Below are 57671 nucleotides of genomic sequence, written 5' to 3' on the forward strand. Positions count from 1 at the left end.
CCGCCGCCGCCGCCGCCGCCACCGCCGCCGCCACGGCCGCTGCCGCCACCGCCGCCGCCGATCCCCAACATCAGGCCGGAGGTGCCGGGGCGCATTATTGCCCCGCTCGTTGCCCAGCGCATGGGCTTGATGACCATGGGGACTTTTCACCAGCGTCGCGGTGACAGGAGCCTTTTGGACGCCACGGGAGCCCCGATCTATTTCGGGCCCGGTATGCAGGGTGATACAGAGCAGGAAGGAGCTGCTACTTCCTCAGCGATCTGGAGCCGCGTCTTCGGTGCACGAAGTGATCTTGGAGCCAATGCGACACTCAATATCGCCGGATATGCGATTGGTCCGCAGTTCGATGGAAATTACTGGGGACTTCAGATCGGCAGCGACATCGCCGAGATTGAGCACGACAATGGTCACGTGGATCGCTTCGGTGTGTTCTATACCCATGCGAACGCGTCAGGCGACACGAGCGGAAACATCCTGGGGCGGTCAAGCATTGCTGCCGGCACGCTTGACCTCAACGAGGATAGTTTTGCGGTTTATTGGACGAACCTCTCTGCCAACGGTTGGTATTTGGACGTGGTGGCCAAATATGGCTGGCTGAATGGAGACAGCCAGTCAAATCGCGGCATCTCGTCTGACATTGACGGGACTACATTTGCCGTTTCGATGGAGACGGGCGTGCCGTTCAGCCTTTCCGACCGGTGGACGATCGAACCTCAGGCGCAATTGATTTGGCAGAATGTCAGGCTTGATGATGCGCAGGACAGATTTGCGGATATCAGCAACGAGCCTTTCGACGCATTCACCGGACGCCTCGGCGCGAGGCTGCAATATACGACCGAACAGGGTTACATCCATTTCGGCGGTAATCTCTGGCACGGCTTTTCGGCCGAGCAGACCGTCAAGTTCAACGAGTTTCCGCTGACAACAGAAATAGGAGGAACGTGGCTGGAGGTGAATGCCGGGGGCGCTTACCAGCTTAGCGAAAACCTCTCGCTGTTTGGCGATGTCAGTTATTCCTTCGACGTCGACGGTGCAAAAAACAACATGATCGGCGGACAGATCGGGCTCAGGCTGAAATTTTAAAACTCGCTCCGAGCCACATGTTCTTCACGCGCGTGAGGGAGAAGCCATGACAACGCTGAAAGCCTTCGTGCTCGACGGCCACGATGTCCGCATCCGTCCGGCGCCCGTCGAACGGGAGTGGATGGACGAAACCGGGCAGCGTTTTGCCTATCGCTGCCTGCCGCTCAACATCGCCAATGCGCATGGCTGGGAGTTGCTGAACCCGGTCGCCTTTTCGGTGACGTGGAACGGCCAGCAGGGGAAAAATGCGATACAGATCAGAACCAGCAAGGGGCATATCTCCCCCGCGGTCAGTCATTTCGGCCACGGCATTCTTACATTTCATGTGCCATGTCTTTTTCAGACTGAACCCGGAGTGGACCTTTTCATATCGGGACCGATAAATCGCCCGAAAGACGGGATTGCAGCCCTGACAGGTGTCATAGAAACGGACTGGTCTCCGTACACGTTTACCATGAACTGGAAGATGACCCGACCGTTCCAGCGTGTGTTTTTCGAGATGGACGAGCCGTTCTGCCATCTGTTTCCTGTCGTTCGGAGCGCGCTCAGTCTGGTGGAACCGGAAATCGCCAACCTGTCGGAGAACGCTGAGCTTCAGCGCGAGCATTTCGAATGGATCGCCGAGAGAAACGCGTTCAATTCGCAACTGCTCGATCCCAATTCCACTGCTGCCAGCGAGAAATGGCAGAAAAGCTATTTTCGCGGCGTCAATCCGTCCGGATCCCTAGGCTCCGTGGATCATGTCAGCCGGCTGCGTTTAAAGCCGTTTGCCGAAAAGTAGGGTGGGTGCGGGAGGCGGATAAAAAAGCCGTGTCCTGCCGCCTATCAGAGCACTGCGGGGCCTCTATCGGGTTTCCTTAACACGAAACCCTGTTGCGATTTACCGTTGCGTACTTCTCAAAACCAACCGCGTGGAGCGACCATGTCGTCGGATCGTGCGTCCGACAGATGATGTCGACGGTCCTGAGCAGCAGGGAGGGCACCGGAGAGCGGTGCCGTTACCGGTTCAAACCCACCGCGGGAAAGTGAAACCATGACGGCACATCACGACATCGTGGCACTTGGTCAACGCATCGGTCAGTCGATCATCGGGCAGGATGCCATGGTCGAGCGTCTTCTTCTTGGCTTGCTGGCCAACGGACATCTTCTCGTCGAAGGGTTGCCCGGATTGGCCAAGACGCGGGCGATCAAAAGCCTTGCCAAAAATCTCCAATCGGAGCTTTCGCGCGTACAATTCACGCCGGATCTTCTGCCTGCCGACATTACCGGCTCGGACATCTATTTTTCCGAAGGCGGCAAAGGAGAGTTCAAGTTCCAACAGGGACCGATCTTCGCCAACCTCATTCTTGCCGACGAGATCAACCGTGCTCCCGCCAAGGTGCAATCTGCTCTTCTTGAGGCGATGGAGGAGCGGCAGGTCACTGTCGGAGGCACCAGCTATCCACTGCCCGATCTCTTCATGGTCATGGCAACACAGAACCCGATCGAACAGGAAGGCACATATCCTCTTCCTGAAGCGCAACTCGACCGGTTCCTGATGCATGTGGAAGTCGGTTATCCCGACGAGAAATCCGAGGCGGCGATTATGCGGCTCAATCGCCAGGAGGAGAATTCCAGCCACAACCAAAGCCAGACCACCAAGCCTACGCGGCTCGATCCGCAGGCGATATTCGATGCACGAACGCAGATCGGTGCCGTCACCATGGCGGAGCCGGTCGAGAATTATATCGTCGCGCTGGTCTTCGCGACCCGCTATCCGGCCCGTTTCGACAAGGATCTCGCCACGTTGTTGCAAGTCGGCGCCAGCCCACGCGGCGCCATCAGCCTGGATAAGGTCTCTCGCTCATACGCCTGGTTGAAAGGGCGGGACTATGTCACGCCCGACGATGTGAAGGCTGTCGTCCACGATATCTTCCGCCATCGGCTGATCCTGTCCTATGAGGCGCATGCGTCGAATACAGCGGCCGATCAGGTGATCGACCGCATCATCGAACTGGTGGCGGTCTCATGAAAACGGGCGTCGCAGATAAAAGAGGCGCCTATATCACGACGGAACAACTCGTCGCGCTTGAAGCCAATGCGCGCGAACTCCGTTTCATCCAGAAGGCGAAAAGCCACCAGCAGCTTGCCGGACGCATGCAATCCTCGATAAGGGGCCGCGGCCTTATCTTCGAGGAACTGCGCGACTACCTTGCGGGTGACGATGTAAGATCCATCGATTGGCGGGTGACGGCACGCACCAACAAGCCGACCATACGCGTTTATGGAGAGGAGAAGGAGCGCCCTGCCATTCTTCTCATAGACCAACGCATCAACATGTTTTTCGGCAGTCGGAAATCGCTGAAGTCAGTCACAGCGGCGGAGGCTGCCATGCTCTGTGCCTGGCGTATCCTCGGTTCGGGCGACAGGGTCGGAGGTTTGATCTTCAGCGATACCGGCACAAGCGAACTGCGACCGCATCGAAGCCGTAATGCCGTGATCGCGCTTGCGGATCGCATTGCAGAAAAGAACGCCGAGCTATCTGCCGGTTACATCGGTGCGCCGGCCCACAAGGCGCTCGATGACGCACTGCATATCGCGGCAAACATCGCCCACCATGACCACCTTATCCTTGTCATCAGTGATTTTGACGGGCACGGCAGAGAAACACGCGACCTGTTGCTGCGATTGTCCGTCAGTAATGATGTGATCTGCCTTCTCATATATGATCCTTTCCTGCTGGAGTTGCCGAAATCCGGGGAAATCGTCTTCAGCGACGGCAGGCTGCAGGCGGCGCTGGCATTCGGACGCAGTACGGCGCGTGATGCGGTCGACAGATTTGCGCAGGATCGGGGGGACGCGTTGCGCGCATGGCAGCGGGAACTCGGCCTGCCGATGCTGCCGGTTTCTGCCGCCGAGGACACCGCTCCCCAGCTGCGTCGATTGCTGGAGCAGTCAGCCTTCCGACAACGGAGGCGCTGATGGAAACGGGACCGAAACTCGATCCGATGATTGAGATGGCGCTGCGCTCGCTGCACGATATCGTCATGCCTCAGCCCGTCTCCTGGATGCCGCAGACCTGGGGTTGGTGGGGCCTGGCCGCGATGGTCGTTCTCCTCCTCCTGTTTTTGTCGATACGCGCCATCAACCGCTACCGTGCAAATGCCTACCGCCGCGACGCGCTTCAGCGGCTGACGGAGCTTGAAGACGGCATGGCGGTTGCCGTCAGCCGTGGCGATGTGCTTCGGGAACTCGCTGCGTTGCTCAAACGGACAGCGCTGGTCGCCTGGCCGAGGGCACAGGTGGCGGGTATCACCGGTTCCGAATGGGCACAATTTCTCAATCAGTCCGGCGGAACCGGCCAGAACCTCGCCTTGTCGCTTGCCGATCTCGAATATCGAGGGGATGCCGCGCTCGTCTCCCTGTCAGGCGCTGAGATGGAGCGTGTGTTGCAGGCGGCGCGCCAATGGATCGAGAGCCACCATGTATCAACTTGAGTTTCCCTGGCTTCTCCTTGCCCTGCCGCTGCCGCTTCTCGTCTGGTTTCTTCTGCCGGCCAAGCGCGAGACCTCGGCATCCATCCGTATTCCATTTTTCGAGCAGATCGCCGAAGCCGCGGGTATCACGCCCGGCGAAGGATCGGTCATCGCACATCGCTCGTGGCTGCAATCACTCGTGCTGGCACTTTCCTGGTGTCTGATCGTCACGGCGCTCGCGCGTCCGCAATATGTCGAGCCGCCGATCGAGAAGAAGGAGCCGCAAAGGGATATCCTGCTCGCGCTCGACCTCTCTCAGTCGATGGAAACTAAAGACTTCCGCGCACCGGACGGAGCGATCGGATCGCGGATCGATGCCGTAAGACAGGTTGTCGCTGACTTCATCCACAGGCGCAGCGAGGACCGGTTGGGCCTTATCGCCTTCGGCGATGCCCCTTACCCGCTCGCCCCCTTCACCATGGATCACCCGCTGGTGCGCACGATGACCGAAGGCCTGTTGCCGGGGATCGCGGGTCCGCGCACAGCGATGGGGGATTCGCTCGGTCTGGCAATCCGCATGTTCGACCAGACAAACACACCGGACAAGGTGCTGATCCTCCTCACGGATGGCAATGATACGGCAAGCAAGATGCCCCCACTGAAGGCGGCCGACGTCGCGAAAGCCAAAAAGATCAAGATCCACGCGATCGGCATCGGCGACCCGGCGGCGACGGGTGAGGATAAACTCGATACCGCTACTCTCGAAAAGATCGCAGTGACCACCGGCGGGCGATACTTTTTCGGCGGCGACCAGCAGCAGCTTCAATCCATCTATGACACGCTCGATCGCATCACACCCGTGGAGCAGAAGCTCCTGACCTGGCGGCCGCGCATAGAGCTCTTTCACTGGCCCCTGGGTGTCGCTTTGCTGCTGCTGGCAATCTATTACCTGACCGCCGGCTGTGCGGGCCTTTTCGGGCGCAAGGTGTCGGCGCGATGACAGACTTTCACTTTCTTCGCCCCTGGTGGTTGCTGGCGCTTCTCGTTCCGCCGATGGTTCTATGGCTGGCTTCACGTGCAGGCGATTACAGGGAGCGCTGGCGGGGCATGATCGCGCCGCATCTGCTTGATCATCTGGTTATCGCGCCGGACCGGCACCGTCATATGCGGCCGGCTTGGATTGTCGCTGTAGCAATGATCCTGGCGGGTCTGGCCGGAGCCGGCCCCAGCTGGCAGCGCGAGCCGCCCCCCTTCGTCTCGGACGTTGCATCCCTGGTGATCGCGGTGGATCTTTCGCCGACCATGGATGCGATCGACATCGGCCCGAGCCGGCTGGAACGGGTCAAGCTGAAGATCGACGACATATTGGCCGGACGGCAGGGCGCGCGGACAGCGGTCGTCGCCTATGCCGGCACAGCGCATCTCGTCGTTCCGCTGACGGAGGATGATGCGCTGATCAAGATATACAGTGACGCGCTGGCCACCCGCATCATGCCGAAACCCGGCAAGGATACGTCCGCAGCGCTCAGCCTCGCAGATCAGTTGCTTCAGGCGGACGGCAGCGCTGGCACCATCCTGCTGATGACCGACGGGATCGAGAACAACGCGGTGGAGACGGTTTTCGACACGAAAAGCGGTGTCGTCGTACTCGGTATCGGCACCGCGGAGGGCGGTCCGGTTCGGCAGGACGACGGCAATTTCCTGACCGATGCGGGTGGTTCGAGGGTTTTTGCCAGGCTCGATCTCGATGGGCTGAAAACCTTTGCCGGCAATAATGGCTTTCCTGTTGCCACGCTGACCGCTGACGACAAGGATGTCCGGTGGATCATCCGGCATGTCACTACCGATTTCAGCCGGCAGACGGCCAAGGAGGGCGACCGCTGGCGCGATGCCGGGTGGTGGCTGCTTTTTCCCTGCGCCCTGCTGTTGGGGCTCTCATTTCGGCGCGGCTTTGTGGTGAAGGTCGCCATCTGGTGCCTGTGTTGCCTTGTGGCCCTACCGAAGCCGGGCGATGCTGCGGAAATGGCCGACATGTGGCTGACGCCGGACCAGCAGGGCCGACGTGCCTTCGAACGTGGAGATTTCCCGAGCGCCGCCGCGCATTTTCGAGATCCGCTGTGGAAAGGCGTCGCGCTTTATCGTGCAGGCAGTTTTCAGGATGCCATCGATAGCTTCGCCTCGGTGGATACGGCTGAAAGCTGGTTCAATCAGGCGAACAGCCTGTTTCATCTCGGCAAGCTGGACGAAGCTGTGACTGCCTACCAGAAGGCTATCGAAAAGCGTCCGAGCTGGCCTGAAGCCGTGGCCGACCTGAGCGTTGCCGAACATCTGCTGCAACAGCAAAAGGACGAGCAAAGCGAGCAGCAGCAGGACCCCAACCAGAAGCCGGACAGCGTGGAGTTCGACGACAAGGGCAAACAGGGGAAGGCCGGAACGGTGGACGTTGCCGAACAGACATCCGAAATGTGGATGAAGAACATAGCGGTAAGCCCGACCGACCTGTTGACGCGGAAATTCGCCATCGAACTGCGGGAGGGATCGCCGTGAGGATCGTCTGGTTGACGCTTTTGCTGTTGTTTCCCCTGAAGGCATTCTCTGCCGAACCCTATGCGCGGGCTGTGCTGGAGGACGGGGGAAAGATCGTGCCCGGCCAGCAGATCCATGTGACGGTTGATGTCTTTGCGCCGAATTTCTTTACATCTCCGCCGCAATTTCCTTTGTTCGAATTGCCGAACGCGCTCGTAACACTCCCCGAGGAGCGCAGCGTGAATTTGAACGAAACGGCAGCTGGCATCCAGTATTCCGGCATCCGCCGCCGTTACGCCATCGTGCCGCAAATCGCCGGCGATTATCATGTGCCGGTCATCGCGATCGAGCTCGGTTATTCAGTCGATGGCGAGACCGTTCGGGGTGTTGCCAAAACTGCAGCCCTGTCCTTCACGGTCGAGGGTGGACCGGCAGGGGGGACGACTTTCGCGGCGCGCAACGTGACGGTCGATCAGGCGTTTGACAGGCCCCCCGCCTCGCTGAAAGTCGGGGACGCGGTGGTCCGCACGATAACGATCACCGCCGAAAACACTCAAGCCGTCATCATAGCGCCCAGCAAGCCGGGAGCCGCCACCGGATTGAAACAATATGCCAAGGCGGCGAAGACGCAGGACGGTATCGAAATTGATCGCCGTGTCGTCAGCAGGCGAACCGAGGCACTGGTCTATACGGCCACAACGGAAGGGTCGTACTCCATTCCGGCTATCGACTATCCCTGGTTCGATCTCGAACGGCACGAGACAGTTGTCGCGCATCTGCCGGCCACCGATGTTACCGTCATGGCGGAAACTGCAGTAGCTGGCATAGCACCCGACGCGGAGCCGGAGCGCGCAAGGCTTCCATTCGAACAACGACGGCGGGTCATGCTGTGGATCGGGCTGTTCCTTGCCGCCGTTGCTGCGGCATGGGCCCTGTGGCGTTTTGCCAAGGCATCGACGCGATGGTTTGTCGCCATCTGGAAAGACATTGCCGCCTCGCGTCCCAACCGGATTCGCCTGTTGCGGCGAGCCATCCTGCACGAAAGTCCCGCCGAGGTTTATAAAAAACTCCAGGCGTGGAGCCATGAAGAAGGTTTTCGCACACTGGAAATGTGGGCGCAAAGCAAGGATCTGGATCTTGCCCGGCATCTACGGGGACTGGAGGCGCTTCTCTATTCCGGCCACGGTGGCGATTTCGACAGGAAGAGGCTGGCACGTCTGGCCACCGGCGAAGGTGCAACATCGACACAACTGGCGCACAGCGTTCTGCCCCCGCTCAATCCGGCGTCCTGAAACGAGCGTGCGCTGCTGTGCAGGACTTTACGCAAGCGAGGCGTAAACCGCCGCACCATTAACCGTTGCGTACTTTTTCGGCGCTCCTTTGTCCGCGACTATGGGCGGGAAAAAATGGAGACGGCAATGGTTTTGGCATTCGACAGCACAACCGAACCCAGCCCTGCACCTGCCGGCATGGTCTGGATACAAGGCGGTCGCTTCATGATGGGCTCGGACCGTCACTATCCGGAGGAAGCCCCGGCCCATCCCGTCAATGTTGATGGTTTCTGGATTGACGAGACGCCGGTGACAAACCGCCAGTTCGCCGCATTTGTTGAAGCCACCGGGCATGTGACCATGGCGGAAAAAGTGCCCGACGCGAAAAACTATCCGGGCGCCCTGCCGGAAATGCTGAGAGCCGGCTCACTCGTGTTCTTTCCGCCGAAAAGCGTCAGCGGCCCGGAAATTTCGCAATGGTGGACTTTCAAGTTCGGCGCCAACTGGCGTCGACCGCTCGGTGGCCTGAGCGACCTGCGCGGCAAGCTCGATCATCCGGTGGTTCATGTCGCATGGGCGGATGCCAGAGCCTATGCCGACTGGGCTGGCCTTGATCTGCCGACCGAAGCGGAATGGGAATTCGCCGCCCGCGGCGGTCTGGAACATGCGGAATTCGCGTGGGGAAGTGAACTGATGCCGCAAGGGAAAATGATGGCGAACACCTGGCAGGGCTTGTTCCCGACGCAATCGACCAAGCAGAAGGGCCACGAACGGACCACGGCGGTACGATCCTTCCCGCCCAACGGTTATGGTCTTTACGACATGATCGGCAATGTCTGGGAATGGACCAGTGATTTCTGGAGCACGAGACATCCAGAGCCTGCCGCCAAGGCGTGCTGCATCCCGACGAACCCGCTTAATCGCGACGCTGACGCAAGTTTCGACCCGAACCTGCCTGAAATTCGTATCGCAAGACGCGTGCTGAAGGGCGGTTCACATCTCTGTGCGCCGAACTACTGCAAGCGCTATCGGCCCGCTGCGCGTCATGCGGAAGCCGAAGACACGTCCACCAGTCATGTCGGCTTTCGTTGCGTCAAGAGAACTCAGGAAGGAGATATCCGATGAACAGATCATTTGCGATCGATGCGATCCTCGGCTCACTCATCACCGCAATCGTTCTGGTGCTGACGGGGTTGGCGCCCGTCTTGGCGCAAGAGCCTCTGCCCTCATGGAACGATACACAGGCCAAAGCCCGCATCATCAAATTCGTGCAGGAGACCGTGGCGGAGGGAGGTGAGGGGTATGTGGCTCCGGACGACCGGATTGCTGTTTTCGACAATGACGGAACGTTGTGGTCGGAGCAGCCCTATTACATCCAGCTCGGTTTTGTACTCGACCGGGTCAAGGCACTGGCTCCGTTGCATCCGGAATGGAAGGCTAAGGAGCCGTTCAAGAGTGTTCTCGACGGCGATCTTAAAGAGGTGGCCAAAAGCGGAGAGAAGGGGTTGGTGGAGCTCGTGATGGCCACCCATGGCGGAATGACCACTGATCAGTTCGGTGCGATCGTCAGCCAATGGTTCGAAACGGCAACACATCCGAAGACCGGCAAACCTTACACGTCGATGACCTATGTCCCGATGCGTGAGCTTCTCGACTATCTGCGCGCCAACGGTTTCACCACGTATATCGTTTCCGGCGGCGGCGTGGAGTTCATGCGTCCCATCGCGGAAAAACTCTATGGCATTCCCCCGCAGCAGGTGGTCGGCAGCACGATCCAAACCGAATACGCAATTGTCGGTGACGTACCCGTGCTGCGACGGCTGCCAAAAATCGATTTCATTGACGATGGTCCGGGAAAGCCGGCCGGCATCAACAAATTCATCGGCCGCAGGCCGATCTTCGTCGCCGGCAATTCGGATGGCGATTATGAGATGGCGCGCTGGACAACGGCCGCCAAGGGACCGGGCTTCGCCATGATCGTCCATCACACCGACGAGGGCCGGGAATATTCCTATGACCGACAATCGCCATTCGGGAAGCTGGACAAGGCGCTGGATGAGGCGAAGAGAAGAAACTGGCTGCTCGTCGATATGAAGAATGACTGGAAGAAGATCTTCTCGTTCGAAAATTAGAACGGAGAAGCGTATCGTAGCCCAGCACGGATCAAGCCGTGCTGGGCTACGATACTTGGTGAAGCGATAAGGATATGAAACGGCGCAGGAATGCGTGTTTGCAAGCAAGCCGCACGCTGGTTTGCAATCAAGAGATCGGCGGTGATCTCCTGGGTTTTCTCTGCAAATGGAGAAGTCCGGCAGGTTGGCTGAGAAATCAGCGCGGGACCGTAAGAGCTCCTGAAATCTCTTTGGGGCTGACGCCGGCTTTGATCAAGCCGCCCGTCAGCTCGGTGGTGATCGCCTGTTGGTTGCGCCACCAAGCTATTCCGTTTCGATAGTTGGCGGCAGGTATGGGGGCGGCGTTGATGAAACCAGACAGTCTTTCGTATGCATCCGGCGAGTTCAGTTGACCCATGGATGCCGCTCTCAGCATTGCTACCAGCAAATCGGTACCATTGATCTGCTCAGACCATAGTGAAGCTTCGGAATAGCGTCCCGCACTATAGGCATCCAGGGCAAGGACCAGCATCGCGTCTGCAGGCAGATTGTCGGTGTCTTTTTGCAAACCGTGTGCCATTGCGATCGCTGCATCCCTATAGGACCCCAGATAAAGAATGAACGCCAGTTTTGCGGCGGCCTCACTGTTATACGGGTTCAATTCCAAGGCGCGATTTCCAGCCTCCAATGCGGCATCCATGCAGCCATTGGCCAGATGTGCCACCATCAATGCGGTCTGGGCTCTGTCTGATAGAGGAGTTGCGGAAACAGCCTGTCTGGCAAGCCGAAGCGTCTCGGCACGAAGACTTGCTGAATTTGCAGCATCGCTTGTGGCGAGCATAACGCGCGACAACACAGCCGTTGCATCCGGATCGTTGGAAACGATGGACAAGGTTCGTTCCAGACAAGAATGGGCGTGGGAGAGATCGGCCAAAATGCCGCTTTCAAGCGCCGCTTCCGCCCTGATGACACAGGTGTTGCCGAGGGCGCCTTCTGAATCTCGCTGGGTTTCGATCTTGTTGATGATACCCCTGCTGGCAGCAAGGTGAGATGCCAATTGCCCAGCAACTTCCTCTCGTATGGAAGGGGGCTGTCTGCCGCTGATATCGATCTGCTCCAAACCCGATTTCAGGATGACATTCGTGTCAATGTCGGAGATTTGCCACCACACGGCCCGCTCCGCGCCGGCATCGTAATATTTCAGCTGGACCTCGTATTGGCGCCGATTGGACGTATCCAGCCCAGGCACGCTGTATCCGGCCTTGGCGACTGTCACCGTCGTGAACCCGGTAAGTGCCACCATCAGCATGTCACGAACTTGACTGGCTTCCCCCTGAAGGTTTGCATCAGCGGCATCTAACGACAGAAAGACGACGGGCTTGCCGATAATTTCCGGTGCTTGCGGCAGCAGGCTGATGCCCGAAAGTATGCCAGCGGCGATCGTCGCCGATGCGAGACCTGTTATGCCGACGTAAAGCGGGCGTAAAAAGGACTTGGGGCTATCTGCGGCAGGGGCGACCGTGGAGGAAGGCGGGTTATCCGTATCCTTCAGTTCAGCAGAGCCTGATTGCGGATCTGTGTCATCGGAGGAGACCAGTGTCGGAAACAGCGCAACATAAGAACCTTTTGGAATTCGAATGGTCGTGCTGCCGTCGTTTCCGAAGGCTTCGTAGTAGCTATCCAGAGCAGAACGAAGGCGGCTGATTTCAATGCGTACGATCGGATCGATTGTTGCATCGAAGTCGCTGGACCTGCCCAGTACGTCGAGCGCGATGGCATAGGCCTTCACGCTGTCATCGCTACCGGAAAGCCGGTTTTCAGCCAGATAGGTGAGAATGGCTTTCTGACGCTCGGTAACGCGAAATCTCGGATCCTCGAAAAGCCGTTGAAGTTCGTGTCTGGCCTCGTCCGTCGATGCCTCGTGGGCCTTGATGTCGCGCAGTTCAGCAATCATGACCGCCCCCTATACAATGGCAGAGCTGATTAGAACGTGATTATGTATCACCTAAAGAGCATAAGGTTGCAAGAATTTTAAGCGATATGATAACACTTAGTGCATCGCGAACGAACAGCTTGCCTCAATCCGGGACACCCTTGGATTGTTCAAGCACAAGCTCAATAATATCCGTTTCGATCTCCAAACAAATGCCGCCGTACTCAAGCGCGCGTTCACGGCTGCGTGTCGTACCCTCTTTCAGTAAGCGTTCGTGGGCCATGGCCGCCTCTTCGTAGGCCTCGCACAGCTCTTTGAGCGCCATCGACTTCTGAGCCAGGATTTGGAGGCGGCCGCGCAGGGCAGGAAGCTTCAACATAAGCCGCCATAAGCCTCGTTGGGTAAGATCTGATCCCTCTTTGCCGTCACGTTTATCCATCGAATGCCAAGCTCCCCGGCATGATGAGACGAGAACGTATGGGGTCGGCTCGGGCGTGAGAAGTACGTTACGGTAAACGGTAGCGAGGAGATCATCTGCAGAAAATTTACCGTTGGATTTACTGTAACGTACTTCCTTGCACAGGAGCCCGATGAGTGAATGCGTTTCCGATCAAGGAGCGCAGGCATGTCATTTGCAGTTGACGCGTCAGCATTTTTGGCGCGGCCAGATTTTTGTCCGGGCTTGCTTGGCTCCGCTCGGTCCCTGATGTCAGGATGCCGGCTGCACAGCGGCAAGATGTTCGGTGCGCTGGTTCTGGTGGCTGCAATGGGTTGGCTGCTTTTGGCGCTTCATGCTCCGGCCTATTCGCAGGAGCCCTTACTTCCGCACAGTGAAACGAATGACGGGCAAGTCGGCTTGCTGCAGGACGCTGACGTCAGGGCCCGACTCACGAACCCAACGAATTCTGCGTCGACGAGCGCTCCTGTCGAAGCGAGATCGGAAATAGCGGTTTGGGAAGATGCCCTGCGAGCGAGACTGAAACAATTGTTCGCCGCCATTCCTGAGATACCCGCGTCTGCCGGAAAAGCTGTTTCGGTCGTGTTTCGTGAAACGGCGCAGAGCGGAAGTGGCCCGGCATTCCTGATTTTTTGCGGCCTGATCGGCATCGCGCTGATTGCGGAGTTGAGCTACGAAAAGACAAGAACCGGGCCGGAAAATCCCGTCAGGGCTGTCTTTTCGATCCTGCTTTTTGCTTTCGCGGCGGCGATTTTCTTCTTTGTTATAAACTGGCCGCCACCGGCCCGCGTTACGCTGCTGGTCTATATCCTTGCTCTTATCGGTTACAAGCTGGGCTCGATCATGTTCGGGATCGTGGTGCCGGCGAAGTTGCAGACCTATGCGCGCGTTATCTTGATACTCGCCGCCTTCGCTTGCGCCACAGTAACGCTCGCCGCGCAGCTCGGTATGGCGCCGGCTATTGCCGATGCGATTGCCTATGTATTTGCTGCCACTATTCTGGCCGTGGCACTCGCGGCCCTATGGGCGGCAAGCAAACTTCGCCAGCCGCACAAGGCTGCGCTGACGTTTTTTATGGTTGCGGTCTGGTTGCTCTGGTGCCTGCAGCTGCGTGGCCTGTTCTGGATCTGCCTCTATGTGCTGGTGCTTCCGCCCACCCTTCACGCCGTTGGCCGAATGGCAACGTCTCCGTCCGCCCAGACTTCGGCCTTGCGCAAGGTGTTGATCGCTCGCGGCGCACGGGCCGTCGTCATCGTGCTAGCCGCCGCGTGGCTGGCAATCGTCTGGCGCATGACGCCGCAGGGTCTTGGCCATGCCAATCCGATCTTCACGGCTCTTTTTTATGGTCTCTTGAAGAGCGTCGTGGTGCTGCTTGCTGCAGATCTTTGCTGGCACCTCGCCAAAGCCTGGATCGATGGCGTGTTGGTGGCGACGGGAGATGCTGTTGCGGTGACGCCTGCCGAGAAGGCGCGCCGGGCGCGGTATCGCACCCTGTTGCCCATCCTGAAAAATGCGCTGGCTGTCATGATCGCAGTGATGACCCTGCTCATCGTGCTCGCCCAACTCGGTGTCGAAGTGGCACCGCTGATTGCAGGCGCGGGCGTGTTCGGGGTCGCCTTGGGCTTTGGCTCACAGACTTTGGTGAAGGATATCATCAGCGGCGTTTTCTACATGTTCGACGATGCCTTTCGCGTCGGGGAATATATCCAGGCGAAGAACTACAAGGGGACGGTGGAAGGGTTCAGCCTGCGGTCCGTCAGGCTCCGGCATCACCGTGGTCCAGTTTTTACCGTTCCGTTCGGAGAGCTCGGCGCTGTTCAGAACATGAGCCGCGATTGGGGTGTCGTGAAGTTTCGCATCTCGGTCAGCCATGCTGCAGATGTCGAGAAAGTTCGAAAGCTGACCAAGAAGATCGGCGCGACGATGCTGGACGATCCCGAGCTGGCCCCGCTTTTCATTGAACCGCTGAAAATGAAGGGAATCGAGGAATTTACCGATTACGGCATGGTCCTCAGTTTCGGAATGACGCTGCAACCGTCGCCGATGCAATCTTTCATTCGCCGACGCGCCAATCTTCTGCTGCGCGAGGAATTCATGGCCAACGGGATCGATTTCGCCACACCAAGTGTCCAGGTCGAGGCCGAGGGCAGGGCCGACGCGGCCGCCGCCGCCACAAGTTTGAGGGCAAATCAACTAAAAGCGGTAGGGCCTACGCCTTGAGCGTGTGCTTGGGTTTGTCGAATTTTGCGTACAATATGCGATACTAGCTCGCATTATGGATGAGCAACGATCAACCAGAAGGGGAAAGAACATGAAAAAGAGAACCAAATATCTAGTCGCTTCGCTGTTGCTGAGTTTCCTGACGTCGCCAGTTTTGGGGGCGGATCTACTTCCCGTGCCGGCGCAGACTGCTGTGCCGGCGGAGCCGGACAGGTGGACATTCTCGCTTTCACCCTATTTCTGGATGGCAGGCCTTGACGGCGACAGCCAGGTGTTCGGGCTCCCGAGTGTCGATGTTAGCCAGAATTTCGGCGACATTTTTTCAGATCTGGATTTTGCTTTCATGGCGGCGGGTGAGGCTCGCTATGGACGCTTCAGCGTGTTTACCGACATGAGCTACGTCAAATTGACGACTGATGCGGCCACGCCACGCGGCATCCTCGCCGACGACATTTCGGTAAAGTCGACCACATTCACCGCACTTCTGGCCGCTGCCTATTCTGTCTATGAGAGCGATCGTGACCATCTCGATATACTGGCCGGCGTGCGTTACTGGGATGCGGAGACCCGGATCACGCTCAGCGGCGGGCTGATCGGCAGCTTGTCGGGCAAGGATAGCGCCAATTGGGTTGACGGTATTGTCGGCATCAAGGGCAACTATTTTTTGACCGACAAGGTTTTCGCAACCGGATGGGCCATGGTCGGCGCCGGTGGAGCCGACATCGACTGGGACGTTCTTGGCGGCCTCGGTTACCAGTTCAATGACACGTTCTCGGCGATCCTGGGCTACCGCGCTCAGGGCGTAGACTACAGCCATGGCGGTTTCACTTACGACATGATCCAGCACGGTCCGATCATCGGCATGAACATCAAGTTCTAGTCGTCGCGATTTTATAGGAGAGGTAGTCCGCATGAAATCGACAATCGTATTGCAGACCACGGCGCTTCTTTTGGCATGCAGCATGCGTATTGCTTATGCGCAGGATGCTGACCTCGCCAAGCAATTGTCCAACCCGGTGGCGTCCTTGATCAGCGTGCCGTTTCAGTTCAATTACGATCGTGGCTATGGTCCGCAAGATGGACACAGATCGGTCCTGAACATACAGCCGGTCGTTCCGATTTCGCTCAATGAAGACTGGAACGTGATTTCTCGCACGATCATTCCCGTGATCTGGCAGGACGATGTGGCTGGGGAGAGCGGCAGCCAATTTGGCCTCGGAGACGTGTTGCAGAGCTTTTTCTTTTCTCCGAAACAGCCGACGGCCGGTGGCTTGATATGGGGTGTCGGCCCGGCCTTCCTGTTGCCGACTGCCACGGACCCGTTGCTCGGCAGCGAGAAATTCGGCCTCGGACCTACGGTCGTACTTCTCAAACAGGATAGCGGCTTTACCTACGGGGCATTGGTCAACCATATCTGGTCGGTTGCAGGTGACAGCAGTCGTGCTGATATCAGTTCGACCTTTCTGCAGCCTTTCGTGTCCTACACGACACCGGATGCCTGGACATTCACACTCAATACGGAAAGCAGCTATGACTGGAAGAACGACGAGTGGGCCGTTCCAGTCAACGTCTCGGTGGCAAAGTTGGTGAAGCTAGGAGAACAACCTGTCAGCTTCCAGGTCGGTGCGCGCTACTGGGCATCCTCGCCTGATAACGGAGCTGAGGGCTGGGCGTTTCGGGCTGGCGTGACACTTCTGTTTCCCAAGTGAGGCATGTGCCTACTGCTGACCGGCCGAGTTAGCATCATCCCGTTCGCCCATGCGGTCGAGCAGCAGGGAATAGGCGACGTAATATTTGTAGATGTTGCTGACATACTGCACGGTCTCGCGGCCGACGATTTCGGCGGCGGCGTTCTCGACGTTGCCAAACCATTTGTTCGGGTCAAGGCCCATCGATCTGGCTTTGTTGCGGAATTTCCGCAGGTTGCCTGGTCCGGCGTTATAGGCTGCGAAGGCGAAAAGCTGGCGGTCGCGCGGGCTCAACTCGTCATCATCGATATAGGTGTCGATCAGGTGCCGCAGATATTTTGTTCCGGCTTCGACATTGCGTGCAGCATCCTTGTCTATTCCGCCAATCCCGATCGCTTTGTCGCTCGCAGTCGAGGGCAATAGCTGCATGATGCCGACGGCACCGCGTGGCGAACGACGGGACTGATCGAGTTGCGGTTCCTGATAGCCTTGCGCCATGAGCATCAGATAGTCGAAAGAATATGCCCTGCCGTATTCGCGGAAAATCCCGACAAGCGTCTGGAATCGTTTCACGTCATCCGGCGAATATGCCCGCTTCACGATCTTGTCCTGAACGAAGTAGCTCTTGCGCAAAATATTGCCGAATGTGGTGCCGATCCTGTGGCCCTCAATGAATGGGTCCAGTTCCGCCTTCAGTTGCGGACTACTTTTACGGATCGCCCAGGCGATCCGCCCTTCCTGAGACAGTACGATGTCGTGGCGGACCTTCATGTCGGGGAAAACATGTGCCCAGATGTCGGCCATATAGGCATCCACGATAGTAAACGGCAGAAGCTGCGCGTTGACCATCTCCATCAAATCCTCGTCCTCAAGGTTCTCGTCGATCGCGTTGATAACAATCTCAGACTTGCCCGCTGCGGCAAGCCTCTCGTTCAAGGTCAGCAGATGTTCGTGAAAACTGCTCGATCCGCGCACCGCGACGGTCTTTCCTGAGAGGTCCTCGATGCTTTCGACAGGCGGGCTGTTGGCGGAGGCAACAAGAACCTCCTCGGCTTTTTCATAAAGCGGCCTGGTGAAATCGACGAGGTTCAGCCGATCTTGCGTGATCGTCAAATTCGCCATCACGATATCGCCCAGCCCATCGTTGAGTGCTGAAAGAAGATTTTCCCGTGGAGTGGGAATGAACACGATGTGGATTTGGTCGATCTGCTTGCTTCTTTGTCGATTGAGATATTTTTCCAGCGCCAGTCCGAACTCGACGGCAGTGCCAAACTGGCGGCCTTTGTCGACGAAATAGATGGTCTTGCTGAAGGGAACGAGCACGCGGACGATGCGACGCGCCTTCATCGCCTCGAAATCTATGACATGTTTTTCAATGAGTTGCCGGGGCGATGGTGTCCCGGCAACTGTCTGCGCCACAACGGGTGTTGCCAATGTGACAGCGAAAAACGCCGCAGCCCATAAGTGTGTCATCGAATGACGAGGAAATGAGCTTGGCATGTGAGCAAGCTACTCCTTATGGCGAGGTTTTGTAGACAGGCGAGCCGAAGCGAGAGCCTATCGAGGCGCGAGACCTTCCAGTTCGTTCAGGCGCTTCAACGCAGACTGCTGCCGGAGCAGGCCATAGTTGATACCGCTGGCATTCAGCGTGCTGCCTTCCTGGTATGGGTATTGTTCAAAGTCCGCGAAGAAATCCTTGATCTTGCCCTGAATCGGCACAAGCAACCACATGTTGCGGGCGATAAACTCCATAGCCCCCGCGCCCTCACGTGCTCCACGTTCGTAAGGATCCATCCTGAGGTTGGCGATGTTGGCCCAGCTTGGCGTCTCACGGGTCGCCGTTGCGATATTGCCCTCGCTGTTGATCGCAAAACTGAGCTTCCAGTCGTTCCACCTTATGGCGTTGAGATTGCCGCCCTGGTCGAAATAGTAGATCGAGTCCCGTGGGCCGGTCTCCGCTTCGCCCTTCAGTAGAGGGCCAAGATCATACCCGTCGAGATGTACTTTAAACGTCTTGGTGCCGACCTTGTAACCCGTCTTCATCTGTTCTGTGATATCGGTCAGGCCAGCGGCACCGGCAAATGTCGGCATCCAGTCCATCAATGTGACGGGATCGTTGATTTCCCTCCCAGGTTGAACCACGCCCGGCCAACGAACCATCATCGGGATGCGGAAGCCGCCCTCCCAGGTCGTACCCTTTTCGCCGTGGAACATCGTCATGGCCCCATCGGGCCACAGGGCAAGCTCCGCACCGTTATCTGTGGTATAGAGAACGATGGTATTGTCGGCGATGCCGAGCTCGTCGAGCTGATCGAGAAGCTGGCCGACATGGCCGTCATGCTCGACCATTCCATCGGCATGTATGCCCTTGCCGGTCTTGCCCATGGCATCCGGGGCGAGGTGTGTGAAAACATGCATGCGCGTCGAGTTGAACCAGCAGAAGAATGGCTTGTCCGCCTTGGCCTGACGATCGATGAAATCCTTGGCGGCTGCCAGAAATTCCGAGTCGATGGTCTCCATTCGCTTGGTGTTGAGCGCGCCCGTATCTTCGATCTTGCCGTCCGCCGTCGATTTGATGACACCACGCGGTCCGAACTGCCGACGAAAGGCCGGGTCCTTCGGGTAGAAATAACCTTCGGGTTCTTCCTCGGCATTGAGGTGATACAGATTGCCGAAGAACTCATCGAACCCGTGCTTGGTGGGAAGATGCTGATCCTGATCGCCGAGATGGTTCTTGCCGAACTGTCCGGTCGAGTAGTTAGCGCTCTTCATCACGTCAGCGATTGTCGGCATCCAGTCCTGAATTCCGTGCGGGTCGCCGGGCATGCCGATGGTCAGAAGGCCGGTTCGGAACGGCTCCTGGCCGAGAATGAAGGAGGCCCGGCCTGCCGTGCAGCTCTGTTGCCCATAGGAGTCCGTGAAGATCGCACCCTCTTTGGCGATACGGTCAATATTGGGCGTGCGGTAGCCCATCAGGCCTTTTGTGTAGGCGCTGATCTGCGGGATGCCGATGTCATCGCCAAAAATGACGAGAATGTTTGGTGGTCGGTTGTTGCCGTTGCTCGTTGCCGGAGCGGACGGCTGGTTCTGAGCGGTCGCGCGGCTGCCTGCGGAGGCAACGGCAATTGCAAGCGAGGTTCCGCCAAGAAGAAGGTTGCGACGGCTCACCGATGCCGGGCTTTCATTCAACGTTTCCGCGTCAAAACTGCTCATGGAAGGTACTCCTTTATGTGATGGCTTTGATCACAGGCAGAAGCATGAACCGCTCTCGCGAATGCGAAAGTACGTTACCGTAAATCTGACGGTAAACGCTGACGGCACTTGGGCGGCAGCTTTGTTGGGACGAGCGTCGTCTGTTCGCATCCATCATTCGGTGCTGCGATGATTGCCAGCGGCCAATTCTCATTCAGCGTGCTTTGGCGAGCCGTCGACCAATCAGAAAATTTACACGGTGTTTAACGGTAACGTACTTCATGACACGCGTTGGCGCTGATAGCGATCGCGTATGGGTTGGATGCCGCCCGGACCTCGCGAAAGCCGGACAATACAATTTTCTAACCGCAGTTTGGACAGGTCCGGGGCGCACCGGCGGATCGATTGGCTAGAGAACCAGCCTGAACAAAAGCTGCCATCCGGCCGTGCCGTCGTTCAGATCATCGATGCCGAGTTTGCATTTTGCCGCAAAAGTCAGCGCCTCCGTCAGTCACCGGATATCGAAACATCTGCTTGCCGAATTGGAAGGAAGATTTTCAATGTCGTTCATCGCGAGCATATTCGAGCAGTCGCCGATCATCGCACTGTTTCTTTCGCTTGCCGGGGGATATTGGATCGGCAAGTTCCAGTTCGGCAAGTTTCAGCTCGGCGGGGTGGCGGGATCGCTCCTGGTGGCGGTCATTATCAGTCAGGTCGGCGTAAAAATCGACGATGGCATAAAAGCCGTCCTCTTTGCATTGTTCATATACGCAGTAGGTTTCGAAAGCGGTCCGCAATTTTTCCGGTCCCTCGGGCGCCAATCCATTCGCGAAATCGTCATGGCTGTCGTTCTCGCGTTGAGCGGGCTTGCAACCGTTGTAATCCTCGCCAGAATTTTCTCGCTCGACAAAGGTCTGGCTGCCGGCATTGCGGCCGGTGGGCTTACCCAGTCGGCCATCATCGGGACGGCGAGTTCCGCCATCGAAAAGCTGGGTCTTGCCGCCGAGGAAGTCAAACGACTGCAGTCGAATGTCGCGATAGGCTATGCGGTGACCTACATCTTCGGCTCTTTCGGAGCGATCATCGTTTGCGTCAACATCCTGCCCTGGTTCATGAAACGCAGCATTCGCGACGATGCTGTCAAAGCCGACGCCGAGATGTTGAAAGGTGCGCATGCCTACGGGCCCGGCGAAACTCCGGCGCTGCCTGAACTCGTCGGTCGCGTCTACCGGGTCGAAACCGCAGCAGGGCAAGCGGTGAACCTGCTGGAAGGCGCAGGCCGGTTCACGGTCGAAAGGGTGAAGCGCGACGGCAGGATCATTGGTGTCGAACCAAGGCTGTTGTTGAAACAGGCCGATCTGCTGTTGCTCGTCGGCCGGCGGCCAGCAATGGTCGGTCTTGAAACGCGGATCGGGCCGGAAACCGCAGGCGGTAACGGTATGGACCTCGTGGTGACAACCCGAGATATCCAGTTAACCGACAAGGATTTTGCCGGACGAACCGTCGCCGAAATCCTGTCGAGCAGCGAAGAGTTGCGTCACGGCATCTATGTGCTGGGTGTCACGCGGGCAGGCACGCCACTGGACCTTGCCGATGATACGGTCATCGCCGCAGGAGATATCGTCACAGTCCATGGCGTGCAGGAGGACCTGCAACGGCTCGCCGGTCGCGTGGGTCCGGCTATCGTTCCAAGCGACAAGACCGATTTCGTTTTTCACGGGCTCGGGCTTGTCGTCGGACTTCTCGCCGGGCTTCTGGTGCTGCGCATTGGCTCCATCCCCCTGACACTTGGCGCTGGCGGCGGGGCGCTATTGTCCGGTCTTGTTTTCGGCTGGTATCGCAGCCGCCACATGGCAATCGGCAACATGCCGATTGGCGCCTCGACCCTTCTCCGCGACTTCGGTCTTGCCGGTTTCGTGGCTGTGGTCGGATTGCAGTCGGGTCAGCAGGCTGTTCAGACAATCGCCCAAAGCGGCCTGTCGATCTTCCTGGTCGGCGTCGTCGTAACGATACTGCCATTGATCCTGACCATGCTCGTCGGTCGCTACCTGCTTGGCTATCGCAACGTGGCCATCTTTGCCGGAGCGCTGTCCGGTTCCCGCAGCGCCAACCCCGCCTTTGGGGAAATCCTGGACAAGGCTGGAAATTCCGTTCCGACCACATCCTTCGCAATCACCTATGCGCTTGCCAACGTGTTTCTGACGCTGCTCGGCCCTCTGGTCGTGGCGCTCGTCTGATCGAAAACAAGGAGCGAAGACATGATCGACTACAGTCAATTCGCGCAGCTCAGCCCGTTTGAGCTGAAAGACGAACTGATCAAGCTTGCCTCCGGCAAGAGCGATCACCTGATGCTGAATGCCGGGCGAGGCAATCCCAATTTTATCGCCACGCTTCCTCGCCGCGCTTTCTTCAGGCTCGGGCTTTTCGCCACGGCAGAGTCAGAACTGTCTTTCTCCTACATGCAGAAGGATATTGGCGGTTTGCCTCGCATTGAGGGCATCGAAGCCCGTTTTGAACGTTTCGTCAGCGAAAACCGCGATCAGGCCGGTGTCGTCTTTCTCGGTCGCGCGCTCAGCTATGTGCGCGATCAATTGGGGCTCAACGCCTCCGATTTCCTGCATGAGATGGTCGAGGGCATTCTCGGCTGCAACTATCCTGTTCCGCCGCGAATGCTGGAGGTCAGCGAACAGATCGTACGGCAGTATCTCATGCGCGAGATGGTCGGCGGACAGGTGTCTGCGCTGGACGTCGATGTATTCGCGGTCGAGGGCGGCACGGCCGCCATGACCTACATTTTCGATAGTTTGAAGAAGAACCTGTTGGTGAAGTCAGGCGACAAGGTCGCCATCGGCATGCCGGTCTTCACACCGTATATCGAGATTCCCGAACTTGACGTCTATGGACTGACGGAGGTGCAAATCAGCGCCGATCCGGACGACGGTTGGCAATATCCCGATAGCGAACTGGAAAAGCTCAAGGATCCGGCGATCAAGATCTTCTTCTGCATCAATCCGTCGAACCCGCCATCCGTGAAGCTGGACGACCGCAGCCTGAACAAAATCGCGCAGATCGTGAAGAATGATCGGCCCGATCTGATGATCTTGACGGACGACGTCTATGGGACGTTCGCGGATGGGTTTCGATCTCTTTTCGCGGTCTGCCCTGAAAATACGATCCTGGTCTATTCCTATTCCAAATATTTTGGCGCGACAGGCTGGCGTCTCGGAGCCGTGGCTTTGCGGCAGAGCAATATAATGGATAGCGCGCTGGCGGCTCTGCCTGACACCGACAAGCAGATGCTCGAGCGGCGTTATGCGTCGATCACCACCGATGTGCCGGGCCTGAAGTTGATCGACCGACTGGTTGCCGACAGTCGTACCGTCGCACTCAATCACACCGCGGGCCTCTCCACGCCGCAACAGGTGCAGATGGTTTTGTTCTCGCTGTTTGCGCTGATGGATGAAGGCGACGTTTACAAGACCGCGTTGAAAGGCGTGATCCGCCGTCGTCAATCCGCCCTCTACGCAGAGCTCGGCATTGCAATGCCGGAGGATCCGAATTCGGTCGATTATTACACGCTCCTGGACATGGAAAAAGTTTCGGAACAACTCTATGGCCGGGATTTTTCGCTCTGGGTAAAGACGCGGTTTGCTCCGAACGAACTGCTTTTCCGGATCGCAGACGAGACCGGTATCGTTCTGCTGCCGGGCCGCGGCTTTGGCACACAACATCCCTCCGGCAGGGCTTCACTGGCAAACCTCAACGAATTCGAATACGCGCGCATCGGGCGCGCCCTGCGCAAAATGGCGGATGAATACCACTCTGCATGGAAGGCTGAACGTCCATGACAACGTCACTTCCGACGGGCAGCCGGTGATGACATGTTTCTGCTGAAAGATCCTGTCATCGCACTTTTCGTGTGCCTCGGCCTTGGTCATCTTATCGGCCGGATACGGGTCGGGCCGGTGGTTCTCGGCGGCGTTTGCGGAACCCTTTTTGTCGCCCTGGCAATCGGCCAGATGGGGGTGACGATCAGCCCCCACCTGAAGGATACCGCTTTCGCTCTTTTCATCTATGCGCTCGGCTTTTCCGCCGGGCCGCAGTTTTTCTCCAATATCAGAGGCGGTTGGCGCTACGGGATCTTTTCCTTCATCGAGGTTATCTGCGTGCTTGGGCTTGTGGCGGGCGCAACGGTTCTTTTCGATTTTGATGCCGGTACGAGCTCGGGATTGTTCGCCGGCGCGGCAACCGAATCCGCAGTCCTCGGCACTGCATCAGAGGCATTGGGACGGCTGCCTCTTGCCGAAACCGAAATCCTTCGATTGCAGGCCAATGCTGCGACCGCCTACAGCTTGACCTACCTGTTCGGACTTGTCGCCATCGTCGTCTTCACCACCCAGATTGCACCGATCATCCTTCGCGTCGATCTGCGAAAGGAGGCAACAGCGCTTGCCGCGCAATTGGGAGAAGACGAAGAGGGTGCCGATCAGCCAGACGCCCTCCCAACCTTTGTTGGACGAGTTTTTCGGGCCGGTCCCGCTGCCGGCAAGTCCATCGCAGATTTCGAACTTAGCCGAGGCAGTACGGTCTTCATCGAGCGGTTGAAGCGCGGTGATGATCTTCTGCAGCCGCCAAAGGATTTTGTGATCGACGCCGACGATCTCCTGTTCTTGCACGGACGACGAAGTGCGATGATTTCCATCGAGACTGTTGTCGGCCCCGAACAGCCCGTGCCGTCTGATGTTTCGATCCCGCTTGCTCGCCAGCAGGTCGTGGTTCAGAGGAAGGAGATTGCCGGGATGCGCGTGCGCGATCTGCGGGCGGTCGCTCCGGCAGAATTGTCGCGAGGCCTGTTTGTCGAAAGCGTGCGACGCATGGGGCACACAATTCCGGCTTTGCCGAAAACACGGCTGCAGGAAGGCGATGTCCTCACGCTTTATGGTCCGCAGACCGCCGTGTCGCGGGCGGTCAAGGAATTGGGTGCCGCCGTTCGATCTGAAGAGGCAACCGATCTGGTGTTTCTTGGAATTGGCATTCTGGTCGGCTTGCTGCTCGGGCGACTTTCACTTGATGTTGCCGGCATGACGCTGACCCTGGGTACTGGCGGCGGTGCCCTCATCGCGGGGTTGGTGTTCGGGTGGCTGAATATGCGGCAACCTCGCCATGGCAACCTTCCTGTCGCGGCTGCCAGCTTCATGAAGGATTTCGGTCTCGCGACTTTTATCGCTGCCATCGGGCTGAGCGCCGGACCGGACGCGGTGGCATTGGTTATGAAATATGGTCTCATCCTGCCAGTTCTCGGCATACTCGTCTCGACGATTCCGGCTTTCGTTTCGCTGCTTGTCGGATGGAAACTCATGAAGATCGAGATCCCGATCCTGCTCGGCATCATTGCCGGCCAACATTGCAGTACGCCAACGATCAGCGCGTTGGTGGCTCAATCGGGCAATTCCACGCCGGTCATTGGCTACACGGTAACCTATGCGATCTCAAATGTTCTGCTGCCGTTGCTTGGGCCCGTCGTTGTCGGCCTGAGCAATATATTCATCCAGTGAAACAATATAGCCGCATCTGTGTGAATGGACGGACGGAATAGAGCCGAGCAAGTGCTATGCAGCACGCAGGGCTCAGTTCCACTGAATTACACGTCACATATAAAACTCTCGACGTCATCAGGCCTCCCACAAACAATATTGAAAAGCGCCGGCCATGCGGGGGGCGTAACGCCGGGCATAACCCCAACGGTCGAAAAAAGCCGCGAAAATTCTCACAAAAATATCATAAAAATACAGATGAAACCGCTCCTGACCCGTTGGGCTCACTACGCTGGCAGCGGTTTATCGGATCGCCATTCGACAGCGCCGGAACATTCTTACCTCCCACGCGGGTTATGTCCCCAGCTGGAGCATGGATGACACCGAAGGATGGGCGCTTCTCCTCACATAGACCGATTGAAACGGCCCAGTTATGGCTGCCGCGGACATAATTGAACGTTGCGCCGTTCAGGTCGATGACCCAGATGCGTCCTGATGTGCCAACGATCTCGCCGCCCTCTTTACCCAGCATGCCGTCTTCTGGAAACGCTTCGCGCAGCCGGGCGATGAGGAGGTCGTTCATTTCCCTTTCGGCTCTCCCATGGGGAGCCGCTCGGTTTGAATCACAGCATTGATTCTGCGAAGTTATAACTTGCCGGGTCGACGGTTCTATTCCGCTCAAGGTGAAGCGGGCTTTTTGCGTCAGCGTCGGCGTAATGCCCAAAGCATGTAAGGTCCGCCCAATAATGCTGCAAAGATACCGGCGGGCGTTTCCCATGGGAATACAACAATCCGACCCAGCCAATCAGCCAGGATCATGATGGCGGCACCAATCCATGCGGCTGCAAACATCTGACATCTTGTGTCGTGAAATCCCAACAATCTTGCCAGGTGAGGGGCAGTCAGTCCGATGAAACTCAAAGGGCCTATCAGCAAGGTCGCGGCACCGGTGGCGATTGCGGCGAATGCAAAACTGACGCCCCATGCCGCCGACACCGGCACGCCGACCGACGAGGCCACCGTCTTGCCAAGTGGCAGAATGGTGAGCCATCGCTCGGCAAACGGGATCACAGCGAAAGCGGCCAGCGATATGACCGACGCGAACATGGCCTGGTGAGGGGCCAGACGGTAGGTCGAACCTGACAACCAGCTCATGACCCAACCCGTACGTGGGTCTCCTGTCGCGAGAAAAACGGAAGCCCAACCCGTCGCCAGCATCGTGACAGTAAGGCCGCAAAGGAGCAGACGGTCGGCGGCAAAGCTGTCGTTTCGGGTCAGAACATTGACGAGCAGACCTGCGCCGACAGCGCCAAGTGCGGCAGCCAGTGCGAGATGGAACTGGTCTATGCCGCCGGTGACCGTGAGAAGCGCCAGTACGCCGATTGTGGCGCCACCGGAAACGCCCAGCGCCTCCGGCGCGGCGAGGGGATTTGCGGTTATCTTCTGCATCGTGCCACCGGCCAGCGCGAGCAATATGCCGGCCGAGGCTGCGCCCAAAACGCGTGGCCATCGGTATTCCAGCGTATCCCAGGCCAGTGAAACTGCGCCTGTGCTCCAGCCTCCGGCTGTCGGCCCGACGGCCAGGGAGATCATGCTCAACGTTATGATGACGACACATGCCCCCAAAAACGTTGCGACACCGGCAGGGTGCTTACGGCTGTTGACGGTTGAGCGATGACGGAATTCGCCGGGTAGCCTGCGAATGAGCAAAAACAGCAGTGGCGCGCCAATCAATGCCGTGAGCGATCCGGCCGGCAATTCACCCGGGAACACGGCGTCCGAAAGCCGGTCGACGAGAAGCAGAAGCAGGGCGCCGATTATCGTCGCGCGTCCCGCCACCTGGCCGAACGATCTGGCCCCCGTCGCCTTCGCGAAGGCCGAAGCGGCGAGCCCAACGAATGCGATAACCCCCACAGCCGCAGCAACGCTGGCGCCAAGCGAAATGGCGAGGCTGATCGCGATGAGGCGAAACACCCACGGTTTCAGCCCGAGCGAGGAAGCCGCCTCATCCTCGAGACCAAGCATGGAAAAAGGCCGCCTCAGCAATACTGTCAGGCAGGCCGCCGGCACAAACCAGAACATCAGGATGATCGCCGACCTGTCACCATTCTGGACAAGCGACCCGCTCTGCCAGACGAACAGTTCTCCCATGTAATCCGTGAAGAGGGACAGGAAAATCGCTGTCGTTGCCGAAGCCGTCATGGATACGATCATGCCGGCGAGAAGGATGACGGATACGGAGAGGCGTCCCCGCCCGGCGATCATCAAAACCGATGCGGTGGCAACGGTTGCGCCAAAAAGCGAGATCAGTTCCCGCCCGTATTCCAGCATCCATGGCGCAAAAATCGTGGCGATGGTCAAAGCGAGGCCGGCGCCGGCGGATGTGCCAAGCGTGGTCGGCTCGGCGATCGGGTTTTTGAGAGATTGCTGCAGCAACACGCCCGACAATGACAGGGCTGCCCCCGCGACCAGTGCAACAGCGAGCTGGGGAAGAAACGAATGACGCGCCAGCAGTTGAGCAGGATCATGCAAGTCAGTCTGCAGCAAAGCTGTCGGCCAGTCGTGAAGTGGCAAGAGCGCCAATGCCGCATGGATAGAGAGAAGGGCGGATGGGACCGCAAGCAGCGCCAGAAGGGCGAGATACCGTCCGTTTCTTCTCATGAATGCGCTCATCGGGCGTTCAGCGCAGCTGCCATAAAATGCGCGAAGCGCCGGGCGGCGCCAATCCCTCCGTAGGGCCATACCGGTGGGATGCTGATGATCATGTTGTTGCGTACCGCGGGCAGGTTTTTCCAGAGCGTGCTTTGCCTCACTCTGATGGACACGTTTTCAGGGACCGGATCCAGCGACAGAATGAGCGCATCTTCCAGGCGGACGAGATCGGCGATGCTCGCGGTCGAAAATCCCCAGTCCGATGTTTCACCTGTCCAGGCGTTGGTAACTCCAACCCTGTCCATCACGTCCTGAAACAACCCGCCCTTGCCGTAAAGCCGGACATGGCGGTCATCAAACAGACTGATGACGGCGACAGGAGGTACATCACGCCCCTGCATGGATTTCGCTATGGTATCAAAATCGTGCGAGGCGTTTTGTATGAGCGCTTCCGCCTCGTTCTGCCGGCCCATGATCGCAGCAAGCCTGCGGGTCTCGGCTGGCAAAACATTGAGAGGCGAAGAACTGCCGTCGTAAAGTGGAAGTGTTACCACCGGTGCCAATCGGTGCATCTGCTGCTCGTCAACACCGTAGCCCTGAGCCGTGACGATCAGGTCAGGAGCAAGCGCTCGGATCACCTCCATGTTCGGCTCGCTGCGCGAACCGAGATCGATCGTCGTATCAGGCAGTCGCGGCTCGACGGCCCAGTCCCGGTATCCGCCGAGATCGGCGACGGCAACCGGATAAAGGCCAAGTCCGCAGACCATCTCGGCCGCCGTCCACTCCAGGCAAACAATGCGTTCGGGGCGAGCTTTGGCGAATGCGGGAAGCGTTGACGCCGACAGCGCCAACGCCCCGAGGAAAGCCCTGCGATTGAGGAGAATGCTGGTCACCAGCGAATTGTTGCCTTCGCCATAACCCTGCGTCCTTCTGCATAAAAGCAGCCGAAACTGTCATTAAAGCACGACGCAACATATTCCTTGTCGAACAGGTTGCTGGCATTCAGCAAAAGCTCGTAATTGTCGCGCTTGAAGCTGACGGCGGCATCAAAAACGACTGCCGCCGGCACCTTGAATGAATTGGCGTCGTCGCCGAAGGTTGAGCCGACATAGCGGGCGCCAAGTCCGAAACCGAGGCCGTCCAGCACTGAGCCGTCGTTGATGCGATAATCACCCCAGAGCGAGGCCGTATGTCGGGGGATGGTCGTTGGCCAACGGCCCTGGTTGCCGCCGTTGGGATCCTTGGTGATTTCCACGTCCAGATAGGTATAGGCCAGACGCAGGTTGAACCTGTCGGTCAGGCTCGCGACGCCTTCGAGTTCAAAGCCCTGAGAGGTGATCTGCCCGGTTTGCACCGCGGCAAATGATCCGCCGACCGCGTCGTAACGGATGACGTTGTCGCGCACGAGATGGAAGACGGACGCGGTGAAAAAACTGTCGAAGCCCGTTGGCTGGTATTTCACGCCGGCTTCCCACTGGCGACCGGTTTCCGGCTCGAAGAGCGCGCCGTCAGCGTCGACATCGAGTGGCTGCGAGAAAGATTCCGTGTAGCTGAGATAGGGCGCGATTCCGTTGTCGAATGTATAGACTACGCCTGCGCGGCTACTGAAATCCGAAGCCGACTTATCGGCATTGCCGCCGCTCAGGTGGTCGTCGACCTCGGTCGATGCCCAGTCGTAACGGCCGCCGAAGGCAAAGGACCACCGATCGATCTTGATCTGGTCCTGCAGGTAAATGCCGACCTGATGCTGGCTGGTGACCGCGTCGCGTGTATTGCCGCCAAATGTCGGAGCTCCGCTATAGACGGGATCGAAAACATTGATCGGATCCGCGTCGTAGTAGTCGGATTTGTCCGCAAAGCGGGTCCATCGATAATCCAGGCCAGCGAGCAGCGTGTGTTCGACAGGACCGGTATCGAATTCGTACTGAAGCTGATTGTCGATGGCAAAAGTATTCAGCTTCGATTGGCCCTTGTCCGAATAGCGGGCCAGGGTCCCGTCTGCGGGGTCGCCGAGATAACCCCCGCCATAAACGATCTCCTGATCGTTGGAGAGGTGGGAATACCGCACATTCTGGCGGACGGTGAGATCTTCGGAAAAACTGTGTTCGAACAGATAGCCGATCGAGGCCTGACTGGTATTGTAATGGTCGAAGTCGCGTTCACCGAGAAAGCGGTCGACCGGGATTTTGCGGCCGTCATTGCTGAATACAGTTCCGAGTGCCGGCATGAATTGCAGGCCCCATCCTGCGCGGTCGCGCTGGTAGTTTCCCAGAATGGTCAGCGATGTGTCCTTGTCCGGGCTGTAGGTGAGGGCGGGGGCGATGAAAAAGCGATCGTCATCGACAAAATCCACCTGCGAGCCGCTCGAGCGTCCGACCCCGGTCAGACGGTAGCTCCAGTCCGAGCCTTCCCCGATGGCGCCGCCCAAATCGAAATGGGTTTCGACCCGGCCGAAACTTCCCCCCTGTATCGAGACTTCACGGATGGTTTCGGTTGTGGGGCGCTTGCTGACATAATTGACCAGGCCGCCGGGACCATTCTGCCCATAGAGGATGGAGCTTGGTCCCTTGAGCACTTCGATGCGCTCCGCACCATATGGGTCGAGCGTTTGAAAATCGCTGTAAGCGGTGCCAGGGAGTTTCAGGCCGTCGCGGAAGAAGGCCTCACTGTTCATGTCGAAACCGCGGATTGCCAAACCGCCATAACGGGTGTCCGCCGCACCCGTCGTCTCGCCGTTGACACCGGACGTATAACGCAGGGTAGCGCCAACCGATGTGGCATTCTGAGCCTCGATCTGATCGGCGCTGACAACGGAAATCGCCTGGGGCGTTTCCAGAAGCGGCGTGTCCGTTTTCGTCGCAGTGAGGCTGCGCGTGGCGACGAAACCTTCGACCGGTCCCCAGCCTGCCTCGGCATCGGCTTGCACGATGATCGGTTGCAGTGTGGTTGCACCGCCCGAAGAGCTCGTCGCGGTGACGGTCGGATTGAAGATTGTCACGCTGGTTGGACTTGTGAAGCGATAGGTCAGGTTCGTTCCCTGAAGGAGTTCAGCAAGCGCTTCCTGCGGGCTTTTGGCGCCGCTGACACCGCGGGTGCGCAGGCTTGCCGTGACAGAGCTGTCATAGAGAACCTGGATGCCGCTCGCCAAGCCGAACCGTGTCAGTCCGGTGTCGAGTTGACCGGAGGGGATGGAATAGCTGGCATTCTGGGCCAGTGCCACCGAGCAGGACAATGCCAGCGCTGCGAGTGCGAGAACCGGACGGCGTCCCGACGATTTTACAATCGCGCCATGTTCTTCCGCGCCAGACACATCCCGTTTCGCCATCACTGCCCCCTCTGTGCATTAAATCACTGGCCGATGAACGTCGGCCTTCCATGACTAAGACGATGGGAAAACGCAGACCCGAAATGCCGGAAGGCATTTTTCGAATAATTTATCGCAAAACGACGACGCCCCCGGCCAGGGAGTAGCTTTGGACGTTGAGGGTCACTTCAAGGTGGCGCAGGATCTCCTGCGGTCGCGACAGATGGAATACCCCGGACATACGGCGGGTGCGCAGGTTCCGGCTTGCTATGATGACCTTGCCGCGTCGATGCCGGTTCACGTCGGCAATCACATCATCAAGCGATCGATTGTTGAAGATCAGAAGTCCTGTTCTCCAGGAAGCGGCCGTTTCCAGATCCAGAGCAGAGTGGGTGCCCAGTCCCTCCGCTGAATAGGTCACGGCTTCGCCGCCTTTCAGCGCGGCGGTCCCTCGACAGTGCACTTCAAGCGACCCCTCCAGACACTCAAGCGAGACATCTCCAGAGCCGTGATGGACGGAGAAGCTCTTGCCGAATGTGCTCGCCTCGCCATTCGCGGCGGTCACCACAAATGGGCGTATGGCCTCATCCGCGACTTCGAAAACGGCCGCACCGCTGGCGAGATCAAGGCGTCGCTCCGTGGGAGAATAATGTAGTGACAACGCGGAGTCGCCGTCGAGTATTGCCCGCGATCCATCCGGCAGCTCGATCGTGCTTTGCTGGCCGACTGCGGTTGCGTAGTCCGACGTCAACGCGGTCAGTGACGGAATATACCCGAGATTGGAAAACCCGACGCCCACCAGGGCCGCGCTTGCCGCAATGCTGCCGGAGAGGATGATGGACCGCCGTGACAGGCTATGTCTTTGAGCCGGGGCGATTGCACGGCCCATCTGTTTCCATAGGAGAACGGTTTCTTCGAACGCCCGGTTATGGTCAGGACTCATCGAGCGCCAGCGTATCAGGGCATCGGCATCATCACGCGTGGCATCTCCGGAGGTGATCCGGACCAACCACGCGGTTGCCTCGCTCTTCAAATCCTCCAAGTCCCGGCTCACGACAGCCCCTTTCAGTGTTCGCCAACTGCCCTCGCGCACTTGGCCACTGATCCATAAACGATCATGAGCGGAAAAAGCGAAATATTAGAGTTGATTTATATCGGTCAGGCGTTGGTCGCAATAAAACACCGCCTTGCGGATTTCCATCTCGACAGTCCGCACAGACACGCCAAAATCGCTCGCGATATCTGCGTGCCTGCGGTTCTCTATTCTTGAGGCAACCAGCATCCGTTGTTGGCGTCGCGGCAGTTCCTGAATGATCCGGTGGAGAACGAGCAGTTGATCGCGGTCTTCAGACGCTTTCTCCGGCGTCGCACGCTCGTCGCCGACCTGCAGCAGATCGTTGATCTCTGTCGTGGTCAACGCGCGCTTCCTTCCCCGGCCGAAATCGATGGCGAGGCTGCGAGCGATTCGCATCAGGTAGGGCATGGGTGCGGCAAAGGCGGCGTCGCGATTGCGCGCCAATTTGATCCAGGCCTCCTGCACGAGATCCTCGGACTCTTCACGCGAGAGCGACCGTGCGGAGAAATAACTCAGCAGCTTCGGCCGATGCCGCAAAAATACGCCAAGGAGATCGTCCCCATTTGTCGCCATAGCTTACCCTGCCGCGAGAACCTGATCTCTGCTACCGCGCCGCGCAGGTGATCACAATAAAATTGACTATTCAACTCATCTTTGCGTGCGTGGTGTTGCTGTCGCGGCACACACCTGTTTCCTTGTTATGATCCGCGTGCCTGCTTGCTGAAAATCTTTCTGGTAGCGGTGACGATGGATAATGATCTGGGGGCGGCGATTTTGATCGCGCCTTTCCATTGGGCGGATCTCAATCTTTGGCGCTGGGTGCTCCCGCATTGTTGCTCGGCAAGCTTCCTGCAATCGAACGCCTGTCGTCTATTGCTGAAGCGTATCGCCCGCATAATTCAACGAAAACAGTGATACCGCGCCGGCAATGATGGGCTTCTAGCTTCAACTCGTGCAAGAGCATGGGAAAAGCTTTGGCTAGATTCGGAGAAGATGCAACGTTTCGTAACGCGATGACATACCCGACAATGACGTGGTCGCTACGGTCTCATCCGAATATCCGCATTTACCGCGGATCAAACGGAAGGTCGTTTCATGGATGGAATATCCGGATCATGCGTGTCGAAGGCGCGCGCCGTCATCGGTGCGCTGGCTCTTTGCTTTTTGTTGACGAGCATATCCCGGGCCGAGGAGCCGATGCCGGTCAGCGTCATCGTCGCTCAAAAGGCAGCCTTAACGGAAACGATCCCGGTTGTGGGCTCGCTTGCCGCGCGCGAAGAAGTGCAAGTCCACCCACTTCTCCAGGGCAAGGCACTCGACCATATTCTGGTGGACGTCGGACAGGTCGTTGGTCAGGGGCAGCCGCTTGCCATGCTGGATAAGACCGATGCCCTCATGCAGCTCGACAAAAATTCGGTCTCTATCCGACGTGCCAAGGCAGCCGTAGAAGTGGAGGCGAGCAGGCTTGAGGTTGCCGGGGTTAGCGAAGCGCAGGCGCGAAAAGTGCTGGAACGCAGTCAGGCGCTACAGCCGAAGGGCGCGGTATCGCAACAAATTCTCGATGAACACGAAAATGCGCATGCCCGTGCCCTAGCGGAACTGGGACTTGCCCGGCAATCGCTTGCCTTGGCGGAAGCCGATGCGGCGCTGGTTGAGCGCGAGCGGCGCGAAATCGAGCTGACGATCGAACGCAGCACAGTGCGCGCGCCCAAGGCCGGGCTGGTCTTGCGAAGAGCCGCCCGGTTGGGCGCCATTGCGAACGACACCAGTGGCCCTTTGTTCGTCATCGCCAGCGATGCGGAAATTGAGTTTGTGGCGCAGGTCACCGAGACGAGTTTCGCCCGACTTGGTGAAGGCATGAAAGCGAGTGTCAGCCTGACGGGCCATGATGGTGCGATTGACGGTGTGGTGCGGTTGAATGCGGCCGAGCTTGATCCGCTGACCCGCAGCGGCGAAGTGCGGATTGCCCTCGAAGAAACGACAGGTTTGAAAGCGGGCGCCTTCGCCCGTGCCAGCATCAGCATCTCGTCCCGGCAAAACATTCTTCTGCCCGGCAGCGCGGTGAAAACCGTTAGCGGTGCAAGCAATGTTCTCGTCGTCACCGATGGGACGGCCCGCTTGAGATCCGTGACGGTGGGCGCGCGACAAGACGGTTTTGTCGAAATCACCGATGGCCTCAAGGGTGGAGAGATGATCGTCCTGAAATCCGGCAGCTTCATCAATGACGACGACAAGGTACGACCTGTTCCCGCCGCATCCGAGCGCCTCGCGAGAGACCAGCTTGCAGCCTCACTTGTGGTCGGAAGCGCGGAGGTGGCGCGATGAACGGCAATGTCTCCGCATGGGCCATCCGCAATCCGCTGCCCTCAATATTGCTCTTCGTGGTTCTGACCGTCGTCGGCTTCTACAGTTTCGTCAAACTGCCGATCACCTATTTTCCGACGATTGTAACGCCGGCGGTCAAGGTCACCGTCGATCAGTCCGGCGCGACGCCGGTCGAGCTTGAAACAGAGGTGACGCGGCTGGTCGAAAACGCGATCGCCTCGCTGCCGTCAATCAAGGAGATGTCGTCCAGCATCGGCGAAGGGCGTTCGGTCACGACCGTTGAATTCGAGCTCGGAGTGATCTCGCCGGATCGAGCCATGGCGGATGTTCGCGATGCTGTGACGCGTATCCGTGGTGATCTGCCAGGCACGATCGACGAACCGGTAATCGAACGGATCGAGGAGGAGGCGCAATCGGTCGTTACCTATGCTGTTTTCAGCCCAGGGATGAGCCAGGCCGAACTTTCCTGGTTCGTCGATGATACGGTTACGCGTGCGCTTCAAGGCTTGTCGGGCGTGGGGCGCGTGGAGCGGATTGGTGGCGCTGATCGGGAAGTTCTGATCGAACTCGATGCCGACCGGCTGCAGGCGCTTTCGCTGTCGGCCAGTTCGGTGAACGAGGCAATTTCAGAAAACCGGTTCGATCGCTCGGGTGGACGCAGCAATCTGGAAGGCGGCGAACAGGTTCTGACCACTGCGGCTGCGGCCGAGACGATTGCCGGCGTGGGCGAGACGCGCTTGTCGTTGCCAGGTGAAGGGTCGGTGCGACTGGCGGATGTCGCTGATGTTTGGGATTCCGTGGCCGAACCTCGGTCATTTGCCAGTCTCAATGGTGCGGATATCGTCGGGTTCGCTATCTATCGCTCTCAGGGCGCCAGCGATGTCACCGTGGCGAAAGCAGTTGCCGATGCCGTGAAGCAACTGGAGGCGGGGCGGTCCGATCTGCGTTTCAGCCTCGTTGATGACACCGTGTCCTACACGCAAGGCAATTATCGCTCGGCGATCAACACGCTTCTGGAGGGAGCGGTCCTTTCCATTGTTGTCGTCTTTCTGTTCCTGCGCGATTGGCGAGCGACAATCGTTGCCGCCGTGGCCTTGCCGCTGTCGATCATTCCAACCTTCTTCGCGCTCGATCTGCTTGGTTTTTCCCTCAATATTCTCAGTCTTCTGGCGATCACCCTGGTGACCGGTATTCTGGTGGATGATGCGATCGTCGAGATCGAGAATGTCGTGCGCCACCGCAACATGGGAAAATCTGCTTACAGGGCCGCACTTGATGCCTCCGACGAGATCGGACTAGCCGTCATTGCCATCTCCGCCACGATCATAGCGGTCTTTGCGCCGGTCGGGCTGATGAGCGGTGTCGTTGGCCTGTATTTTCGCGAGTTCGGGCTGACGGTAGCCATCGCCGTGTTCTTCTCGCTGTTGGTGGCACGGCTGATCACGCCGATCATGGCGGCTCATGTCATGACCAATGCAATGCCGGAGGACGTGCCAAAGGGGCCGCTTTCCGTCAGCTACGAGGCCTTATTGCGAAAAACGCTTCGCTGGAGGTGGCTGACAGTCGGCACTGCCTTGGGTCTGTTTGCCGTGGCCATCGTTTCGCTGATCTCGTTACCCACCACGTTCCTGCCGGCAGAAGATACCGGACGTCTGACGCTGACGGTCGAATTGCCGCCGGGTACGACGCTTGACGAAACTCGAAGTCTCACCGACGGGATCTCATCCGTCATCGGGAAGCTTGACGAAGTCGAGGGTGTGTTTGTGCGTGCTGGCTCGAGCATGAGCGGCCAGCAGGATGTGCGATTTGCCGTGGTCTCTGTTGATCTTTCGCACAAAACGGAGCGAGATCGGTCTTCCTTTGCCATAGAGATGGAGCTTGCAAAAGCGCTTGGCGATACGCCCGATGCTCGCCTGCGATTCCTCAACGACCGTGGCGGACGAGACATATCCTTTTCCGTCCTCGGCAGCGATGGAGATGTTGTGAGCAAGGTCACCGACGATATTCTCAGGGAGATGGCCGGCAAGGGAAGTTTCATCGGTCCGGCAAGCGATAACGCGGCCATGCGTCCCGAACTGCACGTAACCGTCGACACTGACAGGGCAGCGATGCTCGGCGTATCGACCGACGCGATTGCCAGCACGCTACGCATTTCCACGATCGGCGATGTTGACAGCCGTCTTGCCAATTTCATGGAAGCGTCGCGGCAGATCCCGATCCGGGTGAGGCTTGCCCAGCAAGAACGCGGACAGTTGTCGATCTTCGAGACCCTCAGCGTGCCCGCCGCTGATGGGAAAAAGGTACCGCTTTCCGCGGTCGCGACAATCAGTTTCGACCAGACTGTCTCGGCTATTGACCGTTTTGATCGCCAACGGCGAAACGAAATTGGCGCCGATATGGCAAACGGCCTGACCTCGGGGCAGGGGCTGGAACTTCTGTTGCAGTTGAACAGCGTCAAAAACCTGCCTGACGGCGTGCGTATTCAGGCCACCGGTGATTCCGACACGGAAGGCGAAGTGTTTGAAAGTTTCGCCGTCGCCATGGGAGCGGGGATCATGCTCGTCCTCATCGTCCTGATCCTGCTTTTCAGGAGCATTCTGTCGCCCTTCACCATCCTCGCCTCCTTGCCATTGTCGATCGGCGGCGTTGCCGCAGCGCTTTTCCTGAGTGGCTATGCGATCTCCTTGCCGGTGATGATCGGCATACTGATGCTTATGGGTATCGTCACAAAGAATGCGATCATGCTGGTCGACTTTGCCATCGAGCGGGAAGCGCATGGCTATTCCCGGATGGAAGCGATCGTCGAAGCCTGCCTCGAACGGGTGCGGCCGATCGTGATGACAACGCTTGCTATGGCGGGCGGCATGTTGCCCTCGGCATTCGGTATCGGTGATGGCGGAGAGTTTCGAGCACCCATGGCAATTGCGGTGATCGGCGGCCTGCTCGTCTCGACTATCCTGTCGCTGATCGTCATCCCGTCGCTGCACCTCATCATTTCAGGTTTCGGCGATCATCTAGCCAAGTTGTTTAGGCCGTTCCTCCACCCCGTTAAAGTGGTCTGACAAAATCGTTCCGAGAGGGGCAGTCTGCTGGGGCTGTCCCCTTCACATGTCTTAGCTGCTCTTAACAGACGGCAACATATCGTTAAGCCGAAGTGTCGCCATGCATGGGAAAGCCGATGCGTCCACCATCCCGCGAGGCTTCAGGAACACCATGACCCACATCCGCTCTCCCTTCGTCCAGATCTACCGCATCAACGCCCTGCGGTTTTCCGCCGGCATCGCCTTTTGCCTGCTGGCCGTCACATCCGCACCGCCTGCATTTCCGCTCGTCAGCGCCGTGCTCGAGCTCGTTGGAACTTTGGCCATCTTCGTGGCCATCGCGGGTCGTGGCTGGTCTCTTCTCTACATCGGTGGCCGCAAGAATTCGGAACTGGTGACGACCGGTCCTTATTCGATCAGCCGCAATCCACTTTATTTCTTCAGTCTGCTCGGAATTGCCGGTATCGGCGCACAAACGGGCAGCGTCTTGTCCATGCTGATACTCGTTGCTGTCGCATGGCTTGCCTTCGATATGGCCATGCGCGGCGAGGATGCCTATCTCGGCAGCCGTTATGGAATCGGCTTTGACGAATACAAGGCATCCGTGCCGCGTCTTCTGCCCAAACTGTCGCTCTGGCGGGAATGTGATGATCTACCGCTTCGTTCGGCTCAGGCCATCGGCAGCCTGCGCGATGGAGCAGTTTTTCTCGGTGCCTGGGCTGTCGTCGAACTGATCAGGATCATGCAGACAATGGGCCTCCTGCCTGCCCTCTGGAGCCTGCCGGTGTGAGCCGGGCCGTTTGCCAAGCTTCGCAACAAAACTTAATAAAGCGAAACATCTCCAAACCTAGCTGGGTGCCATATGGCGGCGGTCAGGACAGCGAGGACAAGCCGGGTGCAAGCGAACGCCAACAATGCAAAAATCCTAATCGTTGAAGACGATCCCGAAATCGGCAAGCTGCTTGCGCTCGCCGTACAGGAAAACGGCATGATTGCGACTGTCGCCGAAGACGGACATGTGATGAATGCACTGCTACGCAGCAATGAATTCGATCTGATCATCCTGGACGTCATGCTGCCGGGAGAGGATGGCCTCAGCATCTGCCGGCGTATCCGTTCGGACAAGACAACGCCGATCATACTGCTGACCGCGCTTGGCGAAGAGGTCGACCGCATCGTCGGCCTGGAAGTCGGTGCGGATGACTACATCACCAAGCCTTTCAGTCCACGAGAGGTCGTGGCGCGCATCCGCAGCCTTTTGCGCCGCGCATCCTATGGTCTGGCACATACCACCCGTCAACGCACGTTGCGTTTCGAAGGCTGGCAGATTGATCCGATGCGTCGCCAGCTACACGATCCAAGCAATGCGCGTGTCGCCGTGACAACCACTGAATTCGACCTTCTTCTCGCCTTCTGTCGTAACCCCGGCCGGGTCATCACCCGCGAGGAACTGCTCTCGCTCACCCATACCGGTCTGGCAGGACCGATCGAGCGCAGCGTCGATGTGCATATCAGTCGCCTGCGCCAGAAGATCGAGGCCGATCCGAAAATACCGATCTTCCTGCAAACCGTCAGGCTCGGCGGTTATGTGTTCACTGCCCGGGTCGAACAAGCCTGATGTAAACTCACGAAAAAAAGCCGGGCGATCGACCCGGCTTTTTCACGTCATCTCTGCCGGTTCAGAACTTGTAGCCGACGAATAGCGAGGCCGAAGGCTGCACTTTCTCTTCGACGATCGGACTGTCGGCCGCGTCACCGGTCAGGAAGCCGACGCCTGCCTCGCCGCGCACCAGCCAGTTTTCGCTGAGCATGTAAATCGCTGATGCCGACACGTTAACGCGCTTCAGGCCGGCTTCCGCCTTGTATTCGGCAAGGCCGGAGCTGGCGGCCTGGGCCGCCGTCACGCCAAAATAGCTTTGCATGTGCTTGTCGTTGGCAACCACCGCCTCGACACCTGCGCCAAGGATCAGTCGTTCGGTCACGGGTGCCTGATATTCGGCGCCAAATGTGCCGATCAGGCTTTCGCTGCCATCGATCGTCTGGTCGACGGCGGCGTAAAACTCGAAACCGCTCCATTCGTAGGACGCCTTGGCGCCGACAGTTGCGGCAAAATCAATGTCGCCCAATCCGCGCAGGCGATCGGCGTCATCCTGGTCGCGACCGCTTTCATAGCCGACCTTGGCGGCCAGCTTGAAACCGTTCTGTTGGATCGCGGTCACGGTCACGCCGCGCGGATCGATTTCCAGCCAATCGCCGTAATTGAAAACGATGAACGGTACGGGAGAAACTTCAAACTTGTCGCCGCCTTCGTATTCCGGCTCATAGATGGCGCCGGCGCCAACGATAAGGCTCCAGTTGCGCTGTGGTTTTTCATTGTCGAACCGCTTCTGATCGAAAGCCGGTTCCGGAGGCTGGTCGACGATGCTTGTGTCGGCGGCAAGCGTGTTCGAACCCGTGCCGACCAGCACGAGCGAGACGTATAGGGCGCTGGTCAGAAGTCGCCGGTCGGTCCGTTTGATAAAAGACATGGGTGCTCCAGTGATTTGACACGGGCCTCGCCGGTAAAGCCGGGCCGTGTGTGCAACACACCCGTCCTGTCACGCGGCAATCCTGCGCTTCATGTCTTTGTGTTACGCTTTGTTGCGCCCCACCGGCTTGCCGGGATTTTTCGTGGGGCCGACATAAAACTTAATGTCCAATTTTCGCCTTGCTCTCTATTGTGCACAGCGAATGTCGCGGGCTTTGGCGCGGCAACCATTTTTCACACATGAGGAAAACCCGAGGAGGCGTTTTGGGATTTCGGTTGCCCAGGTTGATCTCAACCATTCATGGCCAGATCACCGCCGTCATTTTTGCCTGCCTCGTCATTGCCTTCGTGATCGGCTCGACGTTGGAAAGCTGGGTGCGGGACGAATACAGCGCGCCCGATCTTGAAGGCATGTCCGCGCGTGTTTCGGCTATCGCCCTGGTGCTTGCCAAGGCCGAGCCCCACGAACGGGATATCGTTTTGATGGCCGCAAATCGCGGCGAGTTGTCGCTTATACAGCGGCCAATCAGCTATTTTGACAATGTCTCCACCACATCGCCTGATGAGCCATTCATACAGGTCGTCATCGACAGGCTGCTTCCGCCGGAAGACCGGCCCATTCCCTATGGTGGGTGGAGAACGTTCGTCGATGGCAAACGCGTTCTTGCCGCGAAGGTCGATGAAGAGACACTTCTCGTCATGGAGTTGCAGCCGGAACGTTTCCTGCGCACCGATGCGCTGCGGTTCGGCTCCAACTATCTGGTGGCGACCGTAACGCTGATCATCCTGTTCTCCGTTTTTTCCGTGTGGGCCATCACTAGCCCTTTGCGCCGCATCGCTTCGTCCGCCATGAAGGCCGATATCTCGCTCGGGCCGGCGCCTTTCGAGGAGCGCGGCAGTGTCGAAATCGTGGCGCTGGCGCGTGCACTGAACGGCATGCAAACCCGCATTTCCTCCATGGTGGAGGCACGCACACGAATGCTGCGCGGCATCAGCCATGACCTGCGCACACCATTGACGCGGCTGCGGTTGCGAGCGGATCGTGTCAGCGAGGAAGAGGTTCGCGATGCTTTGTTGGCGGATATCGAGCGTATCGACCAACTTCTGAAGGAAAGCCTCGGTTATCTGCGTGACAACCACCAATATGAAGAGACGCAGCGCGTCGATCTGGCATCGGTGCTGCAGACAGTCTGTGATGAATTTGCCGATATGGGACACGATGTGCGCTATCTTGGCCCGTCGCGCGCTGTCGCCAGTGTCCGGCCGTCGGCCATCACACGCGCGATCACCAATCTATGTGAGAACGGGGTGAAATTCGGTACGAAGGTTGAGGTTCACCTGCTTATGGAAAATGCCGGTGCCGTGATCGAAATACTGGATGACGGGCCGGGGATACCTGAAACGCATCGAGCCCGCGTACTTGAACCGTTTTTCAAGGTGGATAGTGCGCGCGGTGGTTCAGATAAAGGGTTCGGACTTGGCCTGTCGATCGTTTCAGAGATCGTGCAGGCCCATCACGGTACGCTGGAATTCTCCGATCGCCAGCCTGAGGGACTGGTCGTCAGGCTCGAATTGCCGGGCCAAAGTATGCATCAGAAGCTCTAGGAAGGTTTTATGGCTGCCGTCTGCCAGGTTCTTCGAATCCCGCAAGATACCCGGCAGCCTGAAAACCCGTCTAAGGAAAACGGCTTCTTCAAGTCCTTTAAAAGCAAGCGCCGTGCAGAGTGCTCGCGAAAAGTTGGAAATTTGGCGTCAATACGACAATGTGGATCGTCCTCATTCGGCAATCGGATATAACATCCCGATTGTCCTGCAGAATCCCGATGACAAATATAGCCAGTCATCATGATCAAAGCCGGGAAACTTCAGTTCCCGGCATTCCAATCCGACCCCAGAGCATAGCGCGCCGGTGGCCCTTCGCGAAAAATCTAACGCGATGCTGACCGAGCCGAGCAGAAAACCTTTGGCTCGAACGCAAAGTTCTTGTCGAAGGGAAAAGTTGCGTTTGCCTTTCGGTTGCGCGGAAGTCGTTCGACGAACTGATCGACGACACCCGGTGACAATGCCATCAAATTGGGGTTCGCGATCGGCGCCAGTTCCTGCGAGAGATAGCCGGATTTGACCACGACGATCCTGGCAACCTTCGGGTCCAGGCCCAGCCGCGTGAAATCGGCGATATAGTGATAGGGGCGGCGCTTTGCCGACAGCACCAGATCGATGCCACCAATCCTGACGACAGCCTGCCGGTCGGTCAGCTCAGAGGTTTCATGCAGAAAGCGGACGGTGGCTTTGACGGTTATTGGCTTGCTGTTGATCGCGTCGAGCGACGCTCCGACCGTCAGGTCGAGCACGGCGCCGATGCCGGCGGCATAACAGGCCTCGGTCGCCGGACGATCGACTATGCCGGCAAAGATGACGCCCTTGGCGTCGCGGGCGATCAGGGCGCTCAAGACCTCAGGACGGTCGCCGACACCGCCGCCGGTCGGGTTGTCGCCGGATTCCGCCAATACGACCGGGGCCGTCTGGCTTGCGATCGCCTTGTCGATGCATTCGTCGATCGAACCTGTTTCGCAGCCGAAGACGAATTGCTCACGCACGTTCCAATACGCTTCGGCGACCCGCTTGGCCTCGCGTTCTAGCACGGAGCGGTCAGTGCCTGTCATGATCGCGGCGGCGGTGGCACGAGGCTCGTCGGCCCAGACATAGCCGACCATCAGCGAAGCATCCCAGACGCCATCGATCGCATCTATTTCCGGCATCATGGCATAGAGGCTCATGGCGGGTTCATCGACCGTGCTCGTACGCTCTCCGGGCAACACGACCGGGATCGGCGCCCACGCGATGAACGGCCTGATGCCGGTTTTCAGGCTCCTGACCAGCATGGAAACGGAACGGCGCATCGTCTCCTCCACATCGATATGGGGAGCCGTGCGGTAGGTTGAATACATGTCGAGCGCATCGAGAATGCGCTGGGTGACGTTGCCATGGAGGTCGTAGCTGGCAGAGACAGTGCAATTCGGGCCGACGAGTTCGCGGGCCGCCGAAATCCAGTCGCCCTCGGCATCTTCCATGCCCTCGACATACATGGCGCCGTGCATGGCAAGATAGAGGCCATCGAGCGGCAAAAGCGGTTTCAGCCGGTCGAGAAACTCGGTCTTGAAGCCTTCGTAGGTGGCGCGGGCAACCGGGCCGCCGGCAATCGCGCGGCAATGAATGGTCGGCAGGAATTCCGCGTCATAATCCTTGAGAAAAGCAAAGTATGGAGCTGCCGTCAGGTCTTCGCCACGGGTGATGCGAAAATCCTTCTCCTCGTTGAGAACCGGATTATAGGTGCTGCATTCGATATGGATGCCGCCGACAGCGATGCGCATGGAAGACCTCGACTTAGGGATTGGGACCGAGAATGAAATGATGGGCGGCGATGCTGGCAGCTCCACGCGCCCAGATGTCGCCATCGACGCGCCTGATCCGGATCGGCGTCTGCCCGGCATAGCGCGGAAGCACGTTGGTCTCGATGGCCTGGTTGACGACGGTTCCGAAGAGACCGTCGAACGAGCCTTCGACATGGGTGATGAGAATCAGCCCGGGATCGTTCATCTGGATCAGGTTGGCGATGGCAAGCCCGAGCGCTGAGCCGGCGCGGTGCAGGATGCGGATCGCGGCGGTATTGCCACTCGAAGCCTGGTTTTCGATCTCCGCAAGCGAGACACATTCGAAGCCTTCGGCGCGCGACATTTCCTTGATCGCCTTCATCGAGGCGACCGTATCGAGACAACCGCGTTTGCCACAGCGGCAGGGCGCGCCGCCGGGTTCGATGGTGCAGTGGGCGATCTCGCCAGCGCCGCCATGATTGCCGCGGTAAAGACGCCCATCGATGAAATGGGCACAGCCAATGCCGTCGCCGAGCGACACGACGCTGAAATTCTGGATCTCGCGGGCGCTGCCGAAGAGCTTCTCATCCACGGCCACCGCCTTGGCGTCGTTCTCCAGAAAGGTTTCTATGCCGGTCTTGTCACGGACGAGGTCGGCCAGCGGCACATCCTGCCAGTTCAGAAGCGTCGACTGGACGCAGTTCTTGCGTGTCTCATCGACGAAGCCAGAAAGCGCGACGCCGATGCCCGCCAGCTTTTCGGCCGCAACCGGATGAGCAGACAGGAGCGTGGGAAGCGCTTCGGATATCGCATCGGCAATGACCGCCGGATCGCGCGACAGTGGGATTTCAGCGCGGGCAATGATCTCACCATTGAGGTTGCCAAGGATCATCGGCGCGGGATCCTGCAGCAACGAGACGCCGACAAAGAAGGCGCAATCGGGATGAAGGTCGAGTCGGATCGAAGGGCGGCCCTGACCGTAGATTGTATCGGCCTCGCGCAGGATGCCAAGCTGGATCAGATCGCGAGCGAGCCCGCTCATTGCAGCCTTCGAGAGGCCGAGCGCCTGCGCCATCTCGGTACGGCTCAACGGACCCGACCGGCTGATGGCGCGCAGCAATTGCCGCTGCGATGATGTGATGATGGCGTTCAAGGGGGGGGGCGCCTCAGGCTTGCGTGACCGTCGATGTTGCTTGACACTAAGTTTAGAAAGTGAACAAATCAACGGTAATAAATAATAAAAATGATCGAAACGGCGCTGGCTTTCGGGTTTGCGTCAACGTCAAGAAACCGAGGGTGAACTGATGACCATGTTTGTGAAGAAACGCCGTTTCACGCTTGCCTGCGCCGTCGCAGGGAGCTTTGCCCTGCAGTTTGCGATCGCAACAGCCGTTCAGGCGGCGACGCTCAACGTGATGCAAAGTGAGGCGCCTCGTTCGATGGATCCCGGCGACCAAACCGCAACCTATACCGCATCCTTGCTCGACCCGATGTATGAGGGGCTTTTGAAGCGTGACCCCGACCTGTCGCTCAAGCCGGCGCTCGCAACCGAATGGTCTGCCGATGGCGCGGGTCTGGTCTGGACTTTCAAGCTGCGACAGGGCGTCAAGTTTCACGACGGTACGCCCTTTGATGCCGATGCTGTCGTCAAGAATTTTACCCGTCATCTGGACGCCAAGCGCGGGCTTGCTGCCAGTGGCCGCCTACGGACCTTCCTTGAAGGCGTGACCGCCATCGATCCCATGACGGTACAGTTCAAGCTGAAGACCCAGTATCCTGCCTTCCTGGCACTGCTAACGACTGGGCCTTGCCTGATGGTCAGCCCGGCTGCGGATGCGGCCGGCACGATCGGTGCGAAGGCGGTCGGGACCGGCCCCTACAAGCTGGGAGAATACAAGTCCGGCGAATACGTGCTGGCGGTGAAAAATACCGATTGGTGGGGAGGGGCGCCGAAGGGCGAAGACGAAATAAAGTGGACCTGGACGTCCGAAACCTCGGTGATGAACATGGCGCTGCAGACCGGCGACGCCGACGTCATCAATCCATTCCCCTCGGCCTTTGCCCAGCAAGTCAAGGCCAATCCTGAGATGAAGCTTTCAGTCACCGATGGTTCGGCGGTGTTTTGGGTTTCACTCAATACCAAGATGAAGCCGCTTGACGATCTACGCGTCCGACAGGCACTGAACTACGCGACCGATCGCGCCGGCATCGTCAAAGCGTTCACGCAAGGCTTCGCGACGCCGGCCAACTCGCCGCTGGCACCGGTGACGCCCGGCTATGATAAGACGCTCGATCCCTATCCATATGACCTTGCCAAGGCCAAGGAACTGCTGAAGGAAGCCGGTTATCCGGAGGGCTTTACGATGTCGACCATCGTGCAGGAGCAGGAAGCGCGGATCGGCGAATTGCTGCAGGCCATGTGGGCAAAGATCGGTGTCAAACTCGATGTTCGCAAGATGGAAGGTGGCGTTTGGTCCAAGGCGGCCTTCCTCGATCCCGCCGGCAAGGAAAAGGATGGTATCGGTTCGTCGATCGCCTCATGGTCGTCCGGTGTCAACGGCGCCGACCTGCAGTTCAGGCCGCTTTATTATTCAAAAAGCGCATCGCCCAGCGGCGCCAATCTCGGTTTTTTCTCCGATCAGAAGCTTGACGGTCTGATCGACAAGGCTGCCTCGACGCTCGATGAGCAGGCGCGCAATGCAATCTATGTTGAGGCGCAAAACGAAGTGAACGATCAGGCACCGCATGTGCTTCTGTTCACCAAGCAGGACCTTTTTGCTACCCGCGCCAACATCAATGGCGTGTGGATGATCCCCGGCGGCGGGGTCGTCGTCAAGGATGCCACGAAGGACTGACGCAGGTCGGATACGACTAGTGTGCGGCGGTTGCCAGGGAGACGTTGGCTGCCTGTCTCCACGGCAGCCGCCCACCACCACGATACCAGGCCGGTAGAATGCATGAGGGCGAATGAAAGCCTATATCACCAAAAAAATCATGGCGCTGCCACTGATCCTGATCGGTGTTTCGATCATCGTCTTCGTGGCGATCCGTGCGCTGCCGGGGGATCCTGCACGATTGATGGCGGGGCCGGAAGCAACCCAGGAGGCGGTCGATGCGATGACGTCACGGCTTGGCCTGGACCGTAGCCTGCCGGCGCAATATGCGAGTTACGCCTACGACGCAATTCGCGGCGATCTGGGCATTTCCATCAAGTCAAAATTGCCTGTTGTGGATGAAATCGGCGAGCGGCTGCCCTTCACTGTTGCGCTCGCCATCACCGCTTATCTGATGGCGATCGGCATCGGGGTTCCGGCGGGCATGCTGGCGGCAATCTATCGGCGAGGCTGGCCGGACCAGATCGTCATGCTTTTGGCCATCGCCGGTGCGTCGGTCGCCAATTTCTGGCTGGCACTGATGGCGATGAACACGTTTTCGGTTCAGCTTGGCTGGTTGCCGTTGCTCGGTGCGACGTCGTGGAAAAGTTTTGTATTGCCGTCGATCACGCTCGCCGTCCTGCCGACCGCGGTCATCGCCCGGATGACCCGTTCGAGTATGATCGAAGTGATGTCGCAGGACTATATTCGCACCGCTTATGCCAAGGGTGTCCGGCCTGCAACGATCTACTGGAGCCATGGGCTGCGCAATGCGCTGCTGCCGATCATCACCATCGTCGGGCTCAATTTCGGCAGCCTGATGGGCGGCGCCGTTGTGACGGAATCCGTCTTCAACTGGCCGGGCATCGGGCGGTTCCTTGTCGATGCGGTGCGCTACCGCGACTATCCGGTCATTCAGGGCGTGACGCTGGTGGCGGTCACCGGTGTCGTGCTGATGAATTTCCTTGCTGAAGTTCTGATCGCCGCCCTTAACCCGAAGATAAGGCTGGACTGATGGCGCAGATCGAAACAGACCGTTTTTCCGACAGGCCGCCGCGCCCGTCGATCTTGCGTGCGCTGCGCTTTGCGAACCAGCACCGCAGCATTGCCATCGGCGGGACGCTGATCGGGTTTCTCGTGGCCGCCGCCATTTTTGCGCCGCTGATCTCTCCGGCCGATCCCTATTATCAGGATCTCCTTGCGACGATGGAGCCGCCGTCGTTTGCCCACCCCTTCGGCACCGATGACAATGGGCGCGACATCCTTACCCGCGTCCTATACGGTGCGCGCATATCGCTTCTGGAAGTGGTGCTGTCTGTTGGGCTCGCAGTCATGGTGGGTGTGCCGCTTGGTATCTTTTCAGGCATGAGCGGTCGTTATATCGACCAGGCGGTCATGTGGGCGATGGATATCCTCTTTGCCTTTCCGGGCATCGTGCTCGCCATTCTGATTGTCAGCGTGCTCGGCACCAGCCTTGCCAACCTGATGATTGCCATCGCAATCTTTTCCGTTCCCGTCTATGCACGGCTTGCCCGCAACCTGACGCTCGGCCTAAAAAGCATGGACTATGTGGAGGCGGCAATTTCGCTTGGTATTTCGCGTCGACGGATCATGATCCATTATATCCTGCGCAACGCGATCGGACCGATCATCGTCCAGTCGACGCTGACAGCGGGGACCGTCATCCTGTCAGCGGCAAGCCTTTCCTTTCTCGGGCTCGGCGCGCAGCCGCCATTGCCCGAATGGGGGGCGATGATGAGCGACGGTCGCAACTATCTCGGACTGAATATCTGGATGTCCTTGTTTCCGGGCTTGGCGATCATGGTAACCGTGCTTGGCTTCAACATTCTGGGTGACGGCCTGCGCGACCTGCTGGACCCGCGTCAATGATGGCTCCGGCGACTGATCTACCCGTGACGCTCCCTGTGTTTGCCGCTGATGTCGGCGGATCCTTCATAAAGTTTGCTCTGTCACCCGGTCCGGGTCGGCTCGTGCATCTCGAACGGGTGCCAACGCCGGCCGATGATTGGGCGGCGCTTTGTGGCGCCCTTGCGGGCCTTTTGCAGCGCCATGCAGATCTCGCCCCGTCCGATGCACCGCTGGCGCTCTCCGTCGCCGGGCTCATCGAGCCGGTCGAGGGCGTAGCGACCTCCGCCAATATCCCTTGCATTACCGGGCGCCCACTTGCGGGAGCGCTTGCAATGGCTCTCTCGCGTTCGGTCTTTGCGGCGAATGACGCAGACTGTTTCACGCTTGCCGAAGCCAATGAAGGCGCGGGCAGGGGGCATGCGGTTACCTTTTGCGCAATCATGGGAACCGGTATCGGCGGCGGGCTTGCTATCGATGGCAGGCTGGCGCGCGGCGCCGGTGGTGTGACGGGAGAATGGGGCCATGGGCCGATCGTCTGCACCTCGGTCGAGATCGAAATGAAAGAAGCTGGAAGATCCGAAACAATCCACATGCCACGCCTCCCTTGCGGTTGCGGTCAATCCGGCTGTGCCGACACGATCGGCGGAGCGCGCGGCATAGAGCGCATTCATCAACACCTGACCGGCCGCGTGGAAACCAGCCATGACATTCTCAGCGGATGGCAGCGCGGCGATGACGACGCTCGCCGGACGGTACTTGTCTATCTGGAACTGATATCCGATCCGCTGGCACTGGCCGTCAACATCACCGGCGCGTCGATCGTGCCGGTCGGCGGTGGATTGGCTTCGGTTGACCCGCTGATGACGATGCTGGATCGGGCGGTTCGAAGCCGCATTCTCAATCGGTTCGACCGACCGCTTGTCGTGCCGGCGCAGCGGATGGACGATGGCGGGCTGATCGGCGCCGCCGTCTTGGGACGACAGGGCCTGCGCATGCAGGAGGCGGCATGAGCGTGCTTCTCGAAGTTTGCGTTGAGACCCCTGAAGGGATCATCGAGGCAGTCGCCGGTGGCGCCGACAGACTTGAACTTTGTTCGGCGCTCGACCTCGGCGGCCTTACCCCATCGCCCGGCCTGATGCTCGAAGCGGCGAAGGTGCCCATCCCCGTCTATGCGATGATCCGCCCGCGTGCAGGGAATTTCGTTTACAGCGCCGATAGTGAACGTGCGATGCTGGGCGATATCGACGCGGTGCGTGCGCACGGGCTTGCCGGTGTCGTCATCGGTTCCAATCATCCGGATGGTCGATTGGCTGTGGCATTGCTTCGCCGCCTCATGGCCCATACCGAAGGGCTCGGTGTGACGCTTCACCGCGCGTTCGATCTTGTGCCGGATCCATTTGAGGCATTGGAGCAGGCGGTTGACCTCGGTGTCGAACGCATCCTGACCTCCGGCCTTGAGAAAACGGCGCTGGAGGGCCGTGAGCTTCTTCGGATGCTGGTGGAACACGCAGATGGTCGCGTTTCGATCATGGCGGGTAGCGGCATCGGACCGGCATCGGTCGAGCAGATCATCACAGACTCCGGCGTGCGCGAGGTGCATGGATCGTGTCGGCTGGTGGCCGGCGAGGCTTCGCCCCGCTCCGTATCCTTCGGCTTTGAGCCACGGGTGAGTTTTGCGACCAGCCGTACGGTCGTTGCCGAGGTTGCCCGGATCATCAGGGGCATTGCCTAGGATTGGAGCCCGTTCGCGGCTAGTTTGGGCACGGCAGGATGTGCGAGAACGGCAAGCCAACTAATGCTTTCCAGCCTCCTCACACGCTGAATCCGGCAGGTCGCTTCTATCAAAGCCTGTCAGCGTGAGGCAGCCAAGATTTGGTTCAGAAAATCTCGTTCCACGTCTTGAGCTTAGCGAACAAGGATCAGAAAGGCGCCGCCCCTAGGTTGTTTCGTCGAAAGGTTTTTTGACGATACGGCTTGTCCGCCGGCTGACAATACGAGCAGAGCAATTGGAACTCGTTCGCCGCCTTCAGCAATGTTGTCACGCAGCGACCACGAAACACGAATAATCGAAAACGCCGCCGAGCTCAGGTCACGGCGGCGTCAACCGGGCGTCCAACGGGATGATTCAGTCATTCACTTCGGGCCGGGTCTTCAGCCAAGGGAGATCAGGTCGCCGCCCTCGGCTTTGAGCCGAGACAGATAGGCCGAGCGGTCGACGATCTGATAGGGGAAATACAGGCCGGGCGGCGTAGGCGATCCGTTAAGACCTGCCAACCGTTCAATGATCATGCTTGTACCGAGCGCAGTGAGTGCTGCGGCACCACCGGGGTGAAACACCGCATGACGGCTCCGCAGGCTTTGGCCGTCCTGGCCTTCGCCTGTCAACTCGATGATGATTTCCGTAGATTTCGGTTCGCCGCGCCGGCGCGATGAACTGACACCGGTGCCCATGTTGAATTCCACGTTTTTCGCACCGGTTTCCGCAGCCAGGCTGGCAACATCAATGGAGGAAAAACCAGAGGCCTCAATCACCGTGCCGTCGATTGCCCGAAAGCTGGCTTTAGCGTCGTTTCCGCTGCGCCAAATCCAGGCGCCGTCACGCCGAGATAGAGCGGATGGTAACATCTTGTTCAGTCGCTCGAAATCTTCCGCGACAGCGGGCCCCCCGCTATCCTGCTCGTCAACGAGCGCGCTGATGACGACATTCTCAATTCGTGAAAATGCTTTGGCGCATTCCAGGGTGGTGACAGTCGTGGCCCCCACCAGCCATTCGTAACCCAGCACAATCGCCGACGCTTCGGGTCTGTGCATGTAGATGGCGATTTCGGGCGCAATCTCGAATACACCCGACGATATGCCGAGGTGCGGTATGTTGCGGGCGTGAGCATAATGCAGGCTGGCCAGCCGTTCATCCGAATAAAAGACTGCCACAGCTCGAACCGGCCGGTCTCCAAGACCTAAATCCGGGATGTCGGGGTCAAGGCGTACACCTTCCGCATTGCCGATTTCACTTGCCGCCTCGCGGGCTTTGCCAAGATCACGGCCACCGATCAGTAACGGAAGTTCGCGGTGAGCGGCGCGCAGAGCATCTGCAGTTCGTCTTCCAATCGAACCGGAGCCACCCATTAAGAGTACTGGAGCCGATGTCATAAGGCATGTCCTTTCTTTGACGAAATCGTTGCAGGTCATCAGAGAAAGCGCGCCGGTGTAGGTTTGTTCCGGCGGTTCGGCGTTCACGGCAGTTGACGATCAGACGTCACCCGCGAGTGATGTGCCTCACGCCATACGGCGCCAGCGACATCGCCGTGTTTGACATGGCGAGCGCCGACAAAGCCTGTGACACGTTGGATATTCTCCGGCTCCACGCTTCTTGGTGTGTAAGTTTAGTTGCAGCCTGACCGAGTGATCCCGGATGCCACGCGGCCTTCACGTGTCGTCATCATGTGTGAAGTCATGGCGAACCGCGACTGGCGGACATGGTCAAATTGTCGGGTCAAGCAAGCGATTGATGTTCCATGTCAGCCGACCCGGCGCGAAGCGCGTCGATAAGGGCGCGCAGTGCCGGTGCCATCTGACGCTGTTGCGGATAGCAGATGAACAAGCCCGGAAAGGGTGCCGACCATGGGGTCAGCAAGGGGATCAGTTGGCCGGTTGCGATATGAGAGGTCACGGTGTCTTCGATCGCAAAGCCGATGCCAATACCGTTCAAAGCTGCTTTTAGAGCGCTTTCCTTGTCGCTGAACACCAGTGGACCGTCGACGGTAACGCTGAACCAGGTGCCGTTTTCGACGAATTCCCAGGCATAGGGTGTTGGGCGACCCGGCCAGCGCCAGCGTATGCAGCGATGGTCAACCAGATCGCGCGGGTGATCGGGATGCCCATGCCGTTGCAGATAATCCGGGGTCGCGACAGCGATCTGCCGCAATTCCGGGCCGAGGCGTACCGCAATCATATCCTTCTCGATGACTTCTCCAATGCGTAACGCGAGGTCGTAACCCTCTGCAACGATATCAATGACTTCGTCATCCACGGTGATATCAAGAACCACGCCCGGATAGCGGTCGGTGAAGCTTTTCAGAATTGGGTCGATGTATTTCCGCGCTGCGGACCGGAACGTATGGACCCGAACGGTGCCAGCGGGCTTTTCGCCGGAATGCTTGACCTGCGTTATGGCGCCGCCCAGTTCGAGGGCGGCTGGCTGGACACGTTGAAAGAGATTTTCTCCTGCTTCAGTCAGCGACACGTTTCGTGTGGTGCGATGGAAGAGCCGCACGCCGACATGATCTTCAAGGTTGCGGACCATTTGACTGAGCGCCGAGGGCGAGACGCCCAGTTGCTCGGCCGCACGGCTGAAACTCAAATATTCCGCAACCGTGATAAAGGCGCGAAGCTGATTGTAGTCCTGACTGGCAAGAAGTTTGGTCATGATTGTTCGCAGATTGATTAGGCTGACTAACAAGGTTTGTAATTTTTGATCCTATTATAAAGTTTCGTGATGTGCCTCATCTTTGTTGCATCCATTCAAAGGAGCACATCATGACGACATGGTTCATTACCGGTATTTCGCGCGGGCTTGGCCGCGCGGTGGCAATCGCAGCCTTGGCAGAAGGCGATACGGTTATCGGCACTGTGCGAAAAGGGCCGGTTTCACTCGATCACCATACGGGCACACTGCACGTGCTGACTGTCGACCTCGCAGAGGCAGGTGCGGCGGAAGTCTGTATTGCTGAGGCATTCGAGCGCGTCGGCCATATCGACGTCATCGTCAACAATGCGGGCTACGGTCTTCTCGGTGCGCTTGAAAGTGCAACCGACGAGGAGGTCGAGCGGCTGTTTGCCGTCGATGTCATCGCGCCGTTTCGCATCATTCGGGCCGCCCTGCCACATCTGCGCCGGCAAGGGAATGGCCATATCGTCAACATCACCTCGATTGCAGGGCGAGCGCCATCGACCGGATCGGCCATGTATTCTGCGGCCAAATCCGCTCTGGAGGGCATGTCTGCCGCGCTGTCGCTCGAAGTTGCGCCGCTTGGCATCAAGGTGACGGCGGTGGCGCCCGGCGCCTTCAGGACGGATTTCCTATCTTCCCACTCGATCCGCAAAAGTGGCGAGGCGGATAGCGCCTATGCGGAAACGATCGGACGCAGCGATGCGGCATTCAATGCCGCAGCCGGTCGTCAGGCGGGCAACCCCGAGCGTGCTGCCAAGGTCATCATCGCCCTGGTGCGTTCTCCCAATCCGCCTCTGCATCTTCTTCTCGGAAGTGATGCTTTGCGGCGGGCACGCACCAAGCTCGACCAGATCGCAAATGAAATCGATGCCTGGGCAGCGATCACACGCAGCACGGATTATCCGGAGGACACGCCATGAACATCGCGTCACCTGCATCCGCATTCATGACGGGTGCGCTGGTGATGGCGGATGGGCGCTACACCGCACTTTGAAAAGGAGACAATCATGCCCAAGTCCATTCTGATCGCCGCCGCGGGACGTGGCCTCGGGCTCGGTTTGGCCCAGCAATCCTTTGACCGTGGCTGGTCAGGGCGGTGATCACCGCCCCCGGGGAGTGACAGGATCGCAGAACGGCAAGGTGCTGGCGCGGCGTATGGCCTGGGCCAGCCGATCGTTACTCTCGGCGACTGTCGGAACCTGTCCGTATCTGACTGCGGCTCGGCTGATGGTCTCATCGATGACACGCATTGCGGCCGAGACGGTAGCGGCGCAAAGCCTCACCTCGAAATCCGTCGGAGACAATTCTAGCCGGGCAGCAATCACGCCAGCCATCAAGTCTTCTGTCGCGCGGGTCGACATGAACCACGGCTCCAGAAGCGCTGGTTCTTCTGCGAGCCGTGCGATCAGGTGCACCACAAGCTTGCTGTCTTCGATCTCCTGAGCGTCTATTTTGCTCATGTCGTAGTTGATTTCCAGAAAACGCTCGACCGTCATATCGAGCGGCCATTTCTGAAGCTTCGCGGCAAGGTTTTGAGACATGCGGGCAAAGAGAGGTTCGATGCAGCTCTCCTTCGTGCGGAAATAGCGCCAAAGCGTCCGTCGCGATATGCCGGCCGCCTCGGCGATCTCTTCACCGCTGGTGGCCGCCACGCCCTTTTCCAGGAACAGCCGTGCGGCACTTCTTGCCACATCTATGTGGGCATCTTCCCGGATCGTCCGGCTCATCTGTTTCTCCGTAGCATCATTCTGCGACGCTTATAGGTTCATAATGTCAGATAGTTAAGGCTGTTCCTCACAGCGGTCGGATTTCGTGGCTTTTGTCATCACAATAATGACACTAAGTGTCATTATAGCTGTTTCTAAACCCGTCAGGACCGCCTTGGTTTTGAACTCAATCCGAAAGTCGGCATTCGCCGCCTATCGGATAGGATTGAAACCGCATGCGGTGAAATAAACGCAGCCATGACGAAAGGATTTCAAATGACAAAACATAGCGCTCTCTACGATGTTTGCACCGTATTCGTGATCACCGGCATGGGGTTCGCCGCCATGATGCTGAGCGGATGCGTATCGGCGGAAGAACAACGTCACGCGAACCTTTACGAGGATGCCGGCACTTGTACCGATTTCGGCGCCCGCTATGGTTCGCGATCGCATACGGATTGCATGATGCGCCAGCAGGAGCGTCGGGACAATGAGCAGCTATTGAACATGGAGCGCGCCCGCATTTCTTCCGAGACGGCGCGAAACAATCTCGAAATGCTCAGGTTGATGCGAGAGCGCAGGCAACATTGATCAACGCCATGGTAGTCCAGCTGTGACGCCATCACAGACGCATTTCGCGGAATCGGTGGCGGCGGGTTCTTCTTGTTCAGTTGCTAGATAAGCGTGTGCTCGGCTCAGCAAGATGGTGCCGCGTCCAAGATCTTCAGCCGGGTAGAGACCCGACCCTATTCGGCCGGAATTTTCAGCGATTCGATATCGATCATGTGTCCCGACCGGCGCACTTTCGTTCTGAGATAACCACGGTTTTCCTCAGTGACCAGGCCGAGCACAGGGGTTCTATGCCTCACGGTAAAGCCGGCATTTTCGATCGCTGCGATCTTGCGGGGATTGTTGGTCAAAAGCTCGACCGAGGAAACGCCGAGGCCGCGCAGCATGGCAACAGCCGCGCCATAGGCGCGCCCATCATCTCCAAATCCAAGCGTGGCGTCTGCGTCCACCGTATCAAGGCCCGCTGTCTGATAACCATAGGCGCGCATCTTGGAAGCGATCCCGGTGCCGCGGCCTTCCTGGTCGAGATAGAGCAGTATTCCGCCGCCACGTTGTTCGATCAACTGCATGCCCTTCCGCAATTGGTCACCACAGTCGCATTTCAGGGAACCGAAAAGATCGCCGGTGATGCAGGAGGAATGAATGCGGACGGGAACGGGCTTCGACATGTCAGGCGAACCCACCACAATGGCGATCTGGTCGCGCTGCGCGACGCCACCCCTGAAGACGACGAATTCTGCAGTATCGATACCCTTCAGCGGCACCTGTGTCCGCGCGACGATCGAGAAATGAGCTTCGGCCACGCTGTCATGTTCGAGTGTCGCGGCGTCGAGCATGACGCAACCGTCAAAACGGTGATCCGAAGAGGCTATTTCAAAAACCATGAAAGCCGGCAGTAGCAAGGCGCTGCGGGCGAGGATTTCCAGCTTTGCAAGGGATTCTGAAGCCGACCGGTATGAGGGGTTTGCGGTCGTGTCGAAACCGTAGGCGATCGTCGCCAATTGCTCGTAGTCGGTATCCGAGACATTGATCAGCGCGCCATACGGTGCGGTGATGCCGAGCTTTTGGGCACGTTGCGCCGTGATGAATAGTTCCTGCCGATTGGCGGCGATGTCGCCGAAGCGGGAAAGTATTTCGGGGGTGGCGGTGTCGAGCGACACGACCGCGTATTGAAGATTGCCGTGCATGAGCAGCACCGGACGGCCATATCGAAGCTCGGAGACGGCGCGCTCCCGGACGATGGAGGCTTCGCTTGCGTCGAACATAGGATAGGCACTGGAACTGGCGGTCATGTTTCAATCCTCTTTTGGCGTCACAACAAAAACGCCTGCGGTCAGCAACGAGTTAGACTTCGAAACGCATCAGGCCACCCGCCTTTGCCGTTCATTTCAGAAATTCAGCATTTCGTTTTTAGTTCACGTGCCCTGCCATGCGATCGAATTCCCTGCTTTACGGGCGATCTCAAGCGTTGTGCATGACGACATCTAGGTATTTAATTGGCAGATGAAATTATTGTGAGCTTGCCAGAGGTCAGGTTTGGCCTAGCTGAAACATCATCGTGTAAACGTGAAAGAAATGCCGAATGACGTTTCAGCATAATCCTGCGCCGAGCCGAAACACGCTGGTACAGGATGAAGAAAATTTCCATTCGGGAACGGCCCGATACGCCGGACTTCCTGTCTCGTGGCGGCGGCTTATCGTTTTGTGCTTGAACGTCGGCACCATCCTCATGATGGGTGTCCTCGTCTATAGCCTCCTGTCACCCACAACGCTCTTCGGCCCCGAAACGATTATCCTGATCGGATTCTTTCTGGCGACGCCTTGGACAGTTCTCGGCTTCTGGAATGCAGTTATCGGGCTGCTCTTGCTGCATGGACCTGGAAACCCTGCACGTAGCGTCTACCCGTTTTATGCGGATGGCGCCCAATCCCGGCCGCACACGCTGAAGTCCCGGACGGCACTGATCGTATTCCTTCGAAACGAGGACCCACGTCCTGTGTTCGAACGCCTGGATGCGATCTGGAAAAGCATGCGATCGACAGGTTTCGATCATCACTTTCAAGTTTTCTGTCTGAGTGACACATCTGACCAGAATATCGCACAGCATGAAGAGCATGCATTTCGCACATTTGCGGATCTCGTCGAGCAGCAGGGCAATAATCGTCCCATCTACCGGCGTCGGCTTGTAAACACCGGCTACAAGGCGGGGAATGTCGAGGATTTCCTTCGCGAGTATGGCGGCGATTACGACTTTTTCCTGCCGCTTGATTCCGACAGCGTCATGTCCGGCGATGTCGTCGTGAAGCTTGTCGCCGCGATGGAGCAACATCCCGAGATCGGCATTCTCCAGACACTTGTTGTGGGCATGCCGGCAACGAGCGGCTTTGCGCGCATGTTTCAGTTCGGCATGCGGCACGGCATGCGTTCCTTCACCATGG

General features: G+C 58.4%; 46 protein-coding genes (1 of these 46 running past the window's edge). 29 read left to right on the forward strand and 17 right to left on the reverse strand.

Annotated features, from left to right (window positions below):
- The 10 genes from GAO09_RS23580 to GAO09_RS23625 all read left to right on the forward strand — a co-directional run.
- On the forward strand, positions 1–1083 hold a 1083-nt coding region (locus GAO09_RS23580; protein ID WP_153358367.1), incomplete at its 5' end, for an autotransporter domain-containing protein.
- A 46-nt stretch (positions 1084–1129) separates the two neighbouring features.
- Positions 1130–1864: a DUF6065 family protein gene (locus GAO09_RS23585; RefSeq protein WP_153358369.1), complete on the forward strand. Its 735-nt coding sequence runs from the start codon at positions 1130–1132 to the stop codon at positions 1862–1864.
- A gap of 252 nt (positions 1865–2116) precedes the next feature.
- Positions 2117–3094: an AAA family ATPase gene (locus GAO09_RS23590; RefSeq protein ID WP_153358371.1), complete on the forward strand. Its 978-nt coding sequence runs from the start codon at positions 2117–2119 to the stop codon at positions 3092–3094.
- Entirely contained in the window at positions 3091–4044 is a 954-nt protein-coding gene (locus GAO09_RS23595) for a DUF58 domain-containing protein (RefSeq protein ID WP_153358373.1), read from the forward strand. The genes GAO09_RS23590 and GAO09_RS23595 overlap by 4 nt, the downstream gene beginning before the upstream one ends.
- On the forward strand, positions 4044–4559 hold the full coding sequence (locus tag GAO09_RS23600; RefSeq protein WP_153358375.1) for a DUF4381 domain-containing protein: 516 nt from the start codon (positions 4044–4046) through the stop codon (positions 4557–4559). Before GAO09_RS23595 ends, GAO09_RS23600 begins: the two co-directional genes overlap by 1 nt.
- A complete protein-coding gene (locus GAO09_RS23605) occupies positions 4546–5538 on the forward strand; it encodes a VWA domain-containing protein (protein ID WP_153358377.1) in 993 nt (330 codons plus the stop codon). The genes GAO09_RS23600 and GAO09_RS23605 overlap by 14 nt, the downstream gene beginning before the upstream one ends.
- On the forward strand, positions 5535–7085 hold the full coding sequence (locus GAO09_RS23610) for a VWA domain-containing protein (protein WP_153358379.1): 1551 nt from the start codon (positions 5535–5537) through the stop codon (positions 7083–7085). Before GAO09_RS23605 ends, GAO09_RS23610 begins: the two co-directional genes overlap by 4 nt.
- Positions 7082–8356, forward strand: a complete 1275-nt coding sequence (locus GAO09_RS23615; protein WP_153358381.1) for a BatD family protein — start codon at positions 7082–7084, stop codon at positions 8354–8356. Before GAO09_RS23610 ends, GAO09_RS23615 begins: the two co-directional genes overlap by 4 nt.
- Positions 8357–8482: 126 nt before the next feature.
- The gene (locus GAO09_RS23620; protein ID WP_153358383.1) at positions 8483–9460 is read left to right on the forward strand and encodes a formylglycine-generating enzyme family protein; all 978 of its coding nucleotides are present in this window, start codon (positions 8483–8485) and stop codon (positions 9458–9460) included.
- Positions 9457–10467 carry an HAD family hydrolase gene (locus tag GAO09_RS23625; RefSeq protein WP_153358384.1) on the forward strand — a complete coding sequence of 337 codons (1011 nt, stop codon included), beginning with the start codon at positions 9457–9459 and terminating at the stop codon, positions 10465–10467. Before GAO09_RS23620 ends, GAO09_RS23625 begins: the two co-directional genes overlap by 4 nt.
- A 196-nt stretch (positions 10468–10663) precedes the next feature.
- Here the strand turns inward: GAO09_RS23625 and GAO09_RS23630 are convergent, their stop codons facing one another.
- Together GAO09_RS23630 and GAO09_RS23635 are read right to left on the reverse strand one after the other, a co-directional pair.
- Complete coding sequence (locus GAO09_RS23630; protein WP_153358386.1) at positions 10664–12400, reverse strand: tetratricopeptide repeat protein; 1737 nt, start codon at positions 12398–12400, stop codon at positions 10664–10666.
- A gap of 124 nt (positions 12401–12524) precedes the next feature.
- On the reverse strand, positions 12525–12818 hold the full coding sequence (locus GAO09_RS23635; RefSeq protein WP_153358387.1) for a hypothetical protein: 294 nt from the start codon (positions 12816–12818) through the stop codon (positions 12525–12527).
- A 546-nt stretch (positions 12819–13364) separates the two neighbouring features.
- On the opposite strand from GAO09_RS23635, the gene GAO09_RS23640 reads away from it, so the two are divergent.
- The 3 genes from GAO09_RS23640 to GAO09_RS23650 all read left to right on the forward strand — a co-directional run bounded on the left by GAO09_RS23640 (position 13365) and on the right by GAO09_RS23650 (position 16765).
- Entirely contained in the window at positions 13365–15056 is a 1692-nt protein-coding gene (locus GAO09_RS23640) for a mechanosensitive ion channel family protein (protein WP_235938429.1), read from the forward strand.
- Positions 15057–15147: 91 nt separating this feature from the next.
- Entirely contained in the window at positions 15148–15936 is a 789-nt protein-coding gene (locus GAO09_RS23645; RefSeq protein WP_153358389.1) for a hypothetical protein, read from the forward strand.
- Between the two features lie 82 nt (positions 15937–16018).
- A complete protein-coding gene (locus GAO09_RS23650) occupies positions 16019–16765 on the forward strand; it encodes a transporter (protein ID WP_235938478.1) in 747 nt (248 codons plus the stop codon).
- A gap of 9 nt (positions 16766–16774) precedes the next feature.
- Here the strand turns inward: GAO09_RS23650 and GAO09_RS23655 are convergent, their stop codons facing one another.
- Together GAO09_RS23655 and GAO09_RS23660 are read right to left on the reverse strand one after the other, a co-directional pair.
- The gene (locus GAO09_RS23655; protein WP_338015094.1) at positions 16775–18163 is read right to left on the reverse strand and encodes an MltF family protein; all 1389 of its coding nucleotides are present in this window, start codon (positions 18161–18163) and stop codon (positions 16775–16777) included.
- Positions 18164–18301: 138 nt separating this feature from the next.
- A complete protein-coding gene (locus tag GAO09_RS23660) occupies positions 18302–19957 on the reverse strand; it encodes an arylsulfatase (RefSeq protein ID WP_153358393.1) in 1656 nt (551 codons plus the stop codon).
- A gap of 539 nt (positions 19958–20496) precedes the next feature.
- On the opposite strand from GAO09_RS23660, the gene aspT (GAO09_RS23665) reads away from it, so the two are divergent.
- The 3 genes from aspT (GAO09_RS23665) to aspT (GAO09_RS23675) are packed head-to-tail and all read left to right on the forward strand — an operon-like array spanning position 20497 to position 25491.
- On the forward strand, positions 20497–22173 hold the full coding sequence (aspT, locus tag GAO09_RS23665; protein ID WP_153358395.1) for an aspartate-alanine antiporter: 1677 nt from the start codon (positions 20497–20499) through the stop codon (positions 22171–22173).
- 21 nt (positions 22174–22194) lie between these two features.
- Positions 22195–23784, forward strand: coding sequence for a bifunctional aspartate transaminase/aspartate 4-decarboxylase (locus GAO09_RS23670; RefSeq protein ID WP_153358397.1), 1590 nt, complete (start codon positions 22195–22197; stop codon positions 23782–23784).
- A gap of 33 nt (positions 23785–23817) precedes the next feature.
- Positions 23818–25491 carry an aspartate-alanine antiporter gene (gene aspT / locus GAO09_RS23675; protein WP_153358399.1) on the forward strand — a complete coding sequence of 558 codons (1674 nt, stop codon included), beginning with the start codon at positions 23818–23820 and terminating at the stop codon, positions 25489–25491.
- Between the two features lie 223 nt (positions 25492–25714).
- On the opposite strand, the gene GAO09_RS30600 is transcribed toward aspT (GAO09_RS23675), so the two are convergent.
- The 6 genes from GAO09_RS30600 to GAO09_RS23705 all read right to left on the reverse strand — a co-directional run bounded on the left by GAO09_RS30600 (position 25715) and on the right by GAO09_RS23705 (position 33074).
- The gene (locus GAO09_RS30600; RefSeq protein WP_153358401.1) at positions 25715–26248 is read right to left on the reverse strand and encodes an inositol monophosphatase family protein; all 534 of its coding nucleotides are present in this window, start codon (positions 26246–26248) and stop codon (positions 25715–25717) included.
- Positions 26173–28131, reverse strand: a complete 1959-nt coding sequence (gene fhuB / locus GAO09_RS23685; RefSeq protein WP_209018817.1) for a Fe(3+)-hydroxamate ABC transporter permease FhuB — start codon at positions 28129–28131, stop codon at positions 26173–26175. The genes GAO09_RS30600 and fhuB overlap by 76 nt, the downstream gene beginning before the upstream one ends.
- Positions 28132–28139: 8 nt before the next feature.
- Positions 28140–29015 (reverse strand): ABC transporter substrate-binding protein, encoded by an 876-nt coding sequence (locus tag GAO09_RS23690; protein ID WP_324185453.1) that lies wholly within the window; start codon positions 29013–29015, stop codon positions 28140–28142.
- On the reverse strand, positions 29012–31447 hold the full coding sequence (locus GAO09_RS23695) for a TonB-dependent siderophore receptor (protein ID WP_209018818.1): 2436 nt from the start codon (positions 31445–31447) through the stop codon (positions 29012–29014). Before GAO09_RS23695 ends, GAO09_RS23690 begins: the two co-directional genes overlap by 4 nt.
- Positions 31448–31556: 109 nt before the next feature.
- Positions 31557–32468 (reverse strand): FecR family protein, encoded by a 912-nt coding sequence (locus GAO09_RS23700; protein WP_235938433.1) that lies wholly within the window; start codon positions 32466–32468, stop codon positions 31557–31559.
- A gap of 96 nt (positions 32469–32564) precedes the next feature.
- On the reverse strand, positions 32565–33074 hold the full coding sequence (locus GAO09_RS23705) for an RNA polymerase sigma factor (RefSeq protein WP_153358405.1): 510 nt from the start codon (positions 33072–33074) through the stop codon (positions 32565–32567).
- 522 nt (positions 33075–33596) lie between these two features.
- Between GAO09_RS23705 and GAO09_RS23710 the strand changes: the two genes are divergently transcribed.
- The 4 genes from GAO09_RS23710 to GAO09_RS23725 all read left to right on the forward strand — a co-directional run bounded on the left by GAO09_RS23710 (position 33597) and on the right by GAO09_RS23725 (position 39485).
- Positions 33597–34826 carry an efflux RND transporter periplasmic adaptor subunit gene (locus GAO09_RS23710; protein ID WP_153358407.1) on the forward strand — a complete coding sequence of 410 codons (1230 nt, stop codon included), beginning with the start codon at positions 33597–33599 and terminating at the stop codon, positions 34824–34826.
- A complete protein-coding gene (locus GAO09_RS23715; protein ID WP_153358409.1) occupies positions 34823–37888 on the forward strand; it encodes an efflux RND transporter permease subunit in 3066 nt (1021 codons plus the stop codon). Before GAO09_RS23710 ends, GAO09_RS23715 begins: the two co-directional genes overlap by 4 nt.
- A 151-nt stretch (positions 37889–38039) precedes the next feature.
- Complete coding sequence (locus GAO09_RS23720) at positions 38040–38657, forward strand: methyltransferase family protein (protein WP_209018819.1); 618 nt, start codon at positions 38040–38042, stop codon at positions 38655–38657.
- Between the two features lie 72 nt (positions 38658–38729).
- Positions 38730–39485, forward strand: coding sequence for a response regulator (locus GAO09_RS23725; RefSeq protein ID WP_153358412.1), 756 nt, complete (start codon positions 38730–38732; stop codon positions 39483–39485).
- A gap of 61 nt (positions 39486–39546) precedes the next feature.
- Here the strand turns inward: GAO09_RS23725 and GAO09_RS23730 are convergent, their stop codons facing one another.
- Entirely contained in the window at positions 39547–40395 is an 849-nt protein-coding gene (locus GAO09_RS23730) for a MipA/OmpV family protein (protein WP_153358414.1), read from the reverse strand.
- A 275-nt stretch (positions 40396–40670) separates the two neighbouring features.
- Here GAO09_RS23730 and GAO09_RS23735 point away from each other — a divergent pair, with 275 nt between their 5' ends.
- Complete coding sequence (locus GAO09_RS23735) at positions 40671–41999, forward strand: ATP-binding protein (RefSeq protein ID WP_235938435.1); 1329 nt, start codon at positions 40671–40673, stop codon at positions 41997–41999.
- A 323-nt stretch (positions 42000–42322) separates the two neighbouring features.
- Here the strand turns inward: GAO09_RS23735 and GAO09_RS23740 are convergent, their stop codons facing one another.
- Together GAO09_RS23740 and GAO09_RS23745 are read right to left on the reverse strand one after the other, a co-directional pair.
- A complete protein-coding gene (locus GAO09_RS23740; RefSeq protein ID WP_153358418.1) occupies positions 42323–43765 on the reverse strand; it encodes a M81 family metallopeptidase in 1443 nt (480 codons plus the stop codon).
- A gap of 13 nt (positions 43766–43778) precedes the next feature.
- Entirely contained in the window at positions 43779–44918 is a 1140-nt protein-coding gene (locus GAO09_RS23745; protein ID WP_153358420.1) for an ROK family transcriptional regulator, read from the reverse strand.
- Between the two features lie 151 nt (positions 44919–45069).
- On the opposite strand from GAO09_RS23745, the gene GAO09_RS23750 reads away from it, so the two are divergent.
- The 5 genes from GAO09_RS23750 to GAO09_RS23770 all read left to right on the forward strand — a co-directional run bounded on the left by GAO09_RS23750 (position 45070) and on the right by GAO09_RS23770 (position 50239).
- Positions 45070–46620: an ABC transporter substrate-binding protein gene (locus GAO09_RS23750; protein ID WP_153358422.1), complete on the forward strand. Its 1551-nt coding sequence runs from the start codon at positions 45070–45072 to the stop codon at positions 46618–46620.
- A gap of 112 nt (positions 46621–46732) precedes the next feature.
- Positions 46733–47653 (forward strand): ABC transporter permease, encoded by a 921-nt coding sequence (locus tag GAO09_RS23755; RefSeq protein ID WP_153358424.1) that lies wholly within the window; start codon positions 46733–46735, stop codon positions 47651–47653.
- Positions 47653–48528 (forward strand): ABC transporter permease, encoded by an 876-nt coding sequence (locus GAO09_RS23760; RefSeq protein ID WP_153358426.1) that lies wholly within the window; start codon positions 47653–47655, stop codon positions 48526–48528. Before GAO09_RS23755 ends, GAO09_RS23760 begins: the two co-directional genes overlap by 1 nt.
- Before the next feature lie 23 nt (positions 48529–48551).
- On the forward strand, positions 48552–49517 hold the full coding sequence (locus tag GAO09_RS23765) for an ROK family protein (protein ID WP_324185455.1): 966 nt from the start codon (positions 48552–48554) through the stop codon (positions 49515–49517).
- The gene (locus tag GAO09_RS23770; RefSeq protein ID WP_153358430.1) at positions 49514–50239 is read left to right on the forward strand and encodes a copper homeostasis protein CutC; all 726 of its coding nucleotides are present in this window, start codon (positions 49514–49516) and stop codon (positions 50237–50239) included. The genes GAO09_RS23765 and GAO09_RS23770 overlap by 4 nt, the downstream gene beginning before the upstream one ends.
- Before the next feature lie 419 nt (positions 50240–50658).
- On the opposite strand, the gene GAO09_RS23775 is transcribed toward GAO09_RS23770, so the two are convergent.
- Both GAO09_RS23775 and GAO09_RS23780 read right to left on the reverse strand, forming a co-directional pair.
- Positions 50659–51744 carry an SDR family oxidoreductase gene (locus GAO09_RS23775; RefSeq protein ID WP_209018820.1) on the reverse strand — a complete coding sequence of 362 codons (1086 nt, stop codon included), beginning with the start codon at positions 51742–51744 and terminating at the stop codon, positions 50659–50661.
- 256 nt (positions 51745–52000) lie between these two features.
- Positions 52001–52933, reverse strand: a complete 933-nt coding sequence (locus GAO09_RS23780) for a LysR family transcriptional regulator (RefSeq protein WP_153358432.1) — start codon at positions 52931–52933, stop codon at positions 52001–52003.
- A gap of 110 nt (positions 52934–53043) precedes the next feature.
- On the opposite strand from GAO09_RS23780, the gene GAO09_RS23785 reads away from it, so the two are divergent.
- Positions 53044–53877: an SDR family NAD(P)-dependent oxidoreductase gene (locus tag GAO09_RS23785; protein ID WP_153358434.1), complete on the forward strand. Its 834-nt coding sequence runs from the start codon at positions 53044–53046 to the stop codon at positions 53875–53877.
- Positions 53878–54057: 180 nt separating this feature from the next.
- On the opposite strand, the gene GAO09_RS23790 is transcribed toward GAO09_RS23785, so the two are convergent.
- On the reverse strand, positions 54058–54684 hold the full coding sequence (locus tag GAO09_RS23790) for a TetR family transcriptional regulator (protein WP_153358436.1): 627 nt from the start codon (positions 54682–54684) through the stop codon (positions 54058–54060).
- Positions 54685–54939: 255 nt separating this feature from the next.
- Here GAO09_RS23790 and GAO09_RS23795 point away from each other — a divergent pair, with 255 nt between their 5' ends.
- Positions 54940–55254: a hypothetical protein gene (locus tag GAO09_RS23795; protein ID WP_153358438.1), complete on the forward strand. Its 315-nt coding sequence runs from the start codon at positions 54940–54942 to the stop codon at positions 55252–55254.
- Positions 55255–55409: 155 nt separating this feature from the next.
- On the opposite strand, the gene ribA is transcribed toward GAO09_RS23795, so the two are convergent.
- Positions 55410–56525: a GTP cyclohydrolase II RibA gene (gene ribA, locus GAO09_RS23800; RefSeq protein WP_153358440.1), complete on the reverse strand. Its 1116-nt coding sequence runs from the start codon at positions 56523–56525 to the stop codon at positions 55410–55412.
- Between the two features lie 290 nt (positions 56526–56815).
- Here ribA and mdoH point away from each other — a divergent pair, with 290 nt between their 5' ends.
- Positions 56816–57671, forward strand: the 5' portion of a protein-coding gene (gene mdoH / locus GAO09_RS23805) for a glucans biosynthesis glucosyltransferase MdoH (protein WP_153358442.1). Its footprint extends 1046 nt past the window's final position; 856 of the gene's 1902 nt are visible here — the first part of the coding sequence; it begins with the start codon at positions 56816–56818; its stop codon lies beyond the right edge, outside the window.

Source organism: Endobacterium cereale (assembly GCF_009617585.1).
Classification (GTDB): domain Bacteria; phylum Pseudomonadota; class Alphaproteobacteria; order Rhizobiales; family Rhizobiaceae; genus Neorhizobium; species Neorhizobium cereale.

Bases quoted from the DNA above. Each gene is read 5' to 3' on its own strand.
- aspT (WP_153358395.1), top strand. From the start codon at position 20,497: ATGTCGTTCATCGCGAGCATATTCGAGCAGTCGCCGATCATCGCACTG.
- GAO09_RS23730 (WP_153358414.1), bottom strand. From the start codon at position 40,395: ATGTCTTTTATCAAACGGACCGACCGGCGACTTCTGACCAGCGCCCTA.
- aspT (WP_153358399.1), top strand. From the start codon at position 23,818: ATGTTTCTGCTGAAAGATCCTGTCATCGCACTTTTCGTGTGCCTCGGC.
- GAO09_RS23760 (WP_153358426.1), top strand. From the start codon at position 47,653: ATGGCGCAGATCGAAACAGACCGTTTTTCCGACAGGCCGCCGCGCCCG.
- GAO09_RS23635 (WP_153358387.1), bottom strand. From the start codon at position 12,818: ATGGATAAACGTGACGGCAAAGAGGGATCAGATCTTACCCAACGAGGC.
- GAO09_RS23625 (WP_153358384.1), top strand. From the start codon at position 9,457: ATGAACAGATCATTTGCGATCGATGCGATCCTCGGCTCACTCATCACC.
- GAO09_RS23790 (WP_153358436.1), bottom strand. From the start codon at position 54,684: ATGAGCCGGACGATCCGGGAAGATGCCCACATAGATGTGGCAAGAAGT.
- GAO09_RS23750 (WP_153358422.1), top strand. From the start codon at position 45,070: ATGACCATGTTTGTGAAGAAACGCCGTTTCACGCTTGCCTGCGCCGTC.
- GAO09_RS23695 (WP_209018818.1), bottom strand. From the start codon at position 31,447: ATGGCGAAACGGGATGTGTCTGGCGCGGAAGAACATGGCGCGATTGTA.
- GAO09_RS23740 (WP_153358418.1), bottom strand. From the start codon at position 43,765: ATGCGCATCGCTGTCGGCGGCATCCATATCGAATGCAGCACCTATAAT.
- GAO09_RS23650 (WP_235938478.1), top strand. From the start codon at position 16,019: ATGCGTATTGCTTATGCGCAGGATGCTGACCTCGCCAAGCAATTGTCC.
- GAO09_RS23770 (WP_153358430.1), top strand. From the start codon at position 49,514: ATGAGCGTGCTTCTCGAAGTTTGCGTTGAGACCCCTGAAGGGATCATC.
- GAO09_RS23725 (WP_153358412.1), top strand. From the start codon at position 38,730: ATGGCGGCGGTCAGGACAGCGAGGACAAGCCGGGTGCAAGCGAACGCC.
- GAO09_RS23630 (WP_153358386.1), bottom strand. From the start codon at position 12,400: ATGATTGCTGAACTGCGCGACATCAAGGCCCACGAGGCATCGACGGAC.
- GAO09_RS23610 (WP_153358379.1), top strand. From the start codon at position 5,535: ATGACAGACTTTCACTTTCTTCGCCCCTGGTGGTTGCTGGCGCTTCTC.
- GAO09_RS23645 (WP_153358389.1), top strand. From the start codon at position 15,148: ATGAAAAAGAGAACCAAATATCTAGTCGCTTCGCTGTTGCTGAGTTTC.
- GAO09_RS23595 (WP_153358373.1), top strand. From the start codon at position 3,091: ATGAAAACGGGCGTCGCAGATAAAAGAGGCGCCTATATCACGACGGAA.
- fhuB (WP_209018817.1), bottom strand. From the start codon at position 28,131: ATGAGAAGAAACGGACGGTATCTCGCCCTTCTGGCGCTGCTTGCGGTC.
- GAO09_RS23670 (WP_153358397.1), top strand. From the start codon at position 22,195: ATGATCGACTACAGTCAATTCGCGCAGCTCAGCCCGTTTGAGCTGAAA.
- GAO09_RS23720 (WP_209018819.1), top strand. From the start codon at position 38,040: ATGACCCACATCCGCTCTCCCTTCGTCCAGATCTACCGCATCAACGCC.
- GAO09_RS23705 (WP_153358405.1), bottom strand. From the start codon at position 33,074: ATGGCGACAAATGGGGACGATCTCCTTGGCGTATTTTTGCGGCATCGG.
- GAO09_RS23710 (WP_153358407.1), top strand. From the start codon at position 33,597: ATGGATGGAATATCCGGATCATGCGTGTCGAAGGCGCGCGCCGTCATC.
- GAO09_RS30600 (WP_153358401.1), bottom strand. From the start codon at position 26,248: ATGGGAAACGCCCGCCGGTATCTTTGCAGCATTATTGGGCGGACCTTA.
- GAO09_RS23715 (WP_153358409.1), top strand. From the start codon at position 34,823: ATGAACGGCAATGTCTCCGCATGGGCCATCCGCAATCCGCTGCCCTCA.
- GAO09_RS23785 (WP_153358434.1), top strand. From the start codon at position 53,044: ATGACGACATGGTTCATTACCGGTATTTCGCGCGGGCTTGGCCGCGCG.
- GAO09_RS23620 (WP_153358383.1), top strand. From the start codon at position 8,483: ATGGTTTTGGCATTCGACAGCACAACCGAACCCAGCCCTGCACCTGCC.
- GAO09_RS23605 (WP_153358377.1), top strand. From the start codon at position 4,546: ATGTATCAACTTGAGTTTCCCTGGCTTCTCCTTGCCCTGCCGCTGCCG.
- ribA (WP_153358440.1), bottom strand. From the start codon at position 56,525: ATGACCGCCAGTTCCAGTGCCTATCCTATGTTCGACGCAAGCGAAGCC.
- GAO09_RS23795 (WP_153358438.1), top strand. From the start codon at position 54,940: ATGACAAAACATAGCGCTCTCTACGATGTTTGCACCGTATTCGTGATC.
- GAO09_RS23600 (WP_153358375.1), top strand. From the start codon at position 4,044: ATGGAAACGGGACCGAAACTCGATCCGATGATTGAGATGGCGCTGCGC.
- GAO09_RS23780 (WP_153358432.1), bottom strand. From the start codon at position 52,933: ATGACCAAACTTCTTGCCAGTCAGGACTACAATCAGCTTCGCGCCTTT.
- GAO09_RS23660 (WP_153358393.1), bottom strand. From the start codon at position 19,957: ATGAGCAGTTTTGACGCGGAAACGTTGAATGAAAGCCCGGCATCGGTG.
- GAO09_RS23585 (WP_153358369.1), top strand. From the start codon at position 1,130: ATGACAACGCTGAAAGCCTTCGTGCTCGACGGCCACGATGTCCGCATC.
- GAO09_RS23590 (WP_153358371.1), top strand. From the start codon at position 2,117: ATGACGGCACATCACGACATCGTGGCACTTGGTCAACGCATCGGTCAG.
- GAO09_RS23755 (WP_153358424.1), top strand. From the start codon at position 46,733: ATGAAAGCCTATATCACCAAAAAAATCATGGCGCTGCCACTGATCCTG.